Genomic DNA, 57,671 nt, shown 5'->3' with positions numbered 1-57,671 from the left:
GCGCGGTGGACGCGACCGCGGAGTGCTCGTCGATGCGGGCGAGGTAGGCGGGCAGGTTCCCGACCACGGCGTCGATCTCGCTGGTGGTCGGGAATCGGTTCTCGTCGGCATCCGGCCCGGTCCACCCCGAGTCGTCCCAGCCCAGACCCCAGATCAGCTCACCCTCGTCGGTGCCGGCGGCGTACTCCGCGACCCGGCGGAGGCAGTCGGACCGGTCGGTGGTGTCGTTGAGTGTCAGACCGGCGAGTCCCAGCCCGGTGGAGGTCAGATGGACGTGCGAGTCGACGAAGCCGGGGGCGACGAAACGGCCGCCCAAGTCGATGACCTGCGCATCCGGGTGCAGTGCCCGCCCGACCTCGTCGGTGCCGACCCAGACGATGACACCGTCGGTGATGGCCATCGCGGTCGCGTCAGGGGCTGTGGGTGAATAGACGGCTCCGCCCAGGAGCAGTTCCGTGGTCACGGTCGTCCAGTGTGCCCTGCGTCGGTCGGCGACGGGTCAGTGGCCCCGCGGCAGCCCGCGGTTGTCGGAATCCGTGGACGGAGGCGTCCGGACCGTACCGTCGGTCTCCACGACGGTGCCGTCGACGACCGTGCCGCCCCGCACGTAGATGCCAGAGGCATACAGCCCCGCGCGGTTCATGCTCGCGGCAAAGCTCTTGGCGCCCGCGGCGGCGACGACCGGACGCAGTCCCCGCCGCACGGGCGGCGCGAGCAGCAGCAATCCCACGGCGGTCGAGACGATGCCCGGCACCACCATGAGCAGCGTCGCGGCGGCCAGCAGAGCGGTGTCGGTCAGCGGGCCGCGCGGGTCGACCTCGTTGCGCGAGGCACGGCCGAGCTCGGCGAACACCTTCCGGCCCTGCTGTTGTAGCAGCGCGAACCCGGCCACCACCGCGGCCAGGGTGATCAGCACGGCCCATCCCAGGCCCAGGAAGTGGGCCATGGCGACAAACGCACCGATCTCGATCGCGAAGTAGGCGATCACGTACAGCATTCGCATGCCGACTCTGCCTTTCCGGGATTCGTCGCGGCGCCCACGGGCGGTGGACGCAGGTCTCTCCCTGTTCGTACAACGTCACACAGGGTCGGATTTCTCCCGATTCGGCCGGGTTTCTCGAAAACGGCGGGCCAGTGTCCCGCGTCGGAAATTCGTTGATGATTTCGACGTCCAGGCGGCGCCTCGCTTCGTTGGCGTCGTCGCAGGTACATCCAGTACCTGCTCCTCCGCCGCCTCGCGATGCATCCACCTGGACCGCCGAACTCATGAAACGAATTTCCGACGCGGGACACTCGCGGTCAGCCGTCACGACCTTCGATGTCGCCCTCGGTCTGCAGGTACACCTGCCGCAGCTGGTCGAGCATGTCGGCGGGTGGCTGTTCCCACAGGTCGCGTTCGACGGCCTCCAGCAGGCGTTCGGCGATCCCGTGGAGCGCCCACGGATTGGACTGCTGCATGAACCGCTGATTGTCCTCGTCCAGGACATAGGCCTCGGTCAGCTTCTCGTACATCCAGTCGGCGACCACGTTGGTGGTGGCGTCGTAGCCGAACAGGTAGTCGACGGTCGCCGCCATCTCGAATGCGCCCTTGTAGCCGTGGCGCTGCATCGCGGAGATCCACCGGGGGTTGACGACGCGCGCCCGGAACACCCGGCTGGTCTCCTCCGACAGGGTCCGGGTCCGGACCGAATCCGGCCGGGTGCTGTCACCTATGTAGGCGTCCGGGTCCTTGCCGGTGAGTGCGCGGACGGTGGTGACCATGCCGCCGTGGTACTGGAAGTAGTCGTCGGAGTCGGCGATGTCGTGTTCGCGCGTATCGGTGTTCTTGGCCGCCACCGCGATTCGTCGGTAGGCCGCGCGCATGTCGTCGACGGCGGGCACCCCGGCGAGGTCACGGCCGTAGGCGTAGCCACCCCATTCGGTGTACACCTGCGCGAGATCGGCGTCGCTCCGCCACTCCCGCGAGTCGATCAGTTGCAGCAGTCCGGCTCCGTAGGTGCCCGGTTTGGATCCGAAGATGCGGGACACGGCCCGGCGGTGGTCGCCGTGTTCGGCCGTCGCCGCGCGCACGTGCGCGGCGACGAAGTTCTGCTCGTCGGGTTCGTCGGCGGCGGCCGCCAGCGCCACCGCGTCGTCGAGCATGGTCACCACGTGCGGGAACGCGTCGCGGAAGAAACCGGAGATGCGGACGGTGACGTCGATGCGGGGCCGGCCGAGTTCGGTGAGCGGGATGAGTTCGAGGTCGGACACCCGGCGGGACGCCTCGTCCCAGATCGGCATGACACCCAACAACGCGAGTACCTCGGCGATGTCGTCGCCGGAGGTCCGCATCGCACTGGTGCCCCACACCGACAGGCCGACCGACGCCGGATAGGACCCGTGGTCGTCGAGATAGCGCTGCAGCAGGGAATCGGCCAGGGCGCGGCCGGTCTCCCAGGCCAGCCTGCTCGGGACGGCCTTCGGGTCGACCGAGTAGAAGTTGCGGCCGGTCGGCAGCACGTTGATCAGGCCGCGCAGCGGGGAGCCACTGGGCCCGGCCTCGATGAAGCGACCGTCGAGCGCGCGGAGGATCTGGTCGATCTCGCGGGTCGTCTGGCGCAGCCGGGGGATCACCTCGCGGGCCGCGAATGTGAGGATGTCGCCGACGGCCGGCGGATGACCGGTGGCGGGGTCGGCGATGGACTGCGGCGACCACTCCCCTTTCGCGCATGCGGCGACGAGTTCCCGGGCGGTCGCCTCGACGTCGTCGACGGTGCCGCGGCCCGCACTGCCGTCCTCGGACAGACCGAGCGCCTCACGCAGACCCGGCAGCGCCTGACTGCCGCCCCACAGCTGGCGGGCACGCAACATCGCCAGGACGAGGTCGACCTCGTTGTCGTGGGCGGGCGCCTCGCCCAGCACGTGCAGGCCGTCGCGGATCTGGACGTCCTTGATCTCGCACAGCCAGCCGTCGACGTGCAGCAACATGTCGTCGAACACGTCCTCGTCCGGTCGTTCGGACAGGCCGAGGTCGTGGTCCATCTTCGCCGCCGTCAGCAGGGTCCAGATCTGCTGTCGGATCGCGGGCAGTTTCGCCGGGTCGAGGGCGGAGATGTTGGCGTGCTCGTCGAGCAGCTGCTCGAGGCGTGAGATGTCGCCGTAGGACTCGGCGCGGGCCATCGGCGGGATCAGATGGTCGACGAGGACGGCGTGCGCGCGGCGTTTGGCCTGCGTGCCCTCCCCCGGGTCGTTGACCAGGAACGGGTAGATCAGCGGAACGTCACCGAGGGCGGCGTCGGTGCCGCACTCGGCGGACATGCCCAGGGTCTTGCCGGGCAGCCACTCCAGGTTGCCGTGCTTGCCGACGTGCACGATCGCGTCGGCCCCGAAACCGTCGATGTCGGCGGTGTCGGTGTTGGCAGAGTCGCGGTCGCCGCGGCCGGTGAGCCAGCGGTAGGACGCCAGATAGTGGTGCGACGGCGGCAGATCCGGGTCGTGGTAGATGGCCACCGGGTTCTCGCCGAAGCCGCGTGGCGGCTGCACCATCAGCACGATGTTGCCGAACCGCATCGCGGCGACGACGATGTCGCCGTCGGGGTTGGCCGATCGGTCGACGAAGAGCTCGCCGGGCGCCGGCCCCCAATGCTCTTCGACGGCGTCGCGCAATGTCTCCGGCAGCGTGGCGAACCAGCGCCGGTAGTCGGCCGCGGATACCCGGATCGGGTTCGCCGCGAGGGTCTCCTCGGTGAGCCAGTCCGGATCCTGTCCCCCGGCTTCGATGATCGCGTGGATCAGTGCGTCCGAATCCGATTCCGCCAGACCGGGTATCGCGCCGGGGCCGTCGGTCGGCCCGATGTCGTAGCCGGCGGTGCGCAATGCGTCGAGGAGATGCAACAGGCTGCGCGGAGTATCGAGGCCGACGGCGTTGCCGATCCGCGCATGTTTGGTCGGGTAGGCCGACAGCATCAGCGCCACCCGACGGTCGGGCGCCGCGATGGCGCGCAGCCGGGCGTGCGCGACGGCGATCCCGGCCACCCGGGCACACCGCTCGTGATCCGGCTGGTACCACGGCAGACCGTTGTCGTCGAACTCCTTGAAAGAGAACGGCACCGTGATGATCCGGCCGTCGAACTCGGGGACCGCGACCTGGGTGGCCACGTCCAGCGGTGACAGTCCGTCGTCGGTGGCCGCCCAGTCCGCGCGGGAGCCGGTCAGGCACAGGCCCTGCAGGATCGGGATGTCGAGCGCGGCGAGGCGTTCGATGTTCCATGCGTCGTCGTCCCCGCCCGCGGACGCCGTCGCGGGCGTGGCGCCACCCGCGGCGAGCACCGTGACGACCAGGGCGTCGGCGGTGCCCAGCAGGTCGATGAGATCGTCGGGCGCGGTGCGCAGGGAGGCGCAGAAGATCGGCAGTGCCCGCGCACCACGGTCCTCGATGGCGGCACACAGCGCGTCGACGTACCGGGTGTTGCCGGCCAGATGCTGCGCTCGATAGTAGAGGACGGCGACTGTGGGGGCGTCGGCGACTGCGGGCGCGGCGGCCGGGCGCGGGGAGCGTTCGAGGATGCCCCAGGCCGGGGTCTGCTGTGGCGGTTCGAAACCGAGACCTGTCAGCAGCACGGTGTCGGAGAGGAAGTTGTGCAGGTTGACCAGGTTCGCCACGCCACCGGCCGCGAGGTAGTTGTGGGCCTCGGCGACGACGCCGGCGGGAACCGTCGACAACGCCATCAGGTCCGGGTCGGGTTGCTGCTCCCCGGAACACACGACGAGCGGCTTACCGGTCGCCGCGACCGCGGTCAGCCCTTCCTCCCAGGCGCGGACCCCACCCAGGATGCGTACGACGACGAGATCGGCATCGCCCGTGAGTTCGGGGATGTCGTCGACGAGGATGCGGGACGGATTGGCGACGGTGAAGTCGGCATCACCGGCGGCCGCGGTGATCAGGTCCGTGTCCGAGGTCGAGAGCAGCAGAAGCATCGTCAGATCTCCTCGCCGGGAGGCGCGCCCGGTGTGTGTCGGCGGAGCCGCTGTGCGGCCCCGGCGTGGTCCGTTTGGTCACCGAGGCGCAGGTCTGACTTCGGCGTCCGGCGTGTGCCGGTCACCGTCACAGTGGCGCGACCGTGCCGGCCTCGCACCGGCTTCTGTCGCACTCGGTGCATTCAGCCTAGTTGTAGCCCTCGAACGCGGTCAGGCCCGGCTACGACGCAGCCGAGGCCTACCCTGGAATCCGTGACCCAGCCGACCCACCGCGACGTCGCCGACCGCTGCCCGGGTGTGTTCAGTACGCACGCGGCCGCCGACGGTGCGGTGGCCCGGGTGCGGCTGCCGGGGGGCCGGATACAGCCGGGGCAGCTCGAGATCCTCGCGCAGGCGGCGGCCGCGCACGGCGACGGATTCCTCGAGCCGACCGCTCGAGGTAACCTGCAATTGCGCGGAATCTCCGATGTCGCCGCGGTGGCGCAGGCGGTGATCGACGCGGGACTGGCTCCCAGCAAGACCCACGACACGGTGCGCAACATCGAGGTCAGTCCGTTGACGGGCCGCATCGGCGGTGCAGCCGACGTGTGGCCGGTCGCCGATGCCCTCGACGCCGGCCTGCGCGCCGATGACCGATCGACGGCGTTGTCGGGGCGCTTCCTGCTCGGCGTGGATGACGGTCGTGGTGACATCGTGCGTCGGCGTCCGGATGCCTGCGCGCTCGCCCGCCGGGAGGCTCCGGATGCGGCGAAAGATGCGGTGGGCGCCACCGGCATCGTCGCCGACATCATGGTCGACGGGGAGCTGCTCGGGTCGGCCACCGGCGTGGACGGGATCGTCGCCGCGCTCCTCGACGTCGCCCACGACTTCACCGCGGTCGCGCCGCAGGCGTGGCGCGTCGGCGATCTGACGGCCGAGCAGCGGGACTCGCTCGTCTCCGGTGTCCGGGCTCGCCTGGCGCCGGCGATCGGGGGTGCGACCAGCACCGACGCCACCGACGCCGCGGATCCGATCGTCGGATGGTTCGATCAGGACGATGGTGCGGTCCTGCTCGGGGCCGTGGTGGAGCTGGGCCGGCTGCCGGCGCGTCTCGCCGAGTTTCTCGCGGCGGTGGGCAAGCCGCTGATCTTCACCCCTGACCGGGAGATCCTGCTGTGCGATCTCGACGAAGGTGTCGCTGAGACCGTCGTCCGTGTCCTCGCACCGATGGGGCTGATCTTCGATGCGTCCTCACCGTGGGCGCGGGTCAGTTGCTGTGTCGGCGCACCCGGCTGCTCGAAGGCGGCCGCGCCCGTCCGGGACGATCTGCTGGAGCGGGTCCGGGCCGGTGAATCCGTGGAGGACCGCGAGCACTGGGTGGGATGTGGGCGCCGGTGCGGTTCTCCCGCCGGGCCGCATCTCCTGGTGGAGGCGACGCCCGACGACGGGTATCGCACCCACCGTCGTTAGGCTTGCGGGCACCATGACCGACTACCTGCGCGACGGCGCCGCGATCTATCGCCAGTCATTTGCCACGATTCGCGCCGAATCGGATCTGAGCTCGTTCGGCCCCGACGTCTCGCAGGTGGTCGTCCGGATGATCCACGCGTGTGGGCAGACCGATCTCACCGACGACGTCGTTGCGACCGCCGGTGTCGTGCGGGCCGCGCGGGCGGCGCTGAACACCGGGGCGCCGATCCTGTGCGACGCCTCGATGGTGGCCGCCGGGGTCACCCGGAAACGCCTCCCGGCCGACAACGAGGTGCTGTGTCATCTACGTGAGCCGTCGCTGCCGGATCTCGCCGAACGTCTGGGCACCACCCGTACCGCTGCCGCACTGGAGTTCTGGCGACCGCGCCTGGCCGGCTCGGTGGTGGCCATCGGCAACGCGCCGACAGCGCTCTTCGCGCTCCTGGACATGATCGACGCCGGTGCGCCCCGTCCCGCCGCCATCGTCGGTGCGCCGGTCGGTTTCGTCGGGGCGGCCGAATCCTGCGCCGCGCTCGCCGACCGCGACGACCTCGAGTTCATCACCGTCACCGGCCGACGGGGTGGCTCGGCCATCACCGCGGCGGCGATCAATGCTCTCGCGAGTGCCGAGGAGTGACGACGGTGGCAGGAAAGCTCTGGGGTGTCGGGCTGGGTCCCGGCGACAGCGAACTCGTGACGGTGAAGGCTGCCCGCGTGATCGCCGCCGCCGACGTGATCGCGTATCACTGTGCGCGCCACGGCAACAGCATCGCCCGGTCGGTGGCCGAGCCGTATCTGCGCGACGGGCAGATCGAGGAACGCCTGATGTATCCGGTGACCACCGAGGGCACCGATCATCCGGGCGGCTATGACGGTGCGCTGCGCGACTTCTACACCGCGAGTGCCGCCCGACTCGCCGAGCACCTGCGCGCGGGCCGCGACGTCGTGCTGCTCGCCGAGGGTGACCCACTGTTCTTCAGTTCGTACATGCACATGCACAAGCGACTCGTCGCCGAGTTCGACACGGAGATCATCCCGGGCGTGACCTCGGTGAGCGCATCGTCGGCGGCGGTGGGTATTCCCCTGGTAGAGGGTGAGGAAACCCTGACGGTGGTGCCGGGCACCCTGCCGACACCGGCGCTGGCCGCCCGATTCCGGGCGGCCGAGGCGATCGCGGTCCTCAAGCTGGGGCGAACGTTCGTCCGAGTGCGCGAGGCGCTCGCACAGGCCGGTCGCCTCGACGAGGCCTGGTACGTGGAGCGCGCGTCGACGCAGGTGCAGCGGGTGCTGCCGGTGGCGGACGTGAATCCCGAAGAGGTGCCGTACTTCTCGATGGTCGTGGTGCCGGGTCCACGCAACAGCCCGGTCGGCGCCGGGCACGGCACCCAGGCGCCGGGTGAGGTCGTGGTGGTCGGTCTGGGGCCGGGTGCCGATGATCTGACCACCCCCGCCGTCGCCGCCGAACTCGCTCGGGCCACCGACCTCGTCGGCTACAAGACGTACCTGGCGCGCGTCACGCCGCGGCCGGGTCAGCGCATCCACGCGAGCGACAACCGCGTCGAGTCGGAACGCGCGGAGTTCGCCCTGGATCTCGCGGCGCGTGGCGCCCGGGTGGCTGTGGTCTCCTCGGGTGACCCCGGGGTGTTCGCGATGGCGAGCGCGGTTGCGGAGGTCGCCGCCGAAGCCAGGTGGCAGGGTGTCGGCGTGCGCGTGCAGCCCGGGGTCACCGCGGCGAACGCGGTCGCCGCCGCTGTCGGCGCGCCACTCGGCCACGACTATGCGGTCATCTCGCTGTCGGACCGACTCAAGCCGTGGGAGGTCATCGAGGACCGGATCCGGCACGCAATCGCCGCCGACCTCGCGGTCGCCGTCTACAACCCCGGCTCGGCCAGCCGAACCTGGCAGGTCACGCGGTTGCGCGAGATCCTGTTGGAGACGACCTCACCCGATCGTCTGATCGTTCTGGGCCGGGACGTCGGCAGACCGGAGGAATCGTTGCGCACCACCACGGTCGGTGATCTCGACCCGGCGGTCGTGGACATGCGGACGTTGCTGATCATCGGGTCGTCGGCCACCACGATCGCACCCCGCCCCGCGGGCGACCTCGTGTACACGCCGCGTCGTCACGACGGCTGACGGTCCGATCCCGGTCAGGTCGACAGGGCGACGACCCAGTCCATCGCGGCCGATGTCGTCCCGACCGTCTCGCCGACGGCCGGTTCGGGTGGTCGCTGCACCATGACCACCCGGATTCCGAGTTCGGCGGCCGCCGTCAGCTTCGCCCGGGTCAGTTCTCCCCCGCTGTTCTTGGTCACCAGTACGTCGATACCGTTGTCGCGCATCAGGTCCCGCTCGCGATCGAGGTCGTAGGGTCCCCGCGAGCGCAGGATCTGATACCGCGGTGGCAGCGCCCCCGTCGGTGGGTCGACGACGCGGATGAGGAACCACGCATCGGCCAGGGCGGAGAAGGTCGTGACGTCCTGTCGGCCGGTGGTCAGGAACACGCGCAACCCATCGTGCGTGTCCGCCAGGCGGCTGACCGTGCGTGCGGCGGCATCGATGTCGGACACCAGTTGCCAGCTGTCGTCGGCATCCGGCTCCCACGGAGGACGACGTAGGCGCAACAGCGGAGTGCCGAGGCGCTGCGCCGCGGCGGCGGCGTGCTCGGTCATCGTCTGCGCGAACGGGTGTGTCGCGTCGACGACCCCGGAGATCTCGTGTTCCCGAAGCCACGTGACGAGCCCGTCGACACCACCGAACCCGCCGATTCGCACGTCCCCCACCGGTAGCCGGGGATCCCGGACCCGCCCGGCCAACGAGCTCACCACCGGGATGTCGGCGGACACCAACTGGGTCGCGAGCTCGCGGGCCTCTCCGGTCCCGCCGAGCAGCAGGATCCGACCCTCACCCATCGTCACGGAGTTTGTCGTCACGGTGCTCGTCGGCACGGAGTTTGGTCATGCGGGCCTCGGAGTACAGGTAGCTGTCGCTGACCTCGGGATGAACATTCGGGTCCAGGACGCGGCCGACGAAGATGACCGCGGTGCGACGGATCCCGGCGGCCTCGAGCGCTCCGGGTAACTCGGCGAGCGGACAGCGAACGATCTGCTGATCGGCGCGAGTGGCGAAAGCGACTGTGGCGGTGGGACACCGGGGACCGTAGTGTGGGACCAGCGCATCGACGATCTCCTCGGCCCGGTGGGCGGCGAGATGCAGGGCGAGGGTGATGCCGGTGGCCGCGAGCCGTTCGAGTTCCTCGCCGTGCGGCATGGCGGTCGACAATGTGGACACCCGGGTGATCAGCAGACTCTGCCCGACACCGGGCACGGTCAGCTCGGCGTCGAGCGCCGCGGCGGCGGCAGCGAACGCCGGGACCCCGGGCACCACCTCGACCGGGATGCCATGGGCGGCGAGTTCGCGGCGCTGCTCGGTCATCGCCGAGTACAACGACGGATCCCCGGAGTGCAGGCGCGCCACGTCGTCGCCGGCCGTATGTGCGTCGACGATGTGGGAGACGATCTGCGCCAGGGGCATGCGGGCGGTGTCGATCAATGTCGCACCCGGCGGGCAGAGCTCCAGCAGTTCGGCCGGGACCAGGGACCCGGCGTACAGACAGGTCCGGCACCGCTTCAGCAGTTGCGCGCCGCGCAGCGTGATCAGATCCGGTGCACCGGGACCGGCGCCGATGACGTAGACGGTCACGGTCGATCCACCACCCACTGGACGATCGGCAAGGCGGGACGCCATGTCGTCATCGTCCCCAGCGGCGCGGCCGTCTCGACGGAATGTCGACGCAACGTCCCGCCGTGGTTCGCGAACCACTCGCCGAGCAGTGCCTGGGTCTCCAGGGTGACCGCATTGGCGACGAGCCGGCCGCCGGGCGGGATCAGCTCCCAGACCCGGGAGAGCAGCTCGCGGTCGAGGCCTCCACCGATGAAGACCGCGTCCGGGTCCGGTGCCGCGGCACACTTCTGCGGGGCCGCGCCGAGAACGGTGAGGCGCTCGTGCACACCGTGGTGTAACGCGTTGTCCTGCAATCGGTCACGTCTGTCCGAGCTGCGCTCGAAGGCCACCGCGCGTCCGGTCGGTTCCGCCCGGAGCCATTCGATGGCGATACTGCCGGACCCGGAACCGATGTCCCACAGCAGTTGTCGGCGCACCGGAGCGAGCGCCGAGACGGTCAGCGCCCGAATCGGCTGCTTGGTGATCTGGCCGTCGTTCACATACGCGTCGTCGGGTCGGCCCGGTGCGCGGGAACGGCCGGGGCCGACACAACCGACGGCGACGATGTTCAGCGGGTCACCGGGCGGCCGCGCCCAGGTGCGGGCGACCCCGCGGACCACCGTCTCGGAGTCACCACCGAGCTGTTCCAGCACGGTCATCGACGACCAACCGTATCCGTTGTCCGCCAGCAGTTTCGCGACCTGCGACGGGGTGGCCGCGCCGCGGCTGAGGATGAGCAGGTCGCGACCGTCGTCCAGTTCGTCGGCGAGGGTGGCGACGTCGTGGGTCACCAGGCTGACCACTCGGACCTCGGACAGATCCCAGCCGAGACGGGCACACGCCAGCGCGGCACTCGACACCGCAGGAAGGACACGTACGCGGTCGGCGCCGACGGCTCGCACGATGCTCGTCCCGATGCCATGGAACATCGGATCGCCGCTGGCCAGCACATGCCGGACCCCATCGTGGCCGTCGGTGAGGACGCGGTGCAGATGCGCGCTCATCGGCGACGACCACGGTTCGCGCCGCGCCGGCAGATCCGGGAGCAGGTCGAGCTGACGATGCGATCCGAGGATGATCTGGGCGCCGGCGAGCTCGGTCTGCGCCCGACGGGTCAGCCCGTCCCACCCGTCGGCCCCGATGCCGACCACGACGAACGATCCGCTCATCGCGGCAACCGCCGCCAGATCGCGCGTGGAAGCAGGCGCATGCCGATGAACACGAACCTCAGGATTCCCGGTATCCACACGTCGGTGCGACCACGTCGATAGGCGCGGGCGACGGCGTCGGCCACCGCTTCGGCGTCGACGGAGAACGGTGCGGGCTTGACGCCATCGGCCATCAGCTCCTTCGTCATCTGGCCGACGACGAAGCCTGGACGTGCCAGCAGAAGTCGAGCTCCGGTGCCGTGCAACGAATCCGCCATGCCGCCGGCGAAGCCGTCGAGACCGGCCTTGGTGGAGCCGTAGACATAGTTGGCGCGACGAACGCGGACACCGGCCACGGACGAGAACACGACGATCGTGCCCGACCGCTGTACCCGGAATGCCTGCGCGAGCGGGATGAGCACACTGACCTGCGCGAGGTAATCGGTGTGCGCGATCTGTAGCGCGTGGGCGACGTCGGCCTCGGCGCGCGCTTGATCGCCGAGGATGCCGAATGCGACGATCGCCGCCTCGATCGGTCCGTGTTTCTCGACCAGGGCCGCGACGAGCGTGGGATGGGAGTCGGTGTCGTCGGCGTCAAATGCGACCGTGTGCACCTCGGTGGCGCCAGCGGCGAGCAGTGCGGCGGTCTCGTCGGCGAGGTCGTCGGGCCGGCGCGCCGCGAGCACGACGTGCCGGCCGGGCGCGAGACGCCGGGCCAACGCGACACCGATCTCGCTGCGTCCACCGAACAGGAGAATGGTTCCGTCCGGGTCGCGTTGGGCCATGGCTAGCAGTATCGCATCCTGCGTTAGCGTGATGGCATGACCCGCACCCCCGACGATCTCGGCCCCGCCGGCACGGAGTTCCTCGCCGAACGCCACCTCGCGACGTTGGCGACGCTACGGTCCGACGGGTCACCGCATGTCGTCGCCGTGGGCTTCACCTGGGACGCGGAGCACGGACTCGCCCGGGTGATCACCTCCGACGGCAACCAGAAGGTGCGCAACGTGGAGCGGGGCGGATACGCGGCCGTGACCAACATCGACGGACCCCGGTGGCTGACGCTCGAGGGCCCGGCGACGGTGCGCCGCGAGCCGGAGCGGGTTCGCGAGGCCGAGGAACGCTATGCAGGGCGCTACCGGCAACCGAAACCCAATCCGCGACGGGTGGTGATCGAGATCCGCGTGTCCCGGGTGCTGGGTTCGGCCCGGTTGTTCGGCTGATCTGGGCGCCCTTCGTGACGCCCACTCACTCCGTTCGCGGGCTCCTCAGGGACCGGGGTGGGTTATTTCCCCCGATCCCTGAGGAGGTCCGGAGCGCTAGCGGAGGACCGTCACGAAGGGCGGCTACAGCACCTGCAGGTCGTGCGGTCGCGTGTTCATCGGCTCGCAGCCGTCGTCGGTGACGACGACGATGTCCTCGATCCGCGCGCCCCAACGACCGTCGAAGTACACACCCGGTTCGACGCTGAACGCCATGCCGGGCCGTAGCGGGATGTCGTTGCCGCTCACGATGTAGGGCTCCTCGTGTACCGACAACCCGATACCGTGTCCGGTCCGATGGATGAAGGCGTCGGCGAGACCGTGGTCGCGGAGATGGTCGCGCGCGACGGCGTCCACGGATTCCGCGGTGACCCCCGGTCGGATTGCCGCCACCGCCGTGCGCTGTGCTTCCTGCAGTGCCGCGTACGCCTCCGCGACGTCACCGGCAGGCTCGGCGAAGCAGTAGGTGCGGGTGGAGTCGGAGTTGTAGCCGGGCTCCACCGGCCCGCCGATGTCGATGACGACGACGTCGTCGGGCTCGATCACGCGATCGGAGAACTCGTGGTGGGGATCGGCTCCGTGCGGGCCCGAGCCGACGATGATGAACGCCGCTTCGGTGTGCCCTTCGGCGAGTATCGCCGCGCGGATGTCGTCGGCGACGGCCCGCTCGGTGCGGCCGGGCTTCAGCCATTCCCCCATTCGCGCGTGCACGCGGTCGATCGCCGCGCCCGCTTGCCGGAGGGAGTCGATCTCGCTGTCGTCCTTGATCATCCGGAGTTCGCGTAAGACGTCCGTGGCCAGTACGGGCGGGGTGCCGGTGCGAGTGGCGATCGGGACGACGTGAAGTGCGGGCATCGTGTCACAGACCGCGACCCGGGCCGAGGCCGGAAGGCCGGACAGCGCGATCGCGTACGGGTCCTCGCCGTCCACCCAGGCGGCCATCTCGACGTCGAGGTCACCCAGCGCGGAGTCACGGACCGACGCCAGTTCGAGGCGGGCCACCACCAGGCGGGGCTCGTCGTCGGCGGGCACGACCAGCGCGGTCAGCCGCTCGAAGGTGTCGGCGCGGGAACCCGTGAGATACCGCAGATCCGGGCCGGTGGAGACGACCAACGCGTCGAGGCCGGCGGCGGCGGTCAGGGCGCGAGCGCGCTCGAGCCGGTGGCGGTAGACATCGGATGCGAACCGGTAGGCCATGTAGCGCAGCCTACCGCCGCAACACGCACCCGCCCGGCATCAGCTCCGCCGCTCGTCCGTCCGACATGACAGAGTTGAGCCCATGTCCGGATCTCTGATGCTCCTCGACGGAGCCAGCCTGTGGTTCCGATCCTTCTTCGCCCTCCCCGAGAAGATGACGTCCCCGGACGGCCGGCCCGTCAACGCGGTCCGCGGATTCGTCGACACCATCGCAGCGCTGGTGACGCGCGAAGAGCCGACCCGCCTGGTCGTCTGTCTGGACCTCGACTGGCGGCCGACGTTCCGCACCGACCTCATCCCTTCGTACAAGGCACATCGGGTCGCGGAAGAGGCGCCGCACAGTGGCGACTCGGCAGCCGACGACGCCGTCGATGTCGAGGTGGTTCCGGACACACTGACGCCGCAGGTGGACATGATCCTCGATGTGCTGAGATGCGCGGGGATCGCGACGTCCGGTGCGCCCGGCTGCGAGGCCGACGACGTGATCGGCACGTTGGCCTACGAGGAGTCGACCGACCCGGTGATCGTCGTCAGCGGCGACCGCGACCTGCTGCAAGTGGTTGCCGACGACCCGGTGGCGGTGCGGGTGCTGTATGTGGGCCGCGGCCTCGCGAAGGCCGAGATGATGGGGCCGGTCGAAGTCGCGGAGAAGTACGCGGTGCCGGTCGAACGTGCCGGGATGGCCTACGCCGAGATGTCGATGCTGCGCGGCGACTCCTCCGACGGTCTTCCGGGGGTCAGTGGCATCGGCGAGAAGACCGCGGCGAAACTGATCACCGAGTACGGCACGCTCGACGCACTCGAGGCGGCCGCCGCGGATCCCGGATCATCGCTGACTCCGCGCAACCGCAAGGCGTTGCTGGCAGCCGCCGACTACCTCGATGCCGCGCGGACGGTGGTGTTCGTCAAGACCGACGCCGAGACCATCGACAGCAGCACCGACCTGCTGCCGAGCGAACCGGCAGAACCGGGCGGGCTCGCCGACCTCGTCGACGAACTCGGGATCGGCGCTTCGGTCTCGCGGCTCTCGAAGGCGCTCGGCTGGACATGAGCCCGGGCGCCGGCCGTCTCAGTTCGTCGGCCGCGAGACCACGTAGGTGCCGTCGTCGTCGACGAAGGTGACGGTGACCGACTGATCCTGCCCGCCGATCACGGCGGTGCACTCGAACGAGTGCCCCTCGGAGACCCGCTCGCCGGACGGACAGGTCACACCGCTGACCTCGCTGGCCTGGTACTCCTCCACGAGAATCTTCTCGACGCCATCCTGCACGGCATCCTGCGAGATCGTCTTGGGCGCCCAACCGGGTGCGACGAACGCGGTGAACGCCAGAACCGCGGCGACGAGCAGTAGCAAGACACCGCCGCCGATCAGCATGGTGCGGGTGCGCTTGTTGGACGGTGGGGTCGCCATCGCCGAGAACTGGTCGCCACCGAACTGCTGGGCGGCCGGTTGCTGATCGGTCGTCGGGTAGCCACTGGGCGGCGGGCCGTACCCTCCTTGCGGTGCGGCCCCCTGGTTACCGGGCTGTGGTCCGGGTGCTCCGTACTGCGGCTGAGACCCGTACTGGCCGGGCCCCGGGTACTGTCCCGGCGCCGCGTATTGACCCGGCGCCCCATATTGTGGCGGCGCGCCGTACTGGCCGGGCTCCCCATATTGTTGCGGTGCCCCATATTGTTGCGGTGCCCCGTACTGGCCGGGCGCCCCGTACTGCCCGGGCCCGGCCGGCTGAGCCGGCGCGCCATATCCCGGCGGCGTCTGCGACGCATCGCCGCCACCGTAGGCGCCCGGCTGCCCGGGGCCCGGCTGATTGTGCGGAGCTGAGCCGTATTGCTGGGGTGCACCGTACTGCTGGGGTGAACCGTATTGGGGGGTCCCGTACTGGGGTGCCCCATAACCCCCTGGTGCCGGAGGCTCACCATAGGGCGGGGTCGATCCGCCGTACCCTGCGGGATAACCCGGCGCAGGCTGTTCCGATGCGTTCGCCGCGGCGTCCGAGGAGTCGCCGGTGGTGCCGGGTTCGGCCGGTCCGTCCGGGTTCGACGGCTGTTGTCCGCCTGGACGATTCGGATCGCTCGGCTCGCTCATGGTTCTCCCGCTCCGCCCTCGACAGGGCCTGCTACGCCAGGACAGGGCCGGCGACGAGGTGCGTACCCGCACGCCCCGGACGCGATCGTCGCCGATCCCGCCCGGGCCGGCCCACCCCGACCTCCGGCCGCGTGGAGAACGTTACCTCACAGTTCGTGCCAGATCGTCGAACCGTCGGGCGTGGGCGGTGGACGAGATAGACGCTCACCCGAGCTCCGCGGCAACCACTCCGCGACGGATTCCGGCGACTGCCGCGCGAGCAGAGTCGGCGAGGGGTGCCTGCGGTCCGACGCCGAGCCGGATCTGTTCGAGAAGGTCGACGACCTGTCGGTTCCACCGGACGAAATCTCCCGGCGACAAGAGTTGTCCGCGTTCGCCCGCGGCGGCCAGCGCCTCGGTCAGCGAACGACCCGATGACCACAGGGAGACCGCGACGGAGAATCCGGTGTCGGGTTCCCGGGTCGCATCGACACGATGGCGTGCCTCGGTCGCGGTGACGTCGCGCCAGATCTCGACGGTCTGCGCCAGTGACTGACGCAGACGTGCATTTCCGGGCATCGTGTCCGCCCCCGCGAAACTCTCCCGGCGGGCCTCGAACACCATGGCCGCCACCACCGCCGCCAACTCGTTGGGCGCCAGATCGTCCCACACTCCCGCCCGGATGCATTCGGTGACCAGCAGATCGCTCTCGCTGTAGATACGGCTGAGCAACTCACCGGCCGCGGTCACCGACACCTGTTCGGCCCCGGACTCGTCGACGACGACCTCCACGTATCCGAGCTCGTCGAGCACGGCGACGATCCGGTCGAACTGCACGCCGAGAGTCGATGTCCGATCGGCGATCACCCGTTCCGCGGACACGATCTCCCGGACCACCCGATTGCGACGCTCGGCGAGGCGGAACAGTTCGTCGCCCCCGTTGATCTGATGGGCGGGATGCGCCCGCAGCGCCGAACGCAGACGTTGCAGTTCGCGGTCGTCGGCTGCGGCGGACCGCTTCTTGGAGCGACCGCGGGGCATCTCGATGCCGGTGGATCGCAGCGCCGATGCGAGATCCCGGCGGCCCCGCCCGGTGCGTCGGTCCGCGTGTTTGGGTACCCGCATGTTGCCGAGAACCTGAGGCGGATTGACGAAGTCACGGGTCCCGACCCGTCCGCACCACGCATCCTGTGCCAGCACCAGCGGCTTCGGATCCGCCGACTGCGCGGCCGGTTCCAGAACCACCGCGAGCCCCCGATGCCGGCCGCCGTGCAGACCGATGACGTGCCCGCGCTTGAGCGCCGCCAGGTCCGCGACGGTGGATGCGGCCTCGGCAGCTCTCCGCTCGAACTTCAGGTCACGTTCGCGGCGCCGGATGTCTTCGCGCAGTTGGATGTAGCCGAGAAAGCCGGCGTACGGATCCACGTCGTCGGCCCCCGTGTCGTCGAGCACCGTGTCGTCGAGCACGACGCCGGGTTCCATCCCACGGTTCTGCGCGGCACCGGTCAGTTCGATGTCGAGTTTGCGGAGTCGTCGCCGTGCATCATCGACCTTGCGGGACTGACCGACCACCGACCGGTCCGCCTGGAACTGCGCGAACGACCGGTTGAGCAGTTCCCGGGAGCCGTCGATGCCCAACCGTCCGAGCAGGTTGACGGCCATGTTGTACTCGGGCGCAAATGAGCTGCGCAGCGGAAAGGTACGCGCCCCGGCGAGCCCGGCGACCTGCTCGGGAATGGTCTCGGGTGTCCAGACGACCACCGCGTGGCCCTCGATGTCGATGCCGCGGCGCCCGGCCCGTCCGGTCAGCTGGGTGAACTCGCCCGGGGTCAGATCGACGTGGGCCTCGCCGTTGAACTTGACCAGGCGTTCCAGGACGACGGTGCGGGCCGGCATGTTGATGCCCAGGGCGAGCGTCTCGGTCGCGAACACCATCTTCACCAGTCCGCGAACGAACAACTCCTCGACGGCATGCCGAAATGTCGGGAGCAAACCGGCGTGATGGGCGGCGAAGCCCCGTCGCAACCCGGCACGCCACTCGTCGACGCCGAGGACTTCCTCGTCGGCCGGTGACAGTTCTTCGAGATGTCGCGCGACGACCTCGTCGACGATCGTGGACTCGTCCGGGGTCAGCAGATGCAGTCCGGACCGCAGACATTGTGCGAGCGCGGCGTCGCAGCCCACCCGCGAGAAGATGAAACCGATCGCCGGGAGCAGTCCCTCCCGATCGAGCCGACCCACCAGTTCCGGACGTGACGGTGGTCGCCCGCCGCCCCGCCGGTGTCCGCGCGGACCGCCCCCGCGACGGCCACCGCGGTGCGAGCGGTCACCGCGGTCGTCGGCCATCAGGATTCGGTGGCGGATGTGGCGTTTGAGTTCCGGATTGACGTCGGGTCGCTCACGACTTCCATCTCCCGCCCGCCGGGCCGCCGTCGACTGGGGATCGAAGAGGTCGAACATGCGTGAACCGACCAGCATGTGCTGCGACAGCGGGACCGGGCGGTGTTCGTCGACGATGACGGTCGTGTCACCGCGTACGGTCTGAATCCAGTCGCCGAACTCCTCGGCGTTGCTCACCGTCGCGGACAGACTGACCACCCGGACCGACGGGTCGAGGTGCAGGATCACCTCTTCCCACACCGCACCCCGGAAACGGTCGGCGAGAAAATGCACCTCGTCCATGACCACGTGCGACAGGCCGTAGAGCGCCGGTGAGTTCGCATAGATCATGTTGCGCACGACCTCGGTGGTCATGACCACCACGGGTGCGTCCGGATTGATCGAGTTGTCACCGGTCAGCAGGCCGACCGACGCCGAACCGTGAACGGCTGCGAGGTCGGCGTACTTCTGGTTGCTCAGCGCCTTGATCGGGGTGGTGTAGAAGCATTTCGACCCGGTTGCCAGGGCCAGGTGGACGGCGAACTCTCCGACGATCGTCTTGCCGGCCCCGGTCGGTGCGCACACCAGAACACCGTGCCCCTCCTCGAGCGCCTCACACGCGCGCCGCTGGAAGTCGTCGAGGCCGAAGTCGAGCCGGCCGGTGAAATCGTCGAGCCGACTCACAGGATGTCGTCGAACGTGTCGCGGTCACGGACAGAGGTACGAGCCGATGGCGTGCCCCTGCCGTCGGGACGCGTCGAGTCGGGGGCAGACCGGGACCGTTCGATCCGCGACGCGCTCGGCGACGGCCCCGCGGTCGGCAGGGGGCTCGCCTCGTCGTCGGGAATGGACGCCCAGTCGGGGGTGGAACGCTTGCGTCGGCGGTCGTTGAACCGGGCGAACTGGATGGCCAGCTCCATCAGCACGGTCAGCGCCAGCGCCAGCGCCAGCATGGTGAACGGGTCCTGGCCCGGCGTGACGATCGCGCAGAAGACGAACAAGGCGAAGATGAGGCCCCGCCGCCAGCTCTTGAGCTTGTCGTAGGTGAGCACGCCGATGATGTTGAGCGCCACGATCAGCAGCGGCAGCTCGAAACTGACACCGAAGATGATCAGCAGGTGCAGCATGAAGTTGAAGTACTGGTCGCCGGCCAGTGCGGTCACCTGGACGTCGTTGCCGACGGTCAGCAGGAACTCGAAGGCCTTCGCGACCACCACGTAGGCGAGGACGGCGCCGGCGATGAACAGCACCGCGGCGACGGAGACGAAACTGACGGCGTACTTGCGTTCGTTGGTGTGCAGGCCGGGCGTGATGAACTGCCACAACTGGTACAGCCAGACCGGGCATGCGAACACCACCCCGGCGGTCAATGCCACCTTGAGCCGCAACATGAACTGGTCGAACGGACCGGTCGCGAGCAGCCGGCACGAATCGTCGGGGGTCAGCACGGCCCGCGACTCCGGGGGCAGATCACAGTACGGCCCACGGAGGAGGTCGCCCAGCGATGGGATGCCGAGAAAACCGTGGGTGTACCAGATGAAGCCGATGATCGTGGTCGCGACGATCGCGATCACCGAGATGACGACCCGGGTCCGTAGTTCGTAGAGATGCTCGACCAGCGACATCGTGCCGTCAGGGTTGAGCTTGCGCTTACGGCGCCTCGGATCGAGAGAAATACGCACGCGTGGGCCTGGCCTCAGGTCGACGACGTTCGGTTACGCAGACTTCTTCACGTCGTCGGTCGAGGTCGACGTGGACTTGGTCGACGCATCGCCCGGCGGGAGTTCCCGCTTGGCCGACTCGCCCGAGTCCTCCGACTCCTTGCCGTCGTTCTGCATCTCCTTGACCTCGCTCTTGAAGATCCGCAACGACTGGCCGAGTCCCCGAGCGGCGTCAGGAAGCTTCTTGGAGCCGAACAGGATCACCACGACGAGCAGGACGATGACCCAGTGCCACCAGGACAGAGCACCCATAACTGCACCTCCGAATTTCGACGTTGCCAATGCTACCCGAGCACGCCCCGACGGCAGCGCCCACCGGGGCGTCACCCTCAGGTATACCGTGCGCGCGCCGCTGCCGCCGCCGATCCGACAGTTGCGCTGATCGACGGGTCCGACACCACCCGCACACGCCCACCGAATCCGAGCAGGAATCTGGTGAGCCAGTCGGGCGATCCGTACACCAGCCGCGCATGTACGGGTGCGCCCGGATCGGCACGCTCCTCGAGGGGTTCGAGCGGCTCGATGAGGTAGTAGTCGAGCACCCACAGTTCATCCGGATCGATCTCGATCTCCACCGACGGGAGATCAGGGTTCTCCGACAACACCGCGGACTGCGAGTGGGCACGCGCCTCCGGGGGTGGAGCGGCCGCCTCGTCCAGTTGGTAGGCGTCGTCGACCCGGTCGAAGCGGAACAGCCGCACACCCTCGCTGGACCGGCACCACGCCTCCAGATAGGTGTGGTTGTCCATCGTCTGCAGTCCGATCGGGTCGACGACACGCTCACCGACGTCGTCCCGGGTCGCCGAGTAGTAGCGGATCCGCAGCGCACGCCGCGACGTCACCGCGTCCCGGATGGTGGCATAGGTCGGGTTGTCGGCATCGAGGTCGGGCTGCGCGACCGCGGAACGCAGGGTGGTGTCCGACGACCCGACGGCCTGCTCGATCTTCGCGATCGCGCGACGTGCCGCATCGTGGTCGACCGCGCCGGGCATACCGAGCAGGGCATGGAGTGCGACCAACATCGTCGCGGCCTCGGTGCTCGTCAGCCGTAGCGGCCGGTCCATCCCGGCGGTGAAGATCACGTCGACGAAGCCGTGCTCGAACTGCAGGTCGATGAGCTGATGCGGGAAGTATCCCGGCAGGCCACAGACGAACAGCAGCTCGAGATCCTTGGTGAGCTGTTTCGGGGTGATCCCCAGGTCACGCGCCGCCTGGTCGATTCCGATGCCGTTGTGCTTGGCGAAGTACGGCACCAGCGACAACAGCCGGCTGAAGCGGTCCGGGCGGGCGTTCATCGCTGCGCCACCCCCACGAGTTCGTCGAGGGAACGCAGCACGGTCTCGCGCAACTCCGGGGGTCCGAGCACGACGGCGTTCGGTCCGGCGCCGAGCACCATGCGGGCCAGGGTCGACACGGATCGGATCTCGACCTCGATCACGTCGCCCGGCTCACCGTCGAGGCTCTCGGGTTCGGTCCGGGCGGCGAGGCGACGCAGTCCGGCGGCGCGGTCGCGTGCCACCCAGATCCGGGCGGTCCCACTGTCGCCGCCCGCCGCCGATTCGACCGCGGCCGACACCAGTTGCTGGATGTCGGTGCCCGCGGGCACCACGACGTCACCGGCTCTGCCGATGGGCGTCACCCCGGAGATGCGTGACAGCCGGAAAGTCCGGGTGTCGGAGCGGTCCCGGTCGTGCCCGGTGACGTACCACCGTCCCCGATGGGTGACGATGCCCCACGGTTCGAGGGTGCGGGTGGCGGTCGACGCCGCGGCACCGGGCCGGTAGTCGAAGGTCACCGGCCGGGCGGCGTCGATCGCGGCCAGCAGGGCGGCGAGTGCGGCTTCCGACCCGACCGAGCGAGGCGAGAGGCTCGCCGGTACGACGAGCTCGTCGTCGGCGCGGACGTCGAGCCCGGCGGCTCGCAGTTTGAGCACGGCGTTCTGCGCCGTCGCGGCGACCTCCGGGGCCTCCCACAGGGCGGCGGCCATCGCGACCACCGCCGCCTCGGATCTGTCGAGCTCGATGTCGGGCAGCTCGTAGACATCCCGGTTGATGCGGTAGCCCTCGGCGTTGCCCGACATCCGGTCACGGCCGGTGACCAGGGGGATGCCGAGGTCGCGGAGCTCGTTCTTGTCGCGCTCGAACATCCGGTTGAACGCCTCGTCGGACTGACCGTCGTCGTTGTAACCGGCGACGTTTCGCCGGATGTACTCGGCAGTGAGGAACTGACGGGTCGACAACAGGCAGATCACGAGGTTGAGCAGACGCTCGACTTTCTGCGTGGCCACCCAGCCAGCTTACGATCACATCGAGGCGATCAGCCGATCGACTCGCTCATCGACGCTGCGGAACGGGTCCTTGCACAACACGGTTCGCTGGGCCTGATCGTTCAGTTTCAGATGCACCCAGTCGACGGTGAAATCCCGGCCGGCCTTCTGCGCCGCCGAGATGAAGTCGCCCCGCAGCTTCGCGCGGGTGGTCTGCGGGGGCTCGTTCACCGCGGTCTTGATGGCCTCGTCGGTGGTCGCGCGGGCCACCAGCCCCTTACGGAGCATCACGTCGAAGACGCCGCGACCACGTTTGATGTCATGGAAGGCGAGGTCGAGTTGGGCGATCTTCGGGTCCGACAACTCCATCGAGTAGCGGTCCTGGTACCGCTGGAACAGCTTGCGTTTGATCACCCAGTCAACCTCGGTGTCGACCTTGGCGAAGTCGCTGCTCTCGACGGCGTCGAGCATCCGCCCCCACAGATCGACCACTTGGTCCATCTCTGGGTCCGGGCGGCGGTTGGCCATGTGCTCGAGCGCGCGGGCGTGGTACTCCCGCTGGATGTCGAGCGCACTCGCCTGCCGCCCGCCGGCGAGTCGCACGGGGCGCCGTCCGGTGGGGTCATGACTCACCTCGCGGATGGCGCGGATGGGATTGTCGAGAGCGAAGTCGCGGAAGGCCACGCCCGCCTCGATCATCTCCAGGACCAGTGCCGCCGAGCCGACCTTCAGCAACGTCGTCATCTCGGACATGTTGGAGTCGCCGACGATGACATGCAGTCGGCGGTATTTCTCCGCGTCGGCATGGGGTTCGTCTCGGGTGTTGATGATCGGCCGGGACCGTGTCGTCGCCGACGACACGCCCTCCCAGATGTGTTCGGCACGTTGCGACAGGCAGAACGTCGCGGCCTTCGGCGTCTGCAACACCTTGCCCGCGCCGCAGATCAGCTGACGGGTGACCAGGAACGGCAGCAGCACGTCGGAGATGCGGGAGAACTCACCGGCCCGCACCACCAGGTAGTTCTCGTGGCAGCCGTACGAGTTGCCGGCGGAGTCGGTGTTGTTCTTGAACAGGTAGATGTCGCCGCCGATGCCCTCGTCGGCGAGCCGCTGCTCGGCGTCGACGAGGAGGTCTTCGAGGACCAGCTCCCCCGCGCGGTCGTGGTTGATCAGCTGGACGAGGCTGTCACACTCCGCGGTCGCGTACTCCGGGTGTGACCCGACGTCGAGGTACAGGCGCGCGCCGTTCTGCAGGAAGACGTTCGACGACCGGCCCCAGGAGACCACTCGGCGGAACAAGTACCGAGCGACCTCGTCCGGGCTCAGTCGACGATGGCCGTGAAAGGTACACGTGACACCGAATTCGGTCTCGATACCCATGATTCGACGCTGCACATCGTCAACCCTACCCGCGTGGCACACCGCTGACGCGGCGACGCGACGGTGGTCGCGTCGCCGGTCGGGCCAGGGGTTGGGCCGGGGTCATCGATCTCGCGCCGTACTCGTCAGGATCCCGAGTCGGACGACGTGTCCCCGTCGGCCGCGTCGGCGCCCGACGCGGCGTCGGTATCCGGTTCTCCGGCGGCGGGCATGAGGTCGGACACGGCGGCCGTGGCCAGCCGTCGGTACGCACGGCGCGGCCGATTGCGGTCGAGGATCGCGACCTCGAGGTCGGAGGCCGTGAGCTTGCGTGGCTCCGAAGGACCCGGACTCGAGGCGCTGCCGGACGAACTTCCTGTGTCGGCGGGCGTGGTCAGCGCGGACACCGCCAGCGCCAGGGCGGCCGACAACTCCAGGTCGGGCTCGTAGCTCTCGCGCAACGCCGCGGTGATGGCGTCGTTGGCGCCACCCATCACCAGGAACCTGGTCTCGTCGGCGATCGAACCGTCATAAGAGATCCGGTACAGCTGCGACGGCCGGGGTTTGCCGTACTTCGCCACTTCGGCGACACACAGTTCGACCTCGTACGGCTTGGCCTGCTCGGTGAACACCGAACCCAGCGCGTTCGCGTATGTGTTGGCCAGCGACAACGCCGTGACGTCCGCGCGGTCGTAGCTGTAACCGCGCATGTCGGCCAACTGGATACCGGCCTTGCGCAGGCTCTCGAACTCGTTGTACTTGCCGACCGCCGCGAAGCCGATCCGGTCGTAGATCTCACTGGTCTTGCGGAGGGTGTTCGACGGGTTCTCCGCGACGAACAGCACGCCGTCGGCGTAGGTCAATGCGATCACACTGCGCCCACGTGCGATGCCCTTGCGCGCCAGCTCCGAGCGATCGCGCATGATCTGCTCGGCGCTGGCGTAATACGGGAACGTCATCGCGAGCCCCCTTCGTGCTCGGCGGCGCGTCGTTCGACGATCGCGCGGGCCGCCGTCTCGATCTCACCGGAGTCCACCTCGCGCGATCCCTCTGCGGTGACGACCACCGCGGTCGGGAAGATCTTGCGCACCAGGTCCGGACCACCCGTGGCGGAGTCGTCGTCGGCCGCGTCGTAGAGCGACTCGATCGCGATCGCCAACGCCGAACCGGTGTCCAGGTCGTGACGGTAGAGCTTCTTCAGCGACGACTTCGCGAACACCGACCCGGAGCCGATGGCCTGGTAACCACCGAACTCTTCGTGCCGGTCCCCGGCGACGTCGAAGGAGAAGATCCGGCCCCGTTCGTTCGGATCGTCGTGGTCGATGTCGTAGCCGACCAGCAGCGGGACCGCGGCGAGGCCCTGCATCGCGGCGCCGAGATTGCCCCGGACCATCGACGCCAGGCGGCTGACCTTGCCGTCCAGGGTCAGCGGCACGCCCTCGATCTTCTCGTAGTGCTCGAGTTCCACCGCGAAAAGTCGGACCATCTCGATCGCGATCCCGGCCGTGCCGGCGATTCCGCAGGCCGAGTAGTCGTCGGTGATGTAGACCTTCTGGACATCCCGGGTGGCGATCAAGTTGCCCGCGGTGGCCCGGCGATCGCCGGCGAGCACCACACCGCCGGGATAGGACACCGCGACGATCGTTGTGCCGTGCGGGATCTCGTCGGTCGCGCCGACCGTCATGCGGTCAGCCCGGTGCTGCGGCAGCTGCTCGGGAGCATGCGCGCGCAGGTAGTCGGAGAACGACGAGATGTCCGCGCCCAGGCCGGGCGCGGCGATCGATGTGGGTCGTGCGGATGAGTGGTAGGGATGCAGTGAACCGAACCGATCGCTCACTGGCCGCCCTTCTGCACGTATGCGCGTACGAAGTCCTCGGCATTCTCCTCGAGCACGTCGTCGATCTCGTCGAGCAGATCGTCGGTGTCCTCGGCGAGCTTTTCACGGCGTTCCTGACCGGCGCCGCCGTCCGAACCGATGTCGCCATCGTCGTCGCCACCACCGCGCTTGGTCTGTTCCTGCGCCATCTGCTGCCTCCTTCATCTCGCCGGTCCCGCTTGCGACGGGACCGGCCCGATCCGCCCTTGTGGGCGCCGATCTGGCCGTCACCCGGACAGATCTGAAAAACCGCGTATGTCACACAGTACCGGTGGACGGCCCGCCGCGGGCGGAAGCCGAGCGGCCGTGCGGCACAACAGTGCAGCCGACCGCCCTACGTCGTGGTGAGTTGATCGACGAGTTCGGCGGCCGAGTCCACCGAGTCGAGCAGCCTGCCGACATGCGCGCGGCTTCCCCGCAGGGGCTCCAGCGTCGGGATCCGGACCAGGGAGTCCCCGCCGAGATCGAAGATCACCGAGTCCCAACTCGCCGCCGCGACGTCGGCGCCGAAACGCCGCAGACACTCCCCGCGGAAGTATGCACGGGTGTTCTGGGGCGGCTCGCTGATCGCCCGCGTGACGTCCGCCTCGTCGACGATCCGCTTCATGGAGCCCCGCGCCACGAGACGGTTGTAGAGGCCCTTGTCGAGCCGCACATCCGAGTACTGCAGATCGATCAGATGCAGCCTCGGCGCCGACCAGCCGAGTCCCTCCCGCTGCCGGAACCCCTCGAGGAGACGCAGCTTGGCCGGCCAGTCGAGGATGTCCGCGCATTCCATCGGATCCCGCTCCAGGCGGTCGAGTACGTCGGCCCACGTCTCGAGCACGTGCGCGGCGCGGGTGTCATCGCTGCGCTCGGCGTCGTGGAACTTCATGCAACGTTCCAGGTACTCGCGCTGGAGCGCGAGGGCGGTGAGCTCCCGGCCGTCGGTGAGCGCGACGGTGGCCGTGAGGCCCGGGTCGTGGCTGATCGTGTGGACCGCCTGTACCGGGCGGGCGAGCTCGACGTCGGAGAAGTCGACGCCGGCCTCGATGAGGTCGAGGACCAGCGCGGTGGTACCGACCTTCAGGTAGGTGGCGGTCTCGGCCAGGTTGGCATCGCCGATGATGACGTGCAGGCGCCGGTATCGTTCCGGATCGGCGTGCGGTTCGTCGCGGGTGTTGATGATGCCGCGCTTCAGGGTCGTCTCGAGGCCCACCTCGACCTCGATGTAGTCCGAGCGCTGGGACAGTTGATAGCCGGCCTCGTCGCCGGACTGGCCGATCCCCACCCGTCCGGCCCCGGTGATGACCTGGCGGGACGCGAAGAAGGTCGTGAGACCGGCGATGACCGCCGTGAACGGGGTCTCGCGGTTCATGAGGTAGTTCTCGTGGGTGCCGTAGGAGGCGCCCTTGCCGTCGATGTTGTTCTTGTAGAGCTGCAGGCGCGGGGCGCCGGGAACACTGGCGACGTGACGGGCCGCGGCCTCCATCACCCGCTCCCCCGCCTTGTCCCAGATGACCGCGTCCATCGGGTCGGTCACCTCGGGTGCCGAGTACTCGGGGTGCGCGTGATCCACGTAGAGGCGGGCTCCATTGGTGAGGATCATGTTGGCGGCGCCGATCTCGTCGGCGTCGATGATCGGCGCCGGTCCGGAGCCGCGGCCCAGGTCGAATCCGCGGGCATCGCGCAGGGGCGACTCCACCTCGTAGTCCCACCGGGTGCGCTTGGCGCGCGGCACTCCGGCGGCCGCCGCGTAGGCCAGAACCGCCTGCGTGGACGTCATGATCGGGTTCGCGGTCGGGTCGCCGGGTGCGGAGATCCCGTACTCGACCTCGGTGCCGATGATTCGCTGCATGCTACGAGGGTAGATGTTCATTCGAGAGCGGTCGCAGCGTCGCCCCCGCCTCGGTAGCGTCTACTCGGTGAAAGCCTTCCGCCGGTTCACCGTTCGCGTCCCGCTGCCGACCGAGCTCACCGAGCTCACCACCGTTGCCCACAACCTGCGCTGGGTGTGGCATGCACCCACCCAAGACCTTTTCGCCGCAATCGATCCCGAACTCTGGGACGCCACCGGCGATCCGCTGCGGTTGCTCGCCGATGTGGAACCCGAGCGGTTCACCGAACTCGCCGGCGACGCGACATTCCGGGACCGCCTCGCCGGGATCCGGGACGATCTCGACCGATATCTGACCGAGCCACGGTGGTTCGGCGACACCAGCGCAGACACCGGAGCGGCCGAACTCGCCGCCCACGGGATCGCGTACTTCTCGATGGAGTTCGGCATCTCGGAGGTGCTGCCGATCTACTCGGGCGGACTCGGCATCCTCGCCGGCGATCACCTCAAGGCGGCCTCGGACCTCGGGCTTCCCCTCATCGGCGTGGGGCTGTTCTACGGGTCCGGCTATTTCCATCAGAGTCTGTCGCATGACGGTTGGCAGGTCGAACGTTATCCCGTCAACGACCCGACCTCGCTGCCGCTTGCGCCGCTCGTCGACGGCGACGATCCCGTCATGATCACCATCGCCATGCCCGGCGGGCGTGTGCTGTCTGCGCGGGTGTGGGTGGCCACGGTCGGGCGGATCCCACTGCTGCTGCTCGATTCCGATGTCCCGGTCAACGACGAGGAACTCCGCAGCATCACCGACCGTCTCTACGGCGGCGACCAGGACCATCGGATCAAGCAGGAGATCCTCCTCGGGGTCGGCGGGATGCGGGCGGTTCGGGAGTACGTGCGCATCACCGGTCGGCCCGAGCCGACGGTCTTCCACATGAACGAGGGCCACGCCGGGTTCCTGGGTGTCGAACGCATCCGGGAGATGACCAGCCGCCCCGGCATCGACGCGCTCGACTTCGACACCGCGGAAGCCGTCGTGCGGGCATCGAACGTCTTCACCACACACACCCCGGTGCCTGCGGGCATCGACCGATTCCCCCGGGATATGGTCCGCTACTACCTCGACGCCGACGGCGACGGGAACTCTCGACTGCTTCCCGGACTGTCGGTGGCCACCGTCCTCGACCTCGGGGACGAAGGCGATCCGGGCATATTCAACATGGCGCACATGGGTTTTCGTCTGGGGCAACGAAGCAATGGCGTCTCTGAATTGCACGGGGCCGTCAGCCGCGAGATGTTCGCCGATCTGTGGCCCGGATTCGATGCCGACGAGGTGCCGATCGGCGCGGTCACCAACGGGGTACACGGGCCCACCTGGGTCGCCCGCACATGGCTGGATCTGGCCGGCGCCGACGAGGCCGCGCAACCGGACGCGTTCTCGGCGATGCCGGCCACGGAGATCTGGCGCGTGCGATCCACGCTGCGGGCCGGGCTGGTCGACGAGGTCCGGCGACGGGCGCACGACAGCGGACGCGACCGCGGATTCACCGACGCCGAGTTGGGCTGGACCGCTGACATCTTCGATCCCGGTGCGCTGACGATCGGTTTCGCCCGGCGCGCCGCGACCTACAAGCGGCTCACCCTGATGCTGCGGGATCCCGACCGCATGCGGCGCATCCTCACCGACCCCGAGCGTCCCGTGCAGCTGGTCATCGCCGGCAAGGCCCACCCCGCCGACGACGGCGGCAAGTCGTTGATCCAGCAGGTCGTGCGGTTCACCGAGGATCCCGAGTTGCGGGATCGCATCGTGTTCCTCCCCGACTACGACATCTCCATGGCCCGCGACATCTACGCCGGCTGCGACGTGTGGCTGAACAACCCGGTGCGGCCGATGGAGGCGTGTGGCACGTCCGGGATGAAGTCAGCACTCAACGGCGGCCTCAACCTGTCGATCCTGGACGGCTGGTGGGACGAGATGGCCGACGGCGAGAACGGGTGGGCGATTCCGTCGGCGGAGGGCATCCCGGACGATCATCGCCGCGACGACCTCGAGGCCGAGGCGCTCTACTCGCTGCTCGAGGAGACGGTCATCCCGTTGTTCTACGCACGCTCGGGTGGTGATGTGCCCGAGCGCTGGGTGGAGATGGTGCGACACACACTGGCCCGGCTCGGTCCCCGGGTACAGGCGAGCCGGATGGTGCGCGACTACACCACCGCGTTGTATGTACCGGCCGCCGACCAATTCGCCTCGATCTCTGCGGACGGTTTCGCCCCGGCTCGCGACCTCGCCGACTACCGGCATGTCCTGGAACGGTCGTGGCCGGCCGTGCAGATCGCCGGGATCGACGAGGCCGGCTCCAACAATGCGCTCGGGAGCCATCCACCCGCGGGTGAATCGTCGGGCTCCGACAGCCCGCAGCGGGTGAGCCTCACCCTCACCGCGCACGTCGCGCTCGGGGAGCTGACCCCGGATCGGGTGTGCGTGCAGGCGCTGCTGGGTCGGGTCACCGCCGACGGGGAGATCACCGACCCGGTGGTCGCCGAGATGGCCCCGACCGACGAGACCGACCCGTCCGGCCGGACACTGTTCCGCGCGACGGTCGTGCCCGCCCGATCCGGCCGGCACGGATACACCGCACGGGTGCTGCCGCGCCACCCCCAGCTGTCCGACGACGCGGAGCTGGGACTGGTCCGCTACCCGGTGGGCACTGCCGAGGACGCCGGGCCGGGACGCAGCTCCGGCTCCTGAGGCCACCTGCTCCTTGAGGAGCAGGACACCGCCTACAGGTACTGACCCGTGTTGGTCTCGGTGTCGATCGCGCGGCTCGCACCTGCGCTCTTGCCCGTGACCAGCGTGCGGATGTAGACGATCCGCTCGCCCTTCTTGCCGGAGATCCGGGCCCAGTCGTCGGGGTTGGTGGTGTTCGGCAGGTCCTCGTTCTCGGCGAACTCGTCGAGGATGGAGTCGAACAGATGCTGCACCCGTAGACCCGGCTGGCCGGTGTCGAGTTGCGACTTGATCGCGTACTTCTTCGACCGGTCGACGACGTTCTGGATCATCGCACCCGAGTTGAAGTCCTTGAAGTACATGATCTCCTTGTCGCCGTTGGCGTAGGTGACCTCGAGGAACCGGTTGTCGTCGCTCTCGGCGTACATCCGCTCCACGACCTTCTCGATCATCGCGTTGACGCAGGCCGTCCGGTCGCCGCCGAACTCGCCGAGGTCGTCGGCGTGCACCGGCAACTGCTCGGTGAGGTACTTGGAGAAGATGTCCATGGCCGACTCGGCATCGGGACGCTCGATCTTGATCTTCACGTCGAGGCGGCCCGGCCGCAGGATCGCCGGATCGATCATGTCCTCACGGTTGGAGGCACCGATCACGATGACGTTCTCGAGCCCCTCCACGCCGTCGATCTCGCTGAGCAACTGCGGCACGACCGTCGTCTCGACATCGGACGACACTCCCGACCCACGAGTCCGGAAGATCGAGTCCATCTCGTCGAAGAACACGATCACCGGGGTGCCTTCGGATGCCTTCTCACGCGCGCGCTGGAAGATCAGCCGGATGTGCCGCTCGGTCTCCCCGACGAACTTGTTGAGGAGCTCGGGTCCCTTGATGTTCAGGAAGTAGGACTTCGCTTCCTTCGCGTCGTCGCCGCGGACCTGCGCGATCTTCTTGGCCAGCGAGTTGGCGACCGCCTTGGCGATGAGCGTCTTGCCACATCCGGGCGGACCGTAGAGGAGCACGCCCTTGGGCGGACGCAGCGCGTAGTCGCGGAACAGGTCCTTGTGCAGGAACGGCAACTCGACGGCGTCGCGGATCTGTTCGATCTGGCGGCCCAGACCACCGATGTCCTCGTACCCGACGTCGGGCACCTCTTCGAGAACCAGGTCCTCGACCTCGGCCTTGGGAACCCTCTCGAAAGCGAATCCCGCCTTGGTGTCGATCAGGAGGGAATCGCCCGGTCGCAGTTTGCGGCGCTTGCCGTCTTCTCCGTCGACCTCGCCCAGCAGCGGCTCGGCCAACCAGACGACACGCTCCTCATCGGCGTGGCCGACGACCAACGCGCGACGACCGTCGCCGAGCACCTCCCGCAGGGTGCTGATCTCGCCGACCGAGTCGAACTCGCAGGCCTCGACGATCGTCAGGGCCTCGTTCAGCCGCAGCGTCTGGCCCTTGTGCAGCAGGTCGACGTCGATGTTCGGCGAGCACGTCAGGCGCATCTTGCGGCCGGAGGTGAACACGTCGACGGTGCTGTCGGGGTAGATCTCGAGGAGGACTCCGTATCCGCTCGGCGGCTGTCCGAGGCGGTCGACCTCCTCGCGCAGTGCCACGAGTTGCTGCCGCGCCTCTTTGAGGGTGTCCAGCAGTTTCGCGTTGCGGGCGGTCAGATTGTCGACGCGTTCCTGGAGGTCGGCCGCGTCGCCCGGACGCCCGACGCCGGGTCGTGTGTCGCTCCGGGACGATTCGGGCCGGGCGAGCGGTGACGCATACGCGGGGACGAAGTTCTCTTCGGGCATCTGGCCGGTGTCGTCTCGATCGAGCCCGTGGTCGCGTGCTCCGGAGGCCCCGAGGCGGTCGGCGCCCCCGGCGCCCTGGCGGTCAGATTCGGTCATTGCTGACTCCTCTCCCCGGCAAACACGTGTCTCATGTCGTCTTCATGGAGTGTTTGCACCGTGACACCACGCTACCGGTGTGGGCGGGAAATCGCCCTGCACCGCGCAACACTCGGTGTTGACGACGTGTTAAATCTACGTCTTCGCAACGTATTCGCGACGTTTCAGCCAGTAACGTCGTTGCGCGGCGATGAGGCTTGGATCACCGTCATCCGCGGGTGGGCCGACGCTGTGGGCGCAGGGTGGTCACGCCGTCGGCGAGTCGTCGCGTGGTGATCAGAAATGCCGTGTGGCCCTGCATTTTGTGCTCGGGACGCACAGCGAGGCCCACCGCACTCCATTCGCGCACCAGGGATTCCCAGGCGCGCGGTTCGGTCCAGCACTCCTGGTCGCGCAACGCCTCCATCACGCGTGACAACTGTGTGACTGTCGCCACATAAATCACCAGTACACCGCCCGGTTTGATCGCCGCGCGCACCACTTCGAGCGGCTCCCATGGCGCGAGCATGTCCAGGATCACGCGGTCGAACAGGTCGTCGCCAAGGCGCGTCGTGTCCAGGTTCGCGAGGTCGTCGACCACGAGTTCCCAGTTGTCCGGCCGTCCGCCGAAGAAGGTCTCGACGTTGCGAACCGCGTGCTCGGCGTGATCGGCGCGCACCTCGTAGGAGGTCACGCTGCCGGGGTCGGATCCCACCGCCCGCAGCAGCGAACAGGTGAGCGCTCCCGAGCCGGCGCCGGCCTCCAGGACCTTCGCGCCCGGGAAGACGTCACCTTCGGTAACGATCTGGGCGGCGTCCTTCGGATAGATGACCTGGGCGCCTCGTGGCATCGACAACACGTAATCCACCAGTAGCGGGCGAAGCGCGAGGTACTGCGTACCGCTGGTCGCGGAGACGATGCTCCCTTCCGGTGCACCGATGAGATCGTCATGGGCGATCGCCCCCCGATGGGTGTGGAACAGCTTCCCGGCCTCCAGGTGCACGGTGAACTTTCGTCCCTTGGCGTCGGTGAGCTGCACGCGGTCACCCACGGCGAAGGGGCCGGTCGTCGGCATCGGGCTGGAATCCTTCCGGCTGGTCGCGCACCGTCGACGCGCGCCCGCAAGCGAAGCCGCAGGGTGTCGATGCGCGAACCTGTCACTGTCGCGACCTACCCTGCCAAATGTGAGTACGACGATCGACTCTGGGTCACCGGCGACCGACTCCGGGTCAGCGGCGACGCCCGGACAACCCGATGGCGACCCGGGGCCGGATGTCGCGGCTCGGGGTCTCATCGGGCGCCCGCTGGCGTTGTCTCCATCCCGGGCGGCCGACTTCAAACAATGCCCGCTGCTCTACCGATACCGGGCCATCGACCGGTTCCCGGAGACACCCACTCCCGCGCAGACGCGCGGAACCGTGGTCCATGCCGCGCTCGAGCATCTGTTCGACATGCCTGCCGAACTGCGCACCCAGGAGTCGGCCGATCTGCTGGTGGAAGGTGCGTGGGCCGCGCTGTGCGAGGCCGATCCGATGCTGACCGCTGTCATCGGCGATGCCGGTACCGACCGGTTCGTCGCCGACGCCCAGAAGCTCATCGCGACCTACTACACGATGGAGAATCCGACCGCGTTCGACGCCGATGCCTGCGAGGAGCACGTCGAGATCGACGTCGACGATGTGCTGATGCGCGGCTTCATCGACCGCATCGATGTCGCACCGACGGGCGAGATCCGGGTCGTCGACTACAAGACCGGACGGTCCCCGGGCGAAGCCTACGAGGCGAAGGCGCTGTTCCAGATGAAGTTCTATGCTCTGGCGATCCTGCGTATCCGTGGCGTCGTCCCGGCGCGCCTGCAGTTGATGTATCTGGCCGACGGCCAGCAGCTGACCTACACACCCGATCGCGACGAGCTCGAACGATTCGGCCGCACACTCAAGGCCATGTGGACCGCGATCCGGGCGGCGGTCGCGACCGGCGACTTCCGGCCGCGGCGGTCACGGATGTGTGGAATGTGCGAGCACAAGGCGCGTTGCCCGGAGTTCGGCGGCGAGATCCCGCCGTACCCCGGACCGCCTGCAGGCTTCGTCGGCTGACCCGATCGGGGCCGGCAACGGCCGACTATGACGGTAGGCATAAGGTGCGGTCATGGAGTCCTGCTACTACGTGCCCATCGACCGCCCGAGCTCCGAAGCAGCTGACGCCGGGTACGAGTATTTTCAGCCCACGGAAGCCACGCAGAGCGTCTGGGCGGCGACGATGCAGCATGGTGGTCCACCGTCCGGCCTGATGATGCGTGCGCTGCTGCACTGCGATCCCGAGCCGGCGCAGCGATTCACCCGGGTGACGACCGAGATCCTCGGTCCGATCGGGCTGGGCGTGAACCGGATCCGGGCCGAGGTCGTCCGGCCCGGGCGTCAGATCAGCTTGGTCAGTGCCGAGCTGGAGGTCCAGCAGACCGATGGGTCCTTCCGGCCGGTCGCGCGTACCCACGGATGGCGGCTCCGCACCGCGGACACCACGACGATCGTGGAGGAACCGGAACGGCTGTCCCCCACCCACGCCGAACTGTCGCCCGTGCGCGGCGTGACCGGTGACGAGAGCCTCGGTGTTGATTGGGGCACAGTCGGTTTCATAGGATCGATCGAGTGCGCATCGGTCGCCGGCCGCGTCGGGGACACCCCGGCCGTGTGGGTGCGGCCCGCGATCGCACTCGTCGGCGACGAACCGATCGCCGATCTGGAGTCCATCTTCAGTGTCATCGACATCGCGAACGGTCTCGGCACCCGCTTGCGCACCGACGAGTGGACGTGGATGAACACCGACACCACGGTCCACCTGACCCGCATCCCCACCGGTCCCTGGGTCGGCATCGACGCCGACATGGTGCAGGGCCCCGACGGGTTCGGTGCCACCTTCGGCGAGCTGTTCGACTCGAGCGGATTCATCGGGCGCTCGGCCCAGACGGTGCTGCTCGTCGCGCGCTGACCGTCCCCGGCTCGCGCTGACCGTGCCCGGTCGGCGCGAGCCGGGTCAGAAGCGGCAGGAGCGGATGTCGGTGGCGAGGATGGCTTTCGCGCCGAGTTCGGACAGTTCGTCCATGAGATTCTGGTGCTCTTTGCGCGGCACCATCGCCCGCACGGCCACCCAGTCGGGGTCGGCCATCGGTGCGACCGTCGGCGACTCCAATCCGGGTGTGAGCTTCGACGCCTCGGCGAGAAGTGTGCGCGGGCAGTCGTAGTCGACCATCACGTACTGCTGCCCGAAGACGACGCCCTGTACCCGAGCGATGAACTGCCGGGCGGCCTTGGTCTGTTCCACCCCGGCCTGTGAGATGAGCACGCCCTCGGAGTCGCACAGGGAGTCACCGAAGGCGGTGAGACCGTGGGCGCGCAGGGTGCGCCCCGAGCCCACGACGTCGGCGATCGCGTCGGCGACGCCGAGCTGGATGGAGATCTCGACCGCACCGTCGAGGCGGATGATGGTCGCCTCGATTCCGCGGGCGGCGAGATCGTCGCGGACGAGATTCGGGTACGACGTCGCGATCACCTTGCCGGCCAACGCTTCCACCGACCAGCTCTGGTCGGCGGGTGCGGCGTAGCGGAAGGTCGAGGAGCCGAATCCCATGGAGAGCTGTTCGTCGACCGACGCGCCGGAGTCGCGCGCCAGGTCGCGGCCGGTGATGCCGAGGTCGAGCGTGCCCGCGCCCACGTAGATCGCGATGTCCTTGGGACGCAGGAAGAAGAACTCGACGTCGTTGCTGTTGTCGAGGACGGTGAGATCTTTGGCGTCGGTACGTTTTCGGTAGCCGGCCTCGGCGAGGACGGCGGCCGCGGATTCGGAGAGTGCGCCTTTGTTGGGCACGGCCACACGCAGCATGTCTTTTCCTTCTGGAGTTCGTGGTCGGGTCGGTGAGTCGATGTCCGGTCCGGTGACGCGTGGTCGACCGGTCACAGATGTCGGTAGACGTCCTCCAGCGACAGTCCCCGTTTGATCATCATCACCTGCAGCCAGTACAGGAGCTGCGAGATCTCCTCGCCGAGTGATTCGTCGGACTCGTGTTCGGCGGCCAACCAGACCTCGCCGGCCTCTTCGATGATCTTCTTCCCGAGCGTGTGGACCCCGGAGTCGAGGGCGGCGACCGTACCGCTACCGGCCGGTCTGCTCTGCGCCTTGTCGCTCAGCTCGGCGAACAGCTCCTCGAATGTCTTCACGGTCCTTCATCCTTGCATGTCACGACCCGTCGGACGATGAGCGGGGTGCTGTCCCGTCCACGCGTCGACGAGGTCGTCCGCCGTGAGGTCGACGAGGGATTCCCGGAAGCTCCGCAAGCTGCCGGCCGGCACCGGCGCGGCGGACGGCACCACCAGGGTCGGGCATCCCGCGGCCGTTGCCGCGGCGGTCCCGGCCGGCGAGTCCTCGACCGCCAGGCACTGGTCGGGACGCAGTCCGAGAAGGGACGCAGCTCGGAGGTACGGGTCGGGTTCGGGTTTGCCCGCCGCGACCTCGTCGCCGCACACCGTCGCGGTGAACCTGTGCGGTCCGATGGTTTCGAGCGCGATGTCGGTGAGTTCACGCACGGTGTTGGTGACCAACACCATCGGCAGCGCGGAGCTGCGGACCAGTTCGAGAGCGTCGCGTGCACCGGGCCGCCAGGGCAGACCGGCCCCGAACAGGCCGGCCACGTGATCAAGCAACCACCGCTCGTCACCGCTTCGGTCCTGCGACTCAGGGCCGATCCCGGCTGCAGCGTAGACCTTGCTCATCGCGTCGGGTAGCGAGTTCCCCAGGGTGGACTCCCGGAGTGCGGGAGACATCACGATGCCGTGCCGCAGGGCGAGGTCTTCCATCGCGATGTCCCACAGGGGCTCGGAGTCCAGCAGGGTGCCGTCCATGTCCCAGAGCACAGCGGCCGGCCCGCTCAGGGCGGGTGTGGATGCGGGATGGGTGGCGGGGTCGCCGTGGGTGGAGGGGTCGATCACCCCTGCATCATCGCACTCGAAGGCGTCGAACCCGGTGTCCAGGCCGTCACACAGCGGTGAGCGGGAAGCTGAGTGCGACGAGCAGCAGAGCGAGGAGGAACCACGCGGCTCCCTGCCAGATCGGCCAGGTGCCACCCCGTCGGTAGACGCGGTAGGCGATCACCAATGCCCCGACGCCGCCGAGCAGGAACGCGGCGGGCGGGCCGCTCGCCCAGATGACGCTTTCCCGGCCCACCGACAGATACAGCGCGACCATCACGGCGGCGACGGCAAGCACCCCGACGACGTAGAGTGCCGCCCGACGAAACGCGCCGGGGTCGTCCCAGCGCTTCTCCACGTCGCGTCGCCGTACGCGGCGGTCCGGGCCGCGGTCTGTTGCACCGCCACCGCCGGACTCCGCCGATGGCGGGGGTGTGGATCGGTTCTCCGTCATGGCGCTCGAGTACCCGGGGCCGGTTGCGGCGAAACGATCGGGCGGACGTGCGACACCATGTTTCGCCCGGCGGACGGCTGGCAACCCAGGACATGCACAGCCCGAACAGGAGGAGGGTGAGCATGCACACCGACCGCTTGCGGCAACTGGCCACCGAGAAGGGGCCGTTCATCTCCGTCTATCTCGACGATTCCCACAACACCGAGGAGGCCGGGCGTGGACTCGAGCTTCGGTGGCGCGCACTGCGCGAACAGCTGGAGTCCGCGAACGCACCGACCGTAGCGCTCGACGAGGTCGAGACCGCAGTACTCGACGGCGCTCCCCCCGTGGGCGAGAGCGGCCGAGCGGTCGTCGCCGACTCGGAACAGATCCTGCTCGACGAGCATCTCATCCGGCCGCCGGTGAGCCCCGTCGCCCGGTGGTCGTCCCTCCCTTACGTGATCCCCCTCGTCGAACACGGCCGCGAGTCGGTCCGTCACATCGTCGCAATCGTCGATCACCGTGGGGCAGATCTGCGAATCATCAACGGCGACAGTGTCACCCATTCGGAGACGATCGAGGGTGAAGGCTATCCGGTTCACAAGGCGTCAGGTGCCGAGACCCCGGGGTACGGCGATCCGCAACCGCACACCGAGGAGCAGGCACGCAAGAACATCCGAGAGGTGGCACGGCGACTCGTCGAACTCGTCGATGCTGAGCACCCGGAAGTGGTGTTCGTGGTCGGCGAGCACCAGTCTGTCGGCGACCTGTCGGCCGAATTGCCGAAGCGCGTCACAGAGATCGCGGTGGATCTCGGCATCGGCGCCCGTGGCGCAAGTATCGATGAGGCCGTCATCCGAGCAGCAATCGCCGAGGAGATGCTGCGACGCCGCAACTCAGCGCTTGCGGAGGCCGCCGAGCGGTTCCGCGCCGAGCAGGGGCGTGACTCCGGTCTCGGCGTCGAAGGCCTCACATCGGTATGTGGTGCGCTGCGCAACGGCGAGGTCGACACTCTGCTGGTCGGCGATCTCGGCGACGCGACGGTGGTGGTCGGAGACGATCTGATGGCGATGGCACCCACGCCGGAGAACCTGTCCGAACTGGGCGCCTCACCCGCCGACGTGCTGCGCGCCGACGAGGCGCTGCCGTTGATCGCCTTGCGCACCGACTCGGATCTGGTCCGGCTCGACGAGCGGCTCGCGCCCAAGGACGGGGTCGCCGCACTCCTGCGATACGCGCCTCGGAGAGGGTCGGGCGCGTGACTGCTGGGACGGAGTTCCGGCAACGGTGAGCCTCATCGCTTCCGTCCGGCCACGGCACGTTCGGTGATCTCGTCGGCGGGATAGAACAACTCGATGGTCAACTCCTCCAGGGTGATGTCGCGAGGCGAGCCGAACGTGGTGAGTGTGGTGAAGAACGACAGCACGGAGTCACCGGCCCGGACGGAGAAGGGCACGAGCAGATCAGGTTCGCTCCCCTGCTGCCGCTGAGCGGCACGGCTGTCGAGGCCGACAACCGTCGGGTACGCGGCCACCTCGCGTTCGAGTTCGCCGAGTCGCGGATCGCCGGTCACCCGAACCAGGCGACGAAGCGTGGTGAGCAGATAGGTGGCCCAGGTATCGAAGTCAACGGTGATCGACGCAAACCCGTCGGGGTGCAACGATGCGCGGAACAGGTTGAACGGCGGTCCCTTGAGATGTGGCGGGAGGAACGCTGCCAGCGCGAGAGCGGCGTCGTTGGCCAACACCACATTCCACGTGCGGTCGAGGGCAAGTCCCGGACATGGATTGTGCGCGTCCAGAACTCGCTGCACGGACGCCCGAACGTGGCTCATCGTCGACGAGTCGAGGGGTTCCTCGGAGTAGCGCGGCGCATGTCCGGCGGCGAGCAGCAGGGCATTTCGTTCCCGTAGTGGGATGTCAAGCCTGTCGGAGAGGGCCTCGAGCAGCGTCGGACTGGGCGTGGACTTGCCGGTTTCGACGAAGCTGAGGTGCTTGGGTGAAACCCCGACGTCGTAGGCCAGATCCAGCTGACTCATCGATCGGTGCGATCGCCAGTCCCGCAACATCGTGCCCACTCCCGTCATGTCGTGATCGTAGGCAGCGACCGGGACGAAATCGATTACCTCGCAGGTAGTGGAGTTGCCGATCTCCACCCGACACGATGAGTCGCATGAAACCCATGGAAAGTCCGTCCGTGATCGTCTCGCCGGCGATGGCCGTCCCCAGCCGTCACTACCGTCGATTGGTGGAGGAATTCGCGCGTCACGGATGGCGTGCCGACGTCGTGCCACGACGCGGCATGGAACCCGACGTGCCGCCGGCGTCACGCACCCTCGATTGGGGCTACACAGAGGAGGCGGGCGACCTCGCAGCAGCCATCGTGGAGGTCCGACGCGCCGAACCGACGAGGCCGGTGCTCGTCGTCGGACACAGCCTCGGTGCGCAGCTGGCGGCGATGCTCGCCGACGGCCCGGCAGAATCGAGACCTGATGGTGTCGTGTCGGTTGCCGGTTCGGTGCCGTGGTTTCGGCTCTATTCGCGCGACGCTCTGCCGGTGCTGGCGGTCGCGCTGTTGGTGGGACCCGTCACCGCGGTCGTGGGACACTGGCCTGCAGCAGGTTTCGGCGGGCCGGGGCCGCGCACACTGATGCGGGAGTGGGCGCGGATGGTCCGTCGGGGACGTGCCCCCTTCGCGACACGACCCACCGCAGATGTGCCGCTGCTGGCTGTGCGTCTGGCGGGCGATCGGCTGGTGACCGCGCCGGCGGCCGAACTCTACGAGAGTCGGTTCCTGCCTCGGCGCCGCACCGTCTGGAACTACACCGCCGACGACGTCCCGGAGGGCGGATCGCTGGATCATGTCCGGTGGGTGAAAACTCCCGGCGCGGTTGTGGACCATGTCGTGCAGTGGTGGGCCGGACAGTATGACGGCACCGATTCGACCGCGACGAGCGATTCCGTTACAGGCGAAGAGTTCGGCGCCGCCACATCCTCGATGTGACGGCGCTGGTCACTCAGTTGCGGGCCGTCGAGACCCTACGGTCGCATCAACGCGCCTGGTCCGCGGCACCGACCTCCGTGCTCTCACCGCGATGGCGTAGCTCGCCCTCCGCGTTCTCCAGATGAGCGCGCACGAACCACTGGAACTTCTCGAGTTCGGCACTCTGGCCGATGAGGATGTCCTGCGTCACCGGGTCGATGTCGTCGGTTTCGCTGATCGCGGCGCGCTGGGTGCCGATGAATCCGTCATAAACCACGTCGAGTGCTGCGAGATGCGCTTGCGCGGTGTCCCGACCGATCGAATAGTCATCCCAGGAGCGATCCTTCTCGATGGCGTGCGCAGTGCCGCGCGGTGATCCGCCGAGTGTTGCGATGCGTTCTGCCAGGGTGTCTGCGTATCCGCGAACGAGAGTCACCTGCGGGTCGATCATCTCGTGAACACCGATGAAGTTCGGGCCCACGACGTTCCAATGGACGTGCTTGAGGGTCAGGTGAAGATCGTTGAGAGCGCTCAAGCGCTCCTGCAGGATCTCGACGACGCGTTGCGCGTCCTTGTCACCGAGCCATGATGTTGTGAACGACATGGAGGTCGGGTAGCCATGTCGGCGCGAGGCCAAACCTTCGCGCCCGAACTCACTGCTGCTCGTGCTGAATCCGCTCGCGAGTCCGTTCCGCGGTCGACAGACCCCACCTGCTCGTCGACACGATCCCCACGACGACGAGGCCCACGCCGCAGGCGGCCATCAGGAACCACGCCGGATGCGATGCGTCCGGTAGTTCCGCTGCCACGGATCCGCCGACCCCCGCGAAGGCGATGGCCCCGAACAACGCGACGCCGAGGGACACGCCGACCTGCCGGCTGGTGGACGCGATCGCCGAGGCGACTCCCGCCTGTGACCGCGGCATCCCGGAGACCGCCGCATTGGTGATCGGTGCGTTGACCAAACCCATGCCGATGCCGAGGAGCAGGTAGGCGACTCCGAGGTACCACATGCTGGTGGTGTGCCCGACCTGGGTGAGCATCAACCCGCTGAGCAGCACCATGACGCCCGCACCCACCATCGGGAACCGGGCACCGCGGTCGCCGACCAGTCGTCCCGACAACGGCGAGAACACCGCGTTCGCGACCGCCATCGGCAGGGTCATCAAACCTGCCTGCAGCGGGGTCAGCCCTCGCGCCTGTTGTAGGTAGAGGGTGTTGAGAAAGAGAAATCCGCCCATGGCGCTGAAAGCCAGGATCGCGCCGACCACCGAGCTGCTGAACGGCACGCTGCGAAAGAACCGAAGGTCCAGAAGCGGTTCGCGGCGGCGTGATTCGACGAGGATCAGCCCGATCAGCGCGAGTACGGCGATTACGAACGCGCCTGCGACCGGTACCGACGACCAGCCGAGAGTGCGACCCTCGATGATGCCGTAAGTGAGGGTGGCCAGGAAGATCAGGATCAGGAGCTGGCCGAGCGGGTCAGGCCGACGGGCACGTGCCGCCTTCGACTCCGGGACGAGGACCGCGGTGAGGGTGATGGCGGCAAGGCAAACCGGGACGTTGAGCCAGAAGATCGCTTCCCAGCCGATGCCGTCGACGAGCGCCCCGCCGACGAGCGGGCCGAGTGCCATGCTGACGCCGATCGCCGTGCCCCACAAGCCGATCGCTCGTGCGCGGTCTTTCGGCTCGGTGAAGACGTTGGTGATGATGGACATCGCCACCGGATTCATCATGGCTCCCCCGACGGCCTGCACCATCCGTGCACCGATCAACATCTCCGGCGAAACGGACAGCGAGCAGAGGATGGACCCGATTCCGAACACGCTGAGGCCCACCTGGAAAACACGTCGGCGTCCGAGGCGGTCACCGAGTGAGCCGCCGAGCATCAGCAGGCTGGCGAGCACCAAGGTGAATGCGTCGATCACCCACTGCAGCTGCGACGGCGTCGCGCCGAGGTCCGACCCTATGGACGGAATCGCCACGTTGACACCGGAGGTGTCGATCCCGACGATGAACAGGCTCAGGCAGCACGTCGCGAGAATCGCCATTCGGCGCCGGGGCCCGAGAGTGGTGATGTCGGAGGGCGACTGGACACCGCGAGAACCGCTCATGCGTCGGCCGATTCCCGCAGCAGATCGAGCAAGCGGCCGAGTTCCCGACGTTGGGCATCGTCGAGCACGGTGAACATGTGGGGGGCCACGGTCGGATCGGTGAGGACGGAATCGACGACCGTGCGGCCATCGGCCGTGATCGCGACGACCCGGAAGCGCCGATCGTCGGGATGCGGCTCGCGGGTCACCAGACCACGCTCGACCAGGTCATTGACGATGACGCTGGTGGCCGGCGCATCGATTCCCAGTCGTCGTGCGAGATCCGTCTGGGTGAGGCTGCGGGTGGCGACGCGCCGCAATGCCCGAAACCGGCTGAACGGCATATCGATTCGTGCATCGATCCGAGCACGGGATTCGACTGCGTGATCGCGTACCAGGCCATTCATCGCGAACCACAATTCGGTGCCCGACGGCGGCGCTGTCCGGTCTGATGCGTCCCACCCGGCCGCCGTTTCGGTTGTAGACATACAACAATTGTAGAGCTACAAGTTGTTTCCGCCAACACCCTGCCGTCAGCGCGGGTGGGTGATGATGGTTTCGCCGGTGCGCAGGTTGCGCCAGCTGATGGTGCGGTCGGTGTGCATGGCCGGTACCCAGCCGCCGTCGTGTTTGCGATGGTGATCGGGGCGGCACAGCGGTGCGAAGTTGTAGGGCACGCTCCAGCCGCCGGCCAGCGGGTCGGCATGGTTGAACTTCACCAGATGATCGAGCTCGCACTCGTGCGACGGGCGGCTGCAATACGGGTAGCGGCAGCGCCGATCCAGGTAGGTGATCTCGGCACGTAGCCGGTCGGACGGTCGGTAGATCAGGGCGCCGGGTGGTGGGATGTCGAATCCGCCGTGCCCGGTGGGGTCGATGGGTGGCGCCAATGCTCGGTCGCCGACGACGATCAGTCGGCTGGCCGGTTTCGGGGTGGTCAGGGTGGGGATGGTGATGATCTTCGCCTGCGGCGAGAGTCGGTTGGCGTGGGCTGGATCGATGGCGCCGTAACCCTGCAGCCGGGTGGGTTCGGTGCCGGTGGGGTCGTGCAAGAGCGTCCAGGCGGGTGATGCCGGGTCGCCGTCCGCGCTGTTGTCGAAGGCGGTGAAGCCGTCGTCGGCGGGCTTGAGATCAGTTTCGGCGACGTCGTGGTCGTCGGAGACGTCCGCGGTGTCTGTGGTGTCGTGGTCCTCGGCGGTCGTGGCCGGGTCTGTGTCGCTGGGCGCGATGATGGACGCGCTGGCCGTCGACCGGTCCTCGCCGTCGTTGTCGTCGCCCTGGTCGGCCTCGCGATCGGACGTTTCCGTGGTCTCGACCTGGGCATCGTCAGGGTCGACTGTGTTGGTGGGGTTCGACGAGTCGCTGCCGGCGCTTTGCGCAGTGGTGGATTCGCTCTCGTCCTCGGTAGCGGTGGGCGTGGCCGGTCCCAGGCCCGCGTCCTGGTCGGCGTTGGTCGGCGACGAACTGTTCGCGCCAGCTGCCCGGCCGCTGCTCTTCGCTGACCGCTTGCCACGGCTGGTGCGGACTTGTCCTGCGGTGCTGGTGTCTTCGCCACATTCACACGTCAGTGTGGAGCCAGGGATGCCCACGATCTCGCCGAACGCAAGGATGCGCTGTCGGCCGAGGGTGCGCGGGTCGCTCTTGCACACGCGTACGGCGACAAGGGCGCTGATGCGGTCACGCAGATGCACCCCGTGCTCGGCAGGCATGCGGGCATCAAGATTCATGTGCCCGCCGGCCTCGTTGCTGAAGGTGATGTTCTCGAACGCTTCGGCGATCGCATCCCGGGATTCGGCTGCCCCGTCGGGGTCGAGGCTGATGACCGCGTCGGCGAGATCATCGCGCAGGGCGGTGTCGGTGGACGCCCGATTGCCCAACTCGAGGGCGAGGTCTTCGAAACTGACCGGCTCATCCCCGTCGGGTTGCGGTTCCGGCTGCACCTCGGCATCCGGATCGGTGTCGTCGGCCTCGTCGTCGAGGAGATCATCCAGGGTCGGATCGGATGGTTCGTCAGCCGAGTCATCGTCAGTGGTGTCGTCGGGGTCGGGAAGTTGGTCGCGCAGGTCACCTTTGGGGGCGATGTCGGCAGCGTGCACCATCACCGACATGCGGTGGGTGCTGAATTCGCCGGCCAGATAGGCCATCCGGATCTTCGGATACTCCTGCAGGGAGGCGCCCAGCGAATACCATTCGCCGGCTTTGGTTCTGTTGATCCGCAACGCCAGGGAGATCTCCCCGACCGCGGCGTTGCGGGCGGTCTGGCCGAAGATCATGCGGTGGCGGCCGTCGGCGCCGAACAGCCGCTCGTTGTAGGCGCTTTCGCCGATGCGGTAGGCCATCAGCAGTCCGCGGGCTTCGGCTTGTCGACTCAACCGCAACGCATCGCGCGCGAACGCCCCCAACCCCTCGGCACCGACCGACGACAACAGAGTGTCGTCGGCGGTGGGGTCGGTGTAGGTGAACACGCCAGGCCCTTTCGTGAGTGGGAACTGATGGGCGGGAACGAAACTGATATCAGAGTATCGGGTGGGTACGACAGTTTGGTCGCTGGGCCGGAGTCTGTGGATAACGGATTGATGTGCGGTTTCGCCGGGTACCGGGGTATCGCGAGGTTGTGACAAGCTCGGGGGCACAGCACGTTTCAGAGGTCTCGATTTCGACAGGCTCAATCCGGCGGATACGTCCTCGCCTAGCGGCTCGGACTACTCGACCAACGGGTGGGGACGGCTCGGACTACTCGACCAACGGGTGGGGGCGGCTCGGACTACTCGACCAACGGGTGGGGGCGGCTCGGACTACTCGACCAACGGGTGGGGGCGGCTCGGACTACTCGACCAACGGGTGGGGGCGGCTCGGACTACTCGACCAACGGGCGGGGGGCGGCTCGACACCGGCCCCATCAGTCGGTCGACGGACGGCCGCCCGTCAACCCGGGGACCACGCCGGCCTCAGGTGTTGAAGTACTTGGCCTCAGGGTGATGCAGCACGAAGGCGTCCGTGGACTGCTCGGGGTGCAGCTGCAGCTCCTCGGACAGCTCGACGCCGATGCGCTCCGGCTCGAGGAGGTCGATCATCTTCGACCGGTCCTCCAGGTCGGGGCATGCCCCGTAACCGAACGAGAATCTGGCACCCCGGTACTCGAGGTCGAAAAAGCCCTGCGCGTCATCCGGATCGTCACCGGCGAAGGACTCTCCGCCGACGGTCAGTTCCGCACGAACACGCTGATGCCAGTACTCGGCCAGGGCTTCGGTCAGCTGCACACCGATGCCGTGGACCTCGAGATAGTCGCGGTAGGCGTCCTCCGCGAACAACTTGTTCGCGAAGTCCGCGATGGGCTGACCCATGGTCACCAGCTGGAACGGCAACACATCGACCTGGCCCGCCTTCTCACAGTCCTCGCGCGACCGGATGAAGTCGGCCACGCACAGGAACCGCGGACGCTGCTGGCGCGGGAATGTGAAGCTGTAGCGCACATCGGCATCGGGCCTGGCTTCGGTCAGCACATGGACCGTGTCTCCGTCGCTCACCGCCGGGAAGTACCCGTAGACGACCGCTGCATGCTGCAGAATGTTCTCGGTCGACAGCCGATCGATCCAGTAGCGCAGACGTGGCCGACCCTCGGTCTCGACGAGTTCCTCGTAGGACGGCCCGTCTCCGCCGCGGACGCCGCGAAGACCCCACTGTCCCAGGAACAACGCGCGTTCGTCGAGCAACTGCAGGTAGTCGGCGACCGGCACGCCCTTGATGATCTTCGTGCCCCAGAACGGTGGCTCAGGAATCTCGTTGTCGGCGGCCACATCTGACCGGGCCGGGACCTCGACGGGCGTTTCCTGCGCCTTGCGCTTCTCGGCGATCCGCTTCGACCGCTCGTGGCGCGCCTTGCGCTCTTCGGCCTTCTTCTTGGCCGCGAGTGCCTCTGGGCTGTCCGGGTCGGGTCCCTCCCCCCGCTTGGTCGCCATGATCTCGTCCATCAGGCGCAAGCCCTCGAAAGCGTCACGCGCATAATGCACGTCGCCCTGATAGATGTCTGCGAGATCGTTCTCGACGTACGTGCGGGTGAGGGCGGCACCACCGAGCAGGACCGGATAGCTGTCTGCGACACCGCGTCCGTTGATCTCCTCCAGGTTCTCCTTCATCACCACCGTCGACTTCACCAGGAGCCCGGACATCCCGATGACATCGGCCCGCTTGTCGGCTGCCGCCTCGAGGATGGTGTTGATCGGTTGCTTGATACCGAGGTTGACCACCTCGTACCCGTTGTTGGACAGGATGATGTCGACGAGGTTCTTCCCGATGTCGTGCACGTCGCCCTTGACGGTGGCCAGGACGATGCGACCCTTGCCGTCCTCACCGGTCGATTCCATGTGCGGTTCGAGATGCGCGACAGCGGTTTTCATCACCTCAGCGGACTGCAACACGAACGGAAGCTGCATCTGGCCCGACCCGAACAACTCACCGACGGTCTTCATACCGGCCAGCAAGGCTTCGTTGATGATCTGCAACGGAGGCCGCTGTGTCATCGCCTCGTCGAGATCGCCTTCGAGCCCATTGCGCTCGCCGTCGACGATGCGACGCTCCAGCCGATCGAACAGCGGGAGTCTCGCGAGCTCCGCCGCGCGCGATTCCCGCGCCGACGCCGCCGACACCCCCTCGAACAACTCCATCAATTTCTGGAGTGGGTCGTAGCCCTCGGCACGCCGGTCGTAGACAAGGTCGAGCGCGACCTCGCGCTGCTCCTCGGGAATCCGCGCCATCGGGAGGATCTTCGACGCGTGCACGATCGCGGTGTCGAGTCCGGCCTGCACACACTCGTGCAGGAACACCGAGTTCAGGACCTGCCGCGCCGCCGGGTTGAGGCCGAACGAGATGTTCGAGATGCCCAGTGTGAAATGGACATCCGGATGCGCCTCGTGCAGCCGACGGATCGCCTCGATGGTCTCGATGCCGTCGCGACGGACCTCTTCCTGTCCCGTGGAGATCGGGAAGGTGAGGGCGTCGATGATGATGTCTTCCTCGGCGAGGCCCCATGTGCCGGTGATGTCGGCGATCAGCCTTTCGGCGATGCGCACCTTCCAGTCGGCGGTGCGGGCCTGCCCTTCCTCGTCGATGGTCAGCGCCACCACGGCGGCGCCGTGCTCGACGACCAGTTCCATGATGCGGGTGAACCGGGAGTCCGGGCCGTCACCGTCCTCGTAATTCACCGAGTTCACCGCGCAACGTCCCCCGAGCGCTTCGAGGCCGGCGCGAATGACGTCGGGTTCGGTGGAGTCGAGCATGATCGGCAGTGTCGACGAGGTGGCGAACCGGCTCGCCAGCGCGGTCATGTCGGCGGCACCGTCACGGCCGACATAGTCGACGTTGAGGTCGAGCATGTGGGCGCCGTCGCGCGTCTGGTCTTTCGCGATGTCGAGGCACTTCTGGTAGTCCTCGGCGATCATCGCCTCGCGGAATGCCTTGGACCCATTGGAGTTCGTGCGTTCGCCGATCACCAGGAAGCTGGCATCCTGATCGAAGGGCACCGCGGTGTAGAGCGACGACGTCTCCGAGATGTGGTCGGGCCGGCGCTGCGCCGGCGTGACCTCCGCAACCCGCTCGGCAACCTGCCGAATGTGTTCCGGTGTGGTGCCACAGCATCCGCCGACGAAGTCGAGACCGAAGTCAGCGACGAAGTCACCCAACGCGACGGCCAGCTCGTCGGGCCGCAGCGGGTATTCGGCACCGTTCGGCCCCAGTACGGGCAGACCCGCATTCGGCATCACCGACACCGGAATCCGGGCATGCTTCGAGAGGTAACGCAGGTGTTCGCTCATCTCGGCGGGACCGGTGGCGCAGTTGAGGCCGATGAGGTCCACACCGAGCGGCTCGATCGCCGCGAGCGCCGCACCGATCTCGGAGCCGAGCAGCATCGTGCCCGTCGTCTCGACGGTCACGTGGCTGATGATCGGGATGTGGCGACCGAGGTGGGCCATCGCGCGCCGCGCGGCGACGATGGCGGCCTTCACCTGGAGCAGGTCCTGGGAGGTCTCCACCAGGATCGCGTCGGCGCCGCCGTCGAGCATCCCGGCAACGCACTCGAAGTAGGCGTCCCGGATGACCTCGAACGTCGTGTGTCCCAAGCTGGGCAGCTTGGTTCCTGGGCCGATCGATCCCAGGACGAAGCGTGCCGTGCCGTCGCTGGACGGGCCCATCTCGTCGGCCACGCCGCGCGCGATCCCGGTGCCCTTGTACGCGAGCTCGCGGATACGGTCGGCGATGTCGTAGTCACCCAGGTTCGACAGGTTGCAGCCGAACGTGTTGGTCTCGACCGCATCGGCGCCGGCCTCGAAGTACGCGCGGTGGATGTCGGCGAGCACGTCGGGACGTGTGTCGTTGAGGATCTCGTTGCAGCCCTCGAGATTGTTGAAGTCGTCGAGGGTCAGATCGGCCGCCTGCAGCATCGTGCCCATCGCCCCGTCGCCGATCAGCACACGACGCGACATTGCGGTCAGAAATGTCGTGTCGTAGTCGGCCGGGCGCGGTGTGGGCTCCCGATCGTCCGGATCGGTGATGGGCGTCGACATGGTTGACAGCGTAGTTCGCTCTCTCTCGGGGTTCGGTCGTAGGCTGGTTCAGTGAACGCTGAGCAGAGGTCGAACCTTCCCCGCCTGCGCAGGCCCATTTTGTTGGCCGCGTTCGAGGGTTGGAACGACGCCGGGGACGCGGCCAGCAGCGCCATCGAACACCTGGCACTGACCTGGGATGCCGTCGCTCTGACGGACATCGACTCCGACGACTACTACGACTTCCAGGTCAACCGCCCGATCGTCAAGCAGATCGACGGTGTCACCCGGCGGATCGACTGGCCGACCACGTCCATCTCGTACTGCACTCCCCACGGTGCGGACCGTGACATCGTACTCGTTCGCGGTATCGAGCCGAACATGCGTTGGCGCGGGTTCTGTGCGGAGATCGTGGACCTCGCGAGAGACCTCGAGGTGGAGACGACGGTGATGCTCGGAGCGCTGCTCGCGGACACTCCGCACACTCGTCCGGTCCCGGTGACCGGCGCCGCGTACAGCAGCGAATCCGCGGCCCGGTTCAACCTCGCCGAGAGCCGGTACGAGGGGCCGACGGGTATCACCGGTGTACTGCAGGACCTGTTCGTCCAGGCGGGGCTGCCGGCGGTGTCGTTCTGGGCGGCGGTCCCCCACTACGTGTCGACCCCACCGAACCCGAAGGCGACCGTCGCGCTGCTCAACCGGGTGGAGGAGGTCCTCGACATCGAGGTGCCGCTCGCCACCCTGCCGGAGCAGGCCGAGGAATGGGAACAGGCGGTCACCGAGATGACCGAGGACGACGAGGAGATCGCCGAATACGTCCGCGGACTCGAAGAGCGCGGGGATGCCGAGATCGACGCCGACGACGTGATGGCCAAGATCGACGGCGACGCGCTGGCCGCGGAGTTCGAGCGATACCTGAAGCGCCGCGGGCCGGGCGGCCAGGGGCGCGGGCAGGGATCGTTCGGGTGACTGATCCGGGGGTGCCGGAACGGGGTCTCGATACGCTGCTCGGCTAGCGCCTCGCAGCTACTCGACCAGCGGGAAAGCGCTGCTCAACCAACCACAAAGCGACCCGAGACCAGTGGGAAGAGGCCGACTCAGCCAGCGAAGGAAAGCGCCGGCCGACCAGCGGGAAGAGGCCGACTCGACCAGCGAAGGAAAGCGGCGCCCGACCAGCAGGAAGCGGCCGACTCGACCAGCGAAGGAAAGCGGCCCGACCAGCAGGAAGAGGCCGACTCGACCAGCGAAGGAAAGCGGCCGACTCGACCAGCGGGAAAGAGCTGGTCGATCCCGCTCAGCCGATGCGTTCGATCGAGACCACCGGTGTGGTGATACGCCACGTCCGGACGTCGGGGTCGTCTGCGGCACGGACCCAGAACTGGGCCGATTCACCGACACGGCACGACTTCACGCCCAGCAGCGGGATGTCCTCGGAATCGCGCCGCAACCTGCTGACCGCCCACTCCTCGCTGTCGGTGCCCCCGACGCCGGGAGCCCGGAGCAGGGTCATCTCCTGAAAGTCGAGCAGGTAGGTCGAGGTTCGGGTCACCACCGTCCATACGCCGTCGGTCGTCTCGGGTGCGATCTCCTGCGTGCGTGCCACGGGAGAACCTTACTAGGTGAGCTCGACACCCAGCAGCGCGTCCACCGCCCGAGCGAGGTCGCTCGGAGCCTGCGCCGAACGACCGATTCCCAACTCCACGTCGCTGCACCAAGCATCGACTGCAGCAAGCGCTTTCGGGGTGTCGAGGTCGTCGGCAAGATGCTGGCGTAGTCGGGCGATGGTCGGGGCCGAGTCCGGGCCCGAGGCCGCGGTGACCGCCGAGTGCCACCGACGCAGACGCTCGCGTCCCTCGTCGAGCACGGCATCCGACCACATGCGGTCGGACCGATAGTGCGCCGACAGCAGCGCCAACCGGACGGCAGCGGGATCGACTCCGTCGTTGCGGAGTCGCGACACGAAAACGAGATTGCCGCGGCTCTTGGACATCTTCTCACCGTCGAGCCCCACCATCCCGGTGTGGACGTAGTGCCGGGCGAAGCGCCGGGAGTCGGTCAACGCCTCGCCGTGCGCGGCCGAGAACTCGTGGTGCGGGAAGATCAGATCGTTGCCGCCGCCCTGGATGTCGAACTCGACACCGAGCCGGTTCAGCGCGATCGCCGAGCACTCGATGTGCCACCCCGGCCGGCCCGGGCCGTGCGGCGACTCCCATGACGGCTCACCGGGCCGGGCGGCCCGCCACAGCAGTGCATCGAGCGGGTCCCGCTTGCCCGGTCGATCGGGGTCACCGCCGCGCTCGGCGAAGAATCGATCCATGGTGGCGCGGTCGTATCCCGACTCGTAGCCGAACTGTTCGGTCGCATCGATACGGAAGTAGACGTCGGGAAACTCGGCGTCGTCGACCACGTACGCCGCACCCGACGCCAGTAGCTTCCCGACGACCTCGATGACCTCGGCGATCGATTCGACGGCGCCGATGTAGTCGCGGGGCGGCAGTACCCGCAGCGCCGTCATGTCGTCGCGGAACAGCTGCGTCTCCCGCGCCCCGAGCTCACGCCAATCGATGCCGTCGCGATCCGCACGCTCGAACAGCGGGTCGTCGACATCGGTCACGTTCTGCACGTAGTGCACGTCATGGCCGAGGTCGCGGAGCACCCGGTTCACCAGATCGAATGTCACGTAGGTGGCCGCATGGCCGAGGTGAGTCGCGTCGTAGGGCGTGATCCCGCAGACGTACATCGTGGCGGTCGGGCCGGGACTGACGGGACGGACCTGTGCGTCGGAGGTGTCGTAGAGACGAAGTGCCGGCCCGGAACCCGTGAGGACCGGGAGGGCGGGATCAGGCCAAGACTGCATGCATCCACTGTATTGGCCGCCCGGATCGGCTCGTCACCGAACCCGGGCCGCTCAGAACGGCGGCCACGGAATCGGCCGGTGACCGGGCGGACGCGGCATCGTCGTGCGATCCACGAGTTCGGCCGCTCGCTCGGCGAGAGCGACGATCTCCGAGTCGGTGATGTGCTCGCCGAGTTCGTTCGTGAGCGGGTGATCGGCCGTCGTGAGGTGATCGGTGAGTTCGGCGAGGTCGGCGACCAGGTGGCCGGGGATCGGCTCACCCGCCCATCCCCAGAGCACGGTCCGCAGTTTGTCGTCGCGATGCAGACAGATCCCGTGGTCGACCCCGTACACCCCGCCGTCGAGAGCTTCGAGCACATGGCCACCCTTGCGGTCTGCGTTGTTCAGCACGACATCGAGAACGGCCATCCGCTGCAACCGTGGGTCGTCGGCGTGCACCAGTACGACCGGTTCGCCGAAGGCGTCCAGCGCCTTCAGGATCGCGCGGTAGCCGACCGGCACGGTGTCGGCCGGGCACAGATCCACGAGGTCCACCTTCGGGGTGGGCAACTCGGTGACGGCGTCGTGACGTGCCGATGGCTCGTCGTTCTCGGCTGTCGACACCCAGCGCTGCACCATGCCGCGCCCGAGGGGGCCGTCGCGGTGCACCGTCGTCGGGATCACCGACCACCCCAGCGCCTCGGATATCAGATACGAGGCCACCTCGCGGCCGGCGAGGGTGCCGTCCGGGAAATCCCACAGCGGGACCTCGCCGCGTTCCGGCTTGTACACGCATCGGACTTCGGCGCCGTCGAGCACGGCATCGCAGACGAGGGTGGCGTTGCTCGCCGACGGGATGCGTCCCAGGATGACCAGTTCGCCGTCGCGGAGCGGATCGACGCCGGCCGCCGGGACCTCGCCCGAGGGCACGGGCGCGGGGTCGCGCGCCGCGCCGGTGTCCGGGATGGACGGTTCGCCGACGGTCACATCACTCCTGCGGGGCCGACCCGGGGTCGGTGTCGTCGTCGGGATCCGACTCGAGGTAGTCGGTCTCGTCCTGCATGGACAGGTTGCGGAACACCTCGGGGTCGACGAAGTCCAACGACTTGGACAGCTCCGCGTCCCTCTTGTAGCCGTTGGTCCGCACGCACAGGTGACCGTCGGGATCGAGCGGCTCGTGGCACAGCGGACACGGCTGCCGGCCCGCGGAGATGACCCGCGAGGATCGGGCCGCGAACTCGCGCGCCGCTTCGGTGCTCAGGAACACCCGAACCGCATCCGGGCCCTCGTCGGTGTCGTCGAGGACGACGCTCTCGTCGAACTCGCCCTCGGTGACGGCCAGCAGTTCCACCACCACGGCCTCGGACTCGGCATCCCAGCCGAGTCCCATCGTGCCGACCCGGAACTCGGCGTCCACCGGCATCACCAGCGGGCTGAGGTCACCGACCCGTTCCGCCTCGGGCGGTATCGGCGTCCCGAAACGGCGGTGGATCTCGTCGAGCAGCGCACCGATCCGATCGGCGAGGATCGCGACCTGTTGCTTCTCCAGCAGCACACTGATGATCCGGGTCTCGTGTACGGCCTGGAGGTAGAACGTCCGGTCCCCCGGCTGACCGATCGTGCCGGCGACGAACCGGTCCGGACTCCGGAACACGTGAATCGCGCGGGACATCACACCTCCTTGAACGTCTCGTCCATTATCCGCGCGCCAGCGGGGTCACGGCAGCGTTGGCGCCTCGATCGCGGCCGTCGAGCCCGGTCGAACCGCCGACCACGGCATCGTCGCCGGCGGCTGCGGCCGCGGACCTGTCGACGGCGGCCCCGTCTTCGGATCGCGGCGGTGGCGGCACCGACAACACCGCGGTCGAGTTGACGGTGTGCACGTACGGCCGCGTCGCGCTGTACCGGATGACGCTGAGCGAGGCGGGTTCGACGACGATGCGCTGGAACGAGTCCAGGTGCATTCCCATGGCGTCGGCGATCACCGCCTTGATGACGTCCCCGTGCGAGCATGCGATCCACACACCACTGCCGTCGTCACCACCGTAACGCCGATCGAGCTCACGTACCGCGGCCACCGCCCGCGCCTGGACTCCGGCCAGTCCCTCCCCGTCCGGGAACACCGCGGCCGATGGCTGTTGCTGCACGGTCTTCCACAGCGGCTCCGTCACCAGTTCCTTCAGCGGCCGATTCGTCCACGAACCGTAATCGACCTCGGCGAGATCATCGACGACCAACTCCGGGACATCACGCTGCGGGTCGGAGCCCAACGTCGCCAGCAGCGGCGCCACCGTCTGGGCACATCGCTGCAGCGGCGATCGGGCCACTGCGGCGATGTCGGAGATGCACACGCCGAGCCGGTCGACGAGGGCGTCGGCCTGTTCCCGCCCCTTCTCGTCGAGGGAGACGCCGGGGGTTCTGCCGGCGAGAACACCCGAGGTGTTGGCCGTCGAACGCCCGTGTCGCACCAGTATCACGGTCATGTCTCAACCATAGGCGCCGTGATCGACAGGCACGGTGCCGCCGCGTCACGTCGCGCTGATCACACCCGCCGACAGCAGTCCGATCACGGTGAGGCCCAGAATCACTCGGTAGGCGCCGAACCAGTTCATCGAGTGATCACTGACGAACCGGAGCAGCCAGGCGATGGAGGCGTAGCCGATCACGAACGCGACCAGCGTCGCGACCAGGAGCTGAGGCCCGGTTGCCTGCATGCCTTCGCCGCTCGGGTCGAAGGCGTCGGGCAGGCTGAACAGGCCGGAAGCGGTGACCGCGGGGATCGCCAGCAGGAACGAGAAGCGGAACGCAGCCTCACGCTCGAGGCCCAGGAAGAGGCCTGCGCTGGCGGTCGCTCCGGAGCGCGACACACCGGGGATCAACGCCAGACACTGCGCCAAACCCATCAGCACACCGTCCCGCAACGTCAGTTCCTGCATGGACCGCTGTTGGGGCGCGTACCGCTCGGCCAGCCAGAACACCCCGGCGAACACGATCAGCATGATCGCCACCAGCCAGAGGTTGCGGCCGACGGTGCGGATCTCGTCCTTGAACAGGAAACCCAGGAGCCCGATCGGGATCGTCGCGAAGATCACATACCACCCGATGCGGTAGTCGAGTCCGCGCTCGTCCCGATTGCGCAGGCCACGAAACCACGCCATGACGATCCGGGCGATGTCGCGCGCGAAGTACACGAGTACGGCTGCCTCGGTGCCGAGCTGGCTGACCGCGGTGAACGACGCACCCGCGTCCTCTCCGAACATCAGCTCCGACGCGATGCGCAGATGACCGGACGACGAGATCGGCAGGAACTCGGTCACGCCCTGCAGTGCGCCGAGGACGATCGACTGGGTCCACGTCATGGTGTCGCTCACGGCCGCAGATGCTACGGGAACCGGCGGCCCGCACCGGGTGACGAGAGCGCGGCACCCGCCGGTGTCGCGGACAATTCCGGCTCTCCCCGACCGGCCACCCCCGTCGGCTGCGTCGGTGAGGGTGTCGCAAGATGGTGGCATGCCCGTGCCGAGACCGAAGCGCCCCATCGGAACATCGCTGCAGGTGCATCGACCTCGGGCCGTGGTCGCGATGGCAGGTGTCCTCGCCGCGACGGCAGTGCTCGCTGCATGCGGGTCGTCGGACGACTCCACCACACCCGATGTGCCCACTGTCACACCGGCAACCGCGCCTGCCGCACCGCCCGGACCGGCCGCGCGGCCGGCGGGCCTCGTGGTGCCGACCGCTCCCGAGAGTCGAGCGATGGCCGTCGGCGATGACACCGTCGCGGTGCTCGACGCGGCCGGGACCCGCGTACTGCGGTATACGACCGCCGATCCCGGCGCCGAACCGCAGGTGTCACCCACGCCCGAGCTCACCGAGGTCGTTCCCGCCGACGACGGTGGATTCATCGGGGTCGGGCCGGGATCCGTCGCCCGGATCGCCCGCGACGGCACCGTCGAGTCGGCCGAGCTGGATGTCGACGACCCGACCGCACTGGCCCGAACCGCATCCGGCGACGTCCTGGTGGGTACCGCGGACGGGCGCGTACTGGTCTTCGACGACCAACTCGTGCCTAGGCAGGTGATCGACGGGTTCGTCCGCGTCGACGACATCACGGTGTCGCCGCCGGACGCGGATTTGCCGGAGGAGCAGGTGGTGGTTCTCGATCGTGCTCAGTCATCGGTCACCCCCGTCACCGTGTCCGACGGCGACCTGGGCCCGGCATTGCGCGCCGGCAACGGCGCCACCAACGCGGCCGTCGATCGCTTCGGCCGGGTCCTCGTCGCGAACACCCGGGACGACGAGATCATCGGGTTCTTCGGATCTCCGCTGGTCATGCGGTTCCGCTATCCGGTACCGGGCGGCCCGTACGCCGTAGACTACGACGACGAACGCAACCTGATGTGGGTGTCGACGACGGCGAACAACGAGGTGGTGGCCTATGACCTGTCCGGTGGCGAGCCCGTGGAGAAGCGACGGCTCCCGACGGTGGCCCAGCCGGACAGCATCGCGGTCGACGACGCATCCGGCACGCTGTACGTGCTGTCCGAGCGCGGCGGACTCCAGGTCATCGGCTCGGGTGGGTGACCATGTCGCGTGAGGCGAAGGTCGGGTCGCGTCATCCCCGCGGGTGGGAGGTGACCACCGACGACCACGAGTGTGTGCTGCTCACGTTGCCGCCGGACGTCACCCGGGTGACCGCGTCGATGCGGCTGTCCATCGAGGCCGAGTTCGGCGGTTGGGAACTCAAACGGGTCCGCCGCTACTCCGACGGAACCCGCAAGGTGCTGCTCCGCCGTCGGAAGCCGCCGCGGTCGCGCGACGCACAGGCCGCCGACCGAGGTGCGCCCACCCGGGCCTCCTTCGACCGAGCCGGATATCCCGACACGGATGCGACGGCATGCTGAGACAACTCAATCGGGCGCTGTACCCGCTGCTGCTGCGGGCGATGTTCCTGCTGTCGCCGGAACGGGTGCACGGCCTTGCGCACGGTCTGATCGGATTCACCGGCCGTACCCCGGGTCTGCGTCACCTGGCGGCGAAGCTCCTCACCTCGCACGACCCGCTGCTACATCAACGACTGTTCGGCGTCGACTTCCCGGCCCCACTCGGCCTGGCCGCCGGGTTCGACAAGTCCGCATCAGCGGTGAACGCCTGGGGCCAACTGGGTTTCGGCTACGCAGAGATCGGCACCATCACCGGTCAATCGCAGCCGGGCAATCCGGCCCCGCGGCTGTTCCGGCTGCCCGCCGATCACGCCCTCGTCAATCGGATGGGGTTCAACAACCCCGGCGCCACCCAGGCCGCGACCAACCTCGCCGCCACGAGGCCCGGCCCGGTGCGGATCCCGATCGGCGCCAACATCGGCAAGACCAAGGCCGTCGCGGTGGACGACGCCGTCGACGATTACCGCTTCAGCGCGCGCACGTTGGGCCCGTTGGCCGACTTCGTCGTCGTCAACGTCAGTTCGCCCAACACACCGGGTCTGCGCGACCTGCAGGCGGTGGACGCGCTCCGGCCTATCCTGCAGGCCGTGCTCGATGAGGTCACCGTTCCGGTGCTCGTCAAGATCGCGCCCGATCTCGCCGACGAGGACATCGATGCCGTCGCCGACCTCGCGGTGGAACTGGGGCTTGCGGGCATCGTCGCCACCAACACGACCATCGGTCGCGACGGCCTGCACACCCCATCCGACGAGGTCGCCGCGCTCGGGGCAGGTGGACTGTCCGGACCGCCGCTGGCCGATCGCTCGCTCGCCGTGTTGCGGCGCCTGTACGGCCGCGTCGGCGGGCAGGTGGCGCTGGTCAGCTCCGGTGGGATCGAGAACGCTGATCAGGCGTGGGAACGAATCCGGGCCGGCGCCGACCTGCTGCAGGGCTATACCGCGTTCATCTACAAAGGTCCGTTGTGGGCCAAGGAGATCCACGAGGGTATCGCCGATCGGCTACGCGCCGGAGGGTATGCGTCTCTGGCCGAGGCGGTCGGCACCGGCGCGTGACGGGGGTCGGGGGGGCCCCCGG

Annotated in this window: 51 protein-coding genes (1 of these 51 running past the window's edge); 14 read left to right on the top strand and 37 right to left on the bottom strand. The window is 68.2% G+C overall.

The annotated features are described in order from the left end of the window. The 3 genes from V1Y59_RS21725 to cobN all read right to left on the bottom strand — a co-directional run. Positions 1-463, bottom strand: partial view of an amidohydrolase gene (locus V1Y59_RS21725; RefSeq protein ID WP_330507117.1) — the beginning only. 1,178 nt of this gene lie to the left of the window's left edge; only the first 463 of its 1,641 coding nucleotides appear in the window; it begins with the start codon at positions 461-463; its stop codon lies off the left edge, out of view. 36 nt (positions 464-499) lie between these two features. Next, entirely contained in the window at positions 500-1,003 is a 504-nt protein-coding gene (locus V1Y59_RS21720; RefSeq protein ID WP_330507116.1) for an FxsA family protein, read from the bottom strand. 296 nt (positions 1,004-1,299) lie between these two features. Then, the gene (gene cobN / locus V1Y59_RS21715; RefSeq protein ID WP_330507115.1) at positions 1,300-4,956 is read right to left on the bottom strand and encodes a cobaltochelatase subunit CobN; all 3,657 of its coding nucleotides are present in this window, start codon (positions 4,954-4,956) and stop codon (positions 1,300-1,302) included. A gap of 252 nt (positions 4,957-5,208) precedes the next feature. Between cobN and V1Y59_RS21710 the strand changes: the two genes are divergently transcribed. Genes V1Y59_RS21710 through cobJ form a run of 3 tightly spaced genes read left to right on the top strand, consistent with a single transcriptional unit; the run spans position 5,209 to position 8,541 of the window. Beyond that, positions 5,209-6,405, top strand: coding sequence for a precorrin-3B synthase (locus tag V1Y59_RS21710; protein ID WP_330507114.1), 1,197 nt, complete (start codon positions 5,209-5,211; stop codon positions 6,403-6,405). Between the two features lie 13 nt (positions 6,406-6,418). Beyond that, complete coding sequence (locus tag V1Y59_RS21705) at positions 6,419-7,042, top strand: precorrin-8X methylmutase (protein WP_330507113.1); 624 nt, start codon at positions 6,419-6,421, stop codon at positions 7,040-7,042. Between the two features lie 5 nt (positions 7,043-7,047). Beyond that, positions 7,048-8,541: a precorrin-3B C(17)-methyltransferase gene (gene cobJ / locus V1Y59_RS21700; RefSeq protein WP_330507112.1), complete on the top strand. Its 1,494-nt coding sequence runs from the start codon at positions 7,048-7,050 to the stop codon at positions 8,539-8,541. 14 nt (positions 8,542-8,555) lie between these two features. On the opposite strand, the gene V1Y59_RS21695 is transcribed toward cobJ, so the two are convergent. From V1Y59_RS21695 to dprE2, 4 genes are read right to left on the bottom strand one after another with little or no spacing between them, the layout of a single operon-like run. Then, positions 8,556-9,317, bottom strand: a complete 762-nt coding sequence (locus V1Y59_RS21695) for a cobalt-precorrin-6A reductase (RefSeq protein WP_330507111.1) — start codon at positions 9,315-9,317, stop codon at positions 8,556-8,558. Beyond that, positions 9,310-10,107: a precorrin-4 C(11)-methyltransferase gene (gene cobM, locus V1Y59_RS21690; RefSeq protein ID WP_330507110.1), complete on the bottom strand. Its 798-nt coding sequence runs from the start codon at positions 10,105-10,107 to the stop codon at positions 9,310-9,312. Before cobM ends, V1Y59_RS21695 begins: the two co-directional genes overlap by 8 nt. After that, positions 10,104-11,297: a precorrin-6y C5,15-methyltransferase (decarboxylating) subunit CbiE gene (gene cbiE, locus V1Y59_RS21685; RefSeq protein WP_330507109.1), complete on the bottom strand. Its 1,194-nt coding sequence runs from the start codon at positions 11,295-11,297 to the stop codon at positions 10,104-10,106. Before cbiE ends, cobM begins: the two co-directional genes overlap by 4 nt. Next, a complete protein-coding gene (gene dprE2 / locus V1Y59_RS21680; RefSeq protein WP_330507108.1) occupies positions 11,294-12,061 on the bottom strand; it encodes a decaprenylphospho-beta-D-erythro-pentofuranosid-2-ulose 2-reductase in 768 nt (255 codons plus the stop codon). The genes cbiE and dprE2 overlap by 4 nt, the downstream gene beginning before the upstream one ends. 36 nt (positions 12,062-12,097) lie before the next feature. Here dprE2 and V1Y59_RS21675 point away from each other — a divergent pair, with 36 nt between their 5' ends. Then, the gene (locus tag V1Y59_RS21675) at positions 12,098-12,499 is read left to right on the top strand and encodes a PPOX class F420-dependent oxidoreductase (RefSeq protein WP_330507107.1); all 402 of its coding nucleotides are present in this window, start codon (positions 12,098-12,100) and stop codon (positions 12,497-12,499) included. 123 nt (positions 12,500-12,622) lie between these two features. On the opposite strand, the gene V1Y59_RS21670 is transcribed toward V1Y59_RS21675, so the two are convergent. Then, on the bottom strand, positions 12,623-13,735 hold the full coding sequence (locus V1Y59_RS21670; protein ID WP_330507106.1) for a M24 family metallopeptidase: 1,113 nt from the start codon (positions 13,733-13,735) through the stop codon (positions 12,623-12,625). A gap of 97 nt (positions 13,736-13,832) precedes the next feature. Between V1Y59_RS21670 and V1Y59_RS21665 the strand changes: the two genes are divergently transcribed. Then, positions 13,833-14,786, top strand: a complete 954-nt coding sequence (locus tag V1Y59_RS21665) for a 5'-3' exonuclease (protein WP_330507137.1) — start codon at positions 13,833-13,835, stop codon at positions 14,784-14,786. Between the two features lie 18 nt (positions 14,787-14,804). Here the strand turns inward: V1Y59_RS21665 and V1Y59_RS21660 are convergent, their stop codons facing one another. The 11 genes from V1Y59_RS21660 to dop all read right to left on the bottom strand — a co-directional run bounded on the left by V1Y59_RS21660 (position 14,805) and on the right by dop (position 27,238). Then, positions 14,805-15,821 carry a DUF4333 domain-containing protein gene (locus V1Y59_RS21660; RefSeq protein WP_330507105.1) on the bottom strand — a complete coding sequence of 339 codons (1,017 nt, stop codon included), beginning with the start codon at positions 15,819-15,821 and terminating at the stop codon, positions 14,805-14,807. A gap of 204 nt (positions 15,822-16,025) precedes the next feature. Continuing rightward, complete coding sequence (locus tag V1Y59_RS21655) at positions 16,026-18,863, bottom strand: DEAD/DEAH box helicase (RefSeq protein WP_330507104.1); 2,838 nt, start codon at positions 18,861-18,863, stop codon at positions 16,026-16,028. After that, positions 18,860-19,861 carry a twin-arginine translocase subunit TatC gene (gene tatC / locus V1Y59_RS21650; RefSeq protein ID WP_330507103.1) on the bottom strand — a complete coding sequence of 334 codons (1,002 nt, stop codon included), beginning with the start codon at positions 19,859-19,861 and terminating at the stop codon, positions 18,860-18,862. The genes V1Y59_RS21655 and tatC overlap by 4 nt, the downstream gene beginning before the upstream one ends. Before the next feature lie 33 nt (positions 19,862-19,894). Next, the gene (tatA, locus tag V1Y59_RS21645) at positions 19,895-20,152 is read right to left on the bottom strand and encodes a Sec-independent protein translocase subunit TatA (RefSeq protein ID WP_330431967.1); all 258 of its coding nucleotides are present in this window, start codon (positions 20,150-20,152) and stop codon (positions 19,895-19,897) included. A gap of 77 nt (positions 20,153-20,229) precedes the next feature. Then, positions 20,230-21,195: a helix-turn-helix transcriptional regulator gene (locus V1Y59_RS21640; RefSeq protein WP_330507102.1), complete on the bottom strand. Its 966-nt coding sequence runs from the start codon at positions 21,193-21,195 to the stop codon at positions 20,230-20,232. Further along, on the bottom strand, positions 21,192-22,187 hold the full coding sequence (locus V1Y59_RS21635; protein ID WP_330507101.1) for a helix-turn-helix transcriptional regulator: 996 nt from the start codon (positions 22,185-22,187) through the stop codon (positions 21,192-21,194). The genes V1Y59_RS21640 and V1Y59_RS21635 overlap by 4 nt, the downstream gene beginning before the upstream one ends. 15 nt (positions 22,188-22,202) lie before the next feature. Then, a complete protein-coding gene (gene pafA, locus V1Y59_RS21630) occupies positions 22,203-23,561 on the bottom strand; it encodes a Pup--protein ligase (protein ID WP_330507100.1) in 1,359 nt (452 codons plus the stop codon). 110 nt (positions 23,562-23,671) lie between these two features. Next, positions 23,672-24,484, bottom strand: coding sequence for a proteasome subunit alpha (gene prcA, locus V1Y59_RS21625; protein ID WP_330507099.1), 813 nt, complete (start codon positions 24,482-24,484; stop codon positions 23,672-23,674). Then, positions 24,481-25,362 (bottom strand): proteasome subunit beta, encoded by an 882-nt coding sequence (prcB, locus tag V1Y59_RS21620; protein WP_431309264.1) that lies wholly within the window; start codon positions 25,360-25,362, stop codon positions 24,481-24,483. Before prcB ends, prcA begins: the two co-directional genes overlap by 4 nt. Then, positions 25,359-25,550 (bottom strand): ubiquitin-like protein Pup, encoded by a 192-nt coding sequence (locus tag V1Y59_RS21615; protein ID WP_007624191.1) that lies wholly within the window; start codon positions 25,548-25,550, stop codon positions 25,359-25,361. Before V1Y59_RS21615 ends, prcB begins: the two co-directional genes overlap by 4 nt. 185 nt (positions 25,551-25,735) lie before the next feature. Then, complete coding sequence (gene dop, locus V1Y59_RS21610; RefSeq protein WP_330507098.1) at positions 25,736-27,238, bottom strand: depupylase/deamidase Dop; 1,503 nt, start codon at positions 27,236-27,238, stop codon at positions 25,736-25,738. Positions 27,239-27,305: 67 nt separating this feature from the next. Here dop and glgP point away from each other — a divergent pair, with 67 nt between their 5' ends. After that, entirely contained in the window at positions 27,306-29,966 is a 2,661-nt protein-coding gene (gene glgP, locus V1Y59_RS21605) for an alpha-glucan family phosphorylase (protein ID WP_330507097.1), read from the top strand. Between the two features lie 32 nt (positions 29,967-29,998). Here the strand turns inward: glgP and arc are convergent, their stop codons facing one another. Both arc and V1Y59_RS21595 read right to left on the bottom strand, forming a co-directional pair. Next, positions 29,999-31,834 carry a proteasome ATPase gene (gene arc / locus V1Y59_RS21600; protein WP_330507096.1) on the bottom strand — a complete coding sequence of 612 codons (1,836 nt, stop codon included), beginning with the start codon at positions 31,832-31,834 and terminating at the stop codon, positions 29,999-30,001. Between the two features lie 208 nt (positions 31,835-32,042). Next, positions 32,043-32,888 (bottom strand): tRNA (adenine-N1)-methyltransferase, encoded by an 846-nt coding sequence (locus V1Y59_RS21595; RefSeq protein ID WP_330507095.1) that lies wholly within the window; start codon positions 32,886-32,888, stop codon positions 32,043-32,045. A gap of 109 nt (positions 32,889-32,997) precedes the next feature. Here V1Y59_RS21595 and V1Y59_RS21590 point away from each other — a divergent pair, with 109 nt between their 5' ends. After that, the gene (locus V1Y59_RS21590) at positions 32,998-33,909 is read left to right on the top strand and encodes a RecB family exonuclease (protein WP_431309263.1); all 912 of its coding nucleotides are present in this window, start codon (positions 32,998-33,000) and stop codon (positions 33,907-33,909) included. 52 nt (positions 33,910-33,961) lie between these two features. Beyond that, on the top strand, positions 33,962-34,801 hold the full coding sequence (locus V1Y59_RS21585) for a thioesterase family protein (RefSeq protein ID WP_330507094.1): 840 nt from the start codon (positions 33,962-33,964) through the stop codon (positions 34,799-34,801). Positions 34,802-34,846: 45 nt separating this feature from the next. Here V1Y59_RS21585 and hisG read toward each other — a convergent pair whose 3' ends face one another. The 4 genes from hisG to V1Y59_RS21565 form a co-directional block, all read right to left on the bottom strand. Then, positions 34,847-35,692 (bottom strand): ATP phosphoribosyltransferase, encoded by an 846-nt coding sequence (gene hisG / locus V1Y59_RS21580; RefSeq protein WP_330507093.1) that lies wholly within the window; start codon positions 35,690-35,692, stop codon positions 34,847-34,849. Between the two features lie 71 nt (positions 35,693-35,763). Then, the gene (locus V1Y59_RS21575) at positions 35,764-36,027 is read right to left on the bottom strand and encodes a phosphoribosyl-ATP diphosphatase (RefSeq protein ID WP_330431979.1); all 264 of its coding nucleotides are present in this window, start codon (positions 36,025-36,027) and stop codon (positions 35,764-35,766) included. Between the two features lie 6 nt (positions 36,028-36,033). Next, complete coding sequence (locus tag V1Y59_RS21570; RefSeq protein ID WP_431309266.1) at positions 36,034-36,738, bottom strand: HAD family hydrolase; 705 nt, start codon at positions 36,736-36,738, stop codon at positions 36,034-36,036. Positions 36,739-36,841: 103 nt separating this feature from the next. Then, entirely contained in the window at positions 36,842-37,228 is a 387-nt protein-coding gene (locus V1Y59_RS21565) for a hypothetical protein (RefSeq protein WP_330507092.1), read from the bottom strand. Between the two features lie 122 nt (positions 37,229-37,350). Here V1Y59_RS21565 and V1Y59_RS21560 point away from each other — a divergent pair, with 122 nt between their 5' ends. After that, the gene (locus tag V1Y59_RS21560) at positions 37,351-38,469 is read left to right on the top strand and encodes an Rv2629 family ribosome hibernation factor (RefSeq protein WP_330507091.1); all 1,119 of its coding nucleotides are present in this window, start codon (positions 37,351-37,353) and stop codon (positions 38,467-38,469) included. A gap of 32 nt (positions 38,470-38,501) precedes the next feature. Here the strand turns inward: V1Y59_RS21560 and V1Y59_RS21555 are convergent, their stop codons facing one another. Beyond that, on the bottom strand, positions 38,502-39,293 hold the full coding sequence (locus V1Y59_RS21555) for a helix-turn-helix domain-containing protein (RefSeq protein ID WP_330507090.1): 792 nt from the start codon (positions 39,291-39,293) through the stop codon (positions 38,502-38,504). Between the two features lie 86 nt (positions 39,294-39,379). Here V1Y59_RS21555 and V1Y59_RS21550 point away from each other — a divergent pair, with 86 nt between their 5' ends. Further along, the gene (locus V1Y59_RS21550) at positions 39,380-40,210 is read left to right on the top strand and encodes an alpha/beta fold hydrolase (RefSeq protein ID WP_330507089.1); all 831 of its coding nucleotides are present in this window, start codon (positions 39,380-39,382) and stop codon (positions 40,208-40,210) included. A gap of 46 nt (positions 40,211-40,256) precedes the next feature. Here V1Y59_RS21550 and dps read toward each other — a convergent pair whose 3' ends face one another. The 5 genes from dps to metH all read right to left on the bottom strand — a co-directional run bounded on the left by dps (position 40,257) and on the right by metH (position 48,842). Then, entirely contained in the window at positions 40,257-40,793 is a 537-nt protein-coding gene (dps, locus tag V1Y59_RS21545; protein ID WP_330507088.1) for a DNA starvation/stationary phase protection protein Dps, read from the bottom strand. Positions 40,794-40,842: 49 nt separating this feature from the next. Beyond that, positions 40,843-42,303, bottom strand: coding sequence for an MFS transporter (locus V1Y59_RS21540; protein ID WP_330507087.1), 1,461 nt, complete (start codon positions 42,301-42,303; stop codon positions 40,843-40,845). Beyond that, positions 42,300-42,770 (bottom strand): MarR family winged helix-turn-helix transcriptional regulator, encoded by a 471-nt coding sequence (locus V1Y59_RS21535; protein ID WP_330507086.1) that lies wholly within the window; start codon positions 42,768-42,770, stop codon positions 42,300-42,302. Before V1Y59_RS21535 ends, V1Y59_RS21540 begins: the two co-directional genes overlap by 4 nt. A 45-nt stretch (positions 42,771-42,815) precedes the next feature. Next, complete coding sequence (locus V1Y59_RS21530) at positions 42,816-44,747, bottom strand: HNH endonuclease signature motif containing protein (RefSeq protein ID WP_330507085.1); 1,932 nt, start codon at positions 44,745-44,747, stop codon at positions 42,816-42,818. 483 nt (positions 44,748-45,230) lie between these two features. Beyond that, complete coding sequence (gene metH, locus V1Y59_RS21525; RefSeq protein ID WP_330507084.1) at positions 45,231-48,842, bottom strand: methionine synthase; 3,612 nt, start codon at positions 48,840-48,842, stop codon at positions 45,231-45,233. A 51-nt stretch (positions 48,843-48,893) separates the two neighbouring features. On the opposite strand from metH, the gene V1Y59_RS21520 reads away from it, so the two are divergent. Then, entirely contained in the window at positions 48,894-49,790 is an 897-nt protein-coding gene (locus tag V1Y59_RS21520) for a PAC2 family protein (protein ID WP_330507083.1), read from the top strand. A 325-nt stretch (positions 49,791-50,115) separates the two neighbouring features. On the opposite strand, the gene V1Y59_RS21515 is transcribed toward V1Y59_RS21520, so the two are convergent. Genes V1Y59_RS21515 through V1Y59_RS21490 form a run of 6 tightly spaced genes read right to left on the bottom strand, consistent with a single transcriptional unit; the run spans position 50,116 to position 55,028 of the window. Further along, entirely contained in the window at positions 50,116-50,424 is a 309-nt protein-coding gene (locus tag V1Y59_RS21515) for a hypothetical protein (RefSeq protein ID WP_330507082.1), read from the bottom strand. A gap of 12 nt (positions 50,425-50,436) precedes the next feature. After that, complete coding sequence (gene mshC, locus V1Y59_RS21510) at positions 50,437-51,678, bottom strand: cysteine--1-D-myo-inosityl 2-amino-2-deoxy-alpha-D-glucopyranoside ligase (protein WP_330507081.1); 1,242 nt, start codon at positions 51,676-51,678, stop codon at positions 50,437-50,439. A 51-nt stretch (positions 51,679-51,729) separates the two neighbouring features. Further along, positions 51,730-52,644 (bottom strand): SCO1664 family protein, encoded by a 915-nt coding sequence (locus V1Y59_RS21505; RefSeq protein ID WP_431309262.1) that lies wholly within the window; start codon positions 52,642-52,644, stop codon positions 51,730-51,732. 1 nt (position 52,645) lies between these two features. Then, positions 52,646-53,329 (bottom strand): DUF3090 domain-containing protein, encoded by a 684-nt coding sequence (locus V1Y59_RS21500; RefSeq protein ID WP_330507080.1) that lies wholly within the window; start codon positions 53,327-53,329, stop codon positions 52,646-52,648. Positions 53,330-53,354: 25 nt separating this feature from the next. Beyond that, complete coding sequence (locus V1Y59_RS21495; RefSeq protein ID WP_330507079.1) at positions 53,355-54,140, bottom strand: MSMEG_4193 family putative phosphomutase; 786 nt, start codon at positions 54,138-54,140, stop codon at positions 53,355-53,357. 45 nt (positions 54,141-54,185) lie between these two features. Next, on the bottom strand, positions 54,186-55,028 hold the full coding sequence (locus V1Y59_RS21490; protein ID WP_330507078.1) for an undecaprenyl-diphosphate phosphatase: 843 nt from the start codon (positions 55,026-55,028) through the stop codon (positions 54,186-54,188). A gap of 139 nt (positions 55,029-55,167) precedes the next feature. On the opposite strand from V1Y59_RS21490, the gene V1Y59_RS21485 reads away from it, so the two are divergent. Genes V1Y59_RS21485 through V1Y59_RS21475 form a run of 3 tightly spaced genes read left to right on the top strand, consistent with a single transcriptional unit; the run spans position 55,168 to position 57,649 of the window. Beyond that, positions 55,168-56,238: a YncE family protein gene (locus tag V1Y59_RS21485; RefSeq protein ID WP_431309261.1), complete on the top strand. Its 1,071-nt coding sequence runs from the start codon at positions 55,168-55,170 to the stop codon at positions 56,236-56,238. Positions 56,239-56,240: 2 nt separating this feature from the next. Continuing rightward, entirely contained in the window at positions 56,241-56,558 is a 318-nt protein-coding gene (locus V1Y59_RS21480; protein ID WP_330507131.1) for a DUF5703 family protein, read from the top strand. Continuing rightward, a complete protein-coding gene (locus tag V1Y59_RS21475) occupies positions 56,552-57,649 on the top strand; it encodes a quinone-dependent dihydroorotate dehydrogenase (protein WP_330507077.1) in 1,098 nt (365 codons plus the stop codon). The genes V1Y59_RS21480 and V1Y59_RS21475 overlap by 7 nt, the downstream gene beginning before the upstream one ends. Positions 57,650-57,671: the final 22 nt, after the last annotated feature.

Source organism: Gordonia prachuapensis (assembly GCF_036350515.1).
GTDB lineage: Bacteria > Actinomycetota > Actinomycetes > Mycobacteriales > Mycobacteriaceae > Gordonia > Gordonia prachuapensis.
The sequence above is the reverse complement of the archived record's forward strand: the minus strand, read 5'-3'. Positions and strand labels throughout refer to the sequence as shown.

Coding starts and splice junctions, on each gene's coding strand:
- V1Y59_RS21720 (WP_330507116.1), bottom strand. CDS start 1,003: ATGCGAATGCTGTACGTGATCGCCTACTTCGCGATCGAGATCGGTGCG.
- cobN (WP_330507115.1), bottom strand. CDS start 4,956: ATGCTTCTGCTGCTCTCGACCTCGGACACGGACCTGATCACCGCGGCC.
- V1Y59_RS21705 (WP_330507113.1), top strand. CDS start 6,419: ATGACCGACTACCTGCGCGACGGCGCCGCGATCTATCGCCAGTCATTT.
- V1Y59_RS21695 (WP_330507111.1), bottom strand. CDS start 9,317: ATGGGTGAGGGTCGGATCCTGCTGCTCGGCGGGACCGGAGAGGCCCGC.
- cbiE (WP_330507109.1), bottom strand. CDS start 11,297: ATGAGCGGATCGTTCGTCGTGGTCGGCATCGGGGCCGACGGGTGGGAC.
- dprE2 (WP_330507108.1), bottom strand. CDS start 12,061: ATGGCCCAACGCGACCCGGACGGAACCATTCTCCTGTTCGGTGGACGC.
- V1Y59_RS21675 (WP_330507107.1), top strand. CDS start 12,098: ATGACCCGCACCCCCGACGATCTCGGCCCCGCCGGCACGGAGTTCCTC.
- V1Y59_RS21670 (WP_330507106.1), bottom strand. CDS start 13,735: ATGGCCTACCGGTTCGCATCCGATGTCTACCGCCACCGGCTCGAGCGC.
- V1Y59_RS21665 (WP_330507137.1), top strand. CDS start 13,833: ATGCTCCTCGACGGAGCCAGCCTGTGGTTCCGATCCTTCTTCGCCCTC.
- V1Y59_RS21660 (WP_330507105.1), bottom strand. CDS start 15,821: ATGAGCGAGCCGAGCGATCCGAATCGTCCAGGCGGACAACAGCCGTCG.
- tatA (WP_330431967.1), bottom strand. CDS start 20,152: ATGGGTGCTCTGTCCTGGTGGCACTGGGTCATCGTCCTGCTCGTCGTG.
- V1Y59_RS21640 (WP_330507102.1), bottom strand. CDS start 21,195: ATGAACGCCCGCCCGGACCGCTTCAGCCGGCTGTTGTCGCTGGTGCCG.
- prcA (WP_330507099.1), bottom strand. CDS start 24,484: ATGACGTTCCCGTATTACGCCAGCGCCGAGCAGATCATGCGCGATCGC.
- V1Y59_RS21615 (WP_007624191.1), bottom strand. CDS start 25,550: ATGGCGCAGGAACAGACCAAGCGCGGTGGTGGCGACGACGATGGCGAC.
- dop (WP_330507098.1), bottom strand. CDS start 27,238: ATGCAGCGAATCATCGGCACCGAGGTCGAGTACGGGATCTCCGCACCC.
- arc (WP_330507096.1), bottom strand. CDS start 31,834: ATGACCGAATCTGACCGCCAGGGCGCCGGGGGCGCCGACCGCCTCGGG.
- V1Y59_RS21595 (WP_330507095.1), bottom strand. CDS start 32,888: ATGCCGACGACCGGCCCCTTCGCCGTGGGTGACCGCGTGCAGCTCACC.
- V1Y59_RS21585 (WP_330507094.1), top strand. CDS start 33,962: ATGGAGTCCTGCTACTACGTGCCCATCGACCGCCCGAGCTCCGAAGCA.
- hisG (WP_330507093.1), bottom strand. CDS start 35,692: ATGCTGCGTGTGGCCGTGCCCAACAAAGGCGCACTCTCCGAATCCGCG.
- V1Y59_RS21565 (WP_330507092.1), bottom strand. CDS start 37,228: ATGACGGAGAACCGATCCACACCCCCGCCATCGGCGGAGTCCGGCGGT.
- V1Y59_RS21560 (WP_330507091.1), top strand. CDS start 37,351: ATGCACACCGACCGCTTGCGGCAACTGGCCACCGAGAAGGGGCCGTTC.
- V1Y59_RS21555 (WP_330507090.1), bottom strand. CDS start 39,293: ATGACGGGAGTGGGCACGATGTTGCGGGACTGGCGATCGCACCGATCG.
- V1Y59_RS21550 (WP_330507089.1), top strand. CDS start 39,380: ATGAAACCCATGGAAAGTCCGTCCGTGATCGTCTCGCCGGCGATGGCC.
- dps (WP_330507088.1), bottom strand. CDS start 40,793: ATGTCGTTCACAACATCATGGCTCGGTGACAAGGACGCGCAACGCGTC.
- V1Y59_RS21540 (WP_330507087.1), bottom strand. CDS start 42,303: ATGAGCGGTTCTCGCGGTGTCCAGTCGCCCTCCGACATCACCACTCTC.
- V1Y59_RS21535 (WP_330507086.1), bottom strand. CDS start 42,770: ATGTCTACAACCGAAACGGCGGCCGGGTGGGACGCATCAGACCGGACA.
- metH (WP_330507084.1), bottom strand. CDS start 48,842: ATGTCGACGCCCATCACCGATCCGGACGATCGGGAGCCCACACCGCGC.
- mshC (WP_330507081.1), bottom strand. CDS start 51,678: ATGCAGTCTTGGCCTGATCCCGCCCTCCCGGTCCTCACGGGTTCCGGG.
- V1Y59_RS21500 (WP_330507080.1), bottom strand. CDS start 53,329: ATGTCCCGCGCGATTCACGTGTTCCGGAGTCCGGACCGGTTCGTCGCC.
- V1Y59_RS21495 (WP_330507079.1), bottom strand. CDS start 54,140: ATGACCGTGATACTGGTGCGACACGGGCGTTCGACGGCCAACACCTCG.
- V1Y59_RS21485 (WP_431309261.1), top strand. CDS start 55,168: ATGCCCGTGCCGAGACCGAAGCGCCCCATCGGAACATCGCTGCAGGTG.
- V1Y59_RS21480 (WP_330507131.1), top strand. CDS start 56,241: ATGTCGCGTGAGGCGAAGGTCGGGTCGCGTCATCCCCGCGGGTGGGAG.
- V1Y59_RS21475 (WP_330507077.1), top strand. CDS start 56,552: ATGCTGAGACAACTCAATCGGGCGCTGTACCCGCTGCTGCTGCGGGCG.